Source organism: Streptomyces sp. AK08-02, assembly GCF_033795085.1.
Classification (GTDB): domain Bacteria; phylum Actinomycetota; class Actinomycetes; order Streptomycetales; family Streptomycetaceae; genus Streptomyces; species Streptomyces echiniscabiei.
On record NZ_JARAZV010000030.1, the window covers coordinates 1 to 57,671 of the forward strand.

The following is a 57,671-nucleotide window of genomic DNA, read 5'->3' on the forward strand; positions in this document are numbered from 1 at the left end:
GTACTGCAGGGGGGACCCTGTGGGAGAGTAGGACGCCGCCGAACAAATATTGCGAAAAGCCCCGTACCGGGATACCGGTACGGGGCTTTTCTGCGTTTCGTGGTTGGTTGATTGAGATGGTGTCTCTCCGGTCAGGAGAGACACCATTCAGAGGCGTCCTGCCGCCTTCAGGGCCAGATATGCGTCCGCCAGTGCCGGCGCCAGGGCATCTGGAGTGGCGTCGACGACCGTGACGCCGTGGCGGCGGAGTTGTTCGGCGGTTCGATGGCGTTCCGTCTGCGCCTGGGCGGCGGCTGCGGCCTCGTACACCGCGTCTGTGTTTCCTCGGGCTGTCGCCATGGTCGCGATGTGCGGGTCTGCCACCGCGGCCAGGAGGACTGTGTGGCGCTGGGTCAGTTGAGGGAGGACCGGGAGCAGGCCTTCTTCGACGGGGGCAGTGTCGAGGCTGGTGAGCAGAACGATCAGGGAGCGCCTGGGGGCCGTACGGAGCGCGGTGGCCGCGAGTCCGCGGGCGTCCGTTTCGAGGAGTTCGGGTTCCACGGTGGCCATAGCGTTGACCAGGGACGGGAGAACGTCGCCTGCGGCTCGGCCCTGGACCAGAGCGCGAACCCGGCGGTCGTACGCGAGGAGATCCACGCGGTCGCCTGCGCGAGAGGCCAGGGCCGCCAGGAGAAGTGCCGCGTCCATCGAGGCGTCCAGGCGGGGGACGTCGCCCACGCGGCCCGCCGACGTACGGCCGGTGTCGAGGACCAGGAGGATGTGACGGTCGCGTTCGGGGCGCCAGGTGCGTACGGCGACCGTGGTCTGGCGGGCTGTGGCGCGCCAGTCGATGGAACGGGTGTCGTCGCCGGGGACGTACTCGCGCAGGCTGTCGAATTCCGTGCCTTCGCCACGGGTCAGGACGCTGGTGCGGCCGTCGAGTTCGCGCAGGCGGGCGAGCTTCGAGGGGAGGTGTTTGCGGCTGGTGAACGGCGGGAGGACGCGCACCGTCCATGGAACGTGGTGGCTGCCCTGGCGGGCGAAGAGGCCCAGGGGGCCGTATGAGCGGATCGTCACGCGGTCCGCCTGGCGGTCGCCTCGTCGGGTGGGGCGTAGGCGGGTGGTGACGCGGCGGCGTTCGCCGGCGGGGACCGTCAGGCGGTGCCGGGAGGCCTCCACCTCGGTGCCGGACTGCCAGCTGCTGGGCGGCCAGGCGTCGCGTAGACGGGTGCGGAACAGGCGGCCGGAGGGGTTGGTCACGGTGAGCGTGACGTCCGCCGGTTCGCCCAGGCGTGCGGATGTGTCGCCGGAGCGGCTCAGGCCGAGGCGGCGTACGGGGGCGGCCAGGGCGTAGTCGCAGGCGCAGGCGATCGCCAGGGGGCCGTTGACGGCGAGGAAGCCCGTCCAGCCCGGGCCCCAGACGCCGACGGGGATTGAGCCCAGGGCCGCCAGGAGGGCGGCGCGGCCGGTGAGTGGCATCAGCGGGGAACGGGGACGTGGGCGAGGATCGCGTTGATGACCGAGTCGGCCGTCACGCCCTCCATCTCGGCCTCCGGGCGGAGTTGCACGCGATGGCGGAGGGTGGGCAGGGCGAGGGCCTTGACGTCGTCGGGGATGACGTAGTCGCGGCCCGTCAGCCAGGCCCAGGCGCGGGACGTCGCGAGGAGGGCCGTGGCGCCTCGGGGGGAGACGCCGAGCGTGAAGGACGGGGATTCGCGGGTGGCGCGGCAGATGTCCACCACGTAGGCGGTGATCTCGGGGGAGATCGTCGTCTTGGCGACGGCCGCGCGAGCCGCTTCCAGGTCGGCCGGGCCTGCCACGGGGCGTATGCCGGCGGCGCGCAGGTCACGCGGGTTGAAGCCCTCGGCGTGGCGGGTCAGGACGTCGATCTCGTCCTGCCGGGACGGGAGAGGGATCGTGAGCTTGAGGAGGAAGCGGTCCAGTTGGGCTTCGGGGAGGGGGTACGTGCCCTCGTACTCGACCGGGTTCTGGGTCGCGGCGACCAGGAACGGGTCGGGGAGGGGCCGTGGGGTTCCGTCGACCGTGACCTGGCGTTCCTCCATGGCTTCCAGGAGGGACGACTGGGTCTTCGGGGGCGTGCGGTTGATCTCGTCCGCGAGGAGGAGGTTGGTGAAGACCGGGCCCGGCTGGAAGGAGAACTCCGCGCTGCGGGTGTCGTAGACGAGGGAGCCCGTGATGTCGCTCGGCATCAGGTCCGGAGTGAACTGGACGCGCTTGGTGTCGAGTTCGAGTGCGGAGGCCAGGGCCCGGACGAGCAACGTTTTGGCTACTCCGGGGACTCCTTCGAGGAGGACGTGTCCGCGGCAGAGGAGGGCGACGACGAGGCCGGTCACGGCGGGGTCCTGGCCGACCACGGCTTTGGCGATCTCGGCGCGCAGGGCTTCCAGGGAGGCCCGGGCGGTGTCCGGGTTCCCGGTGATCCCGGCGTTGTCAGTGGTCGGGTCCATCATGGACGGCGTACCTCTCTTTCGAGGGCGTCGAGTTGGTCGGCGAGGGAGACGAGTGCGGCGTCGTCACGGGGTGGCGGGCCGAAGAGGAGGGGGTGCAGGGACCGTCCGTCTCCGTGGTCGTGGAGGTGGGCGGACAGAGCGGGGAGCAAGGCCTCGGGCGCGTGTGCCTGGGGCACGGGGACGCCTACCAGGGGGGCGAGGCGAATGCGGGCGGTGGAGCGAAGAGCGCCTGCCGCGCGGTCGCGGGCGTTGGTTTTGCGGTAGAGGCGGGCGCGGCCTTCGATGGTTTCGGAGGCGCGGATCGCCACGGGGAGACGTTCGAGTACGAGGGGGCCGAATCGGCGTGCCCGCCAGAAGGCGGCCAGAACCGCGGCGAAGAAGAGTTGCAGGGTGCCCCAGCCCCAGCCCGAAGGGATCAGGTCGAAGAAGCTGCGCTCGCCGGATTCGGTGCGCGAGCCGTCGGAGAGCGAGGGGAGGTACCAGACCAAGTGGGGGCGGGAACCGAGCAGTTGGAGGGCGAGCGAGGCGTTGCCGTGCTTGTCGAGACGATCGTTGTACAGGATGTCGGGTGCGCCGAGGACGATCGTGTCGCCGTTCCCGGTTGCCGCGGGGACGCGTACGAGAGTGGGCAGGCCGTGGCTCGGGTAGCACGCGTCGGCGCCGGGGACTGTGGTGTCGTAGCGGAAGCCACCCGTGTCGGCGGTGCCCGCGCGTCGGGCGGCGGGCAGGTCGCAGCCGGGGGAGAGCTTCGAGTCGAAGCTGACCGCGCGGTCGGCGGTGACGCCGGGGGCGAGGGTCTCGACGGACGGGCCGCTGGGGGCGACCAGGATGGTACGTCCGCCGGAGCTCCCCGCCGCCGCGTGCAGCTGTCGTTGTTGACGGTCGGTCAGCAGATCGGGGGCCGCGACCAGGAGTGTCGTGTCCGCGTCGGCAGCGGTGCTCGCCTCGGCGAGGGTGGTGACCACACGCGTGGACACGCCTCGTTCGGCGAGGAGTGTGGCGACGGCGCGGCTGCCGTGGGGGTCGGCGGAACGGGGGTCGAGGCCGCCGCGCCGGGTGCCGGAGTTGATCACGGCGAGCGTGACGGCGCCCACGAGGAGGAGGGCGACGCCGAGGACGATGCCTCGCGCGCGGGTCCACACCTGGCGGGGGGTGGGCGAGGTCGACGTGGTGGCGGGGAGAGGCGTGGTCTCGATGCTCACTCGGCGGCTCCCTGGCGGGTCCTGGGGGCCGTGCTCGGGGCGCTGCTGATGTTCGCGAGGGCCGGTTTCGTACGTTCCAGGTCGTCGTCGAGGTCGGTGAGCCGGCGGTACATCTGGGGGGTCGCGGTGCGGCCGCCGTACGTCACCTCGTCGAAGTCGCGGGCCGCGGTGTGCAGGCGGTCGGTGTGCGCGGGCAGGGTGCGGCCCGCTTCGGCGGCCGCCTCGTCGGCGGTGCGGCCGGGGCGGGCGTCGAGGAGCGCGCGTTCCTCCAGGGAGCGGACGACGGCACGCATGCGTTCCTGGACTGCCTGGTTCCAGTGGCCCTGGACGGCGTGTGCCTCGGCGGCGGCGCGGTGTTCGGCGGCGCTGCGGGGGCGGTCGTCGAAGAGCGCGGCGGACGAGGTGGGGCCGGTTCGCGGGCTGCCGAGGCGCCACCACAGGGCGCCGATCACGGCGGCGACGGCCAGGAGGACGACCACCAGTCCGACCATCCCTCCCGGGGTCGCTGTCGAGGCCGCGTTGAACACCTTGTCGAGCCAGTCCCAGAGGGCGTCCGTGGCCCGTTGGAGCAGGCCGGGGTCGTTCTCGTGGTACATGCGCTTGGACAGTTCGCGCCGGGCCGCCTCGCGCGCGGGGTCGCGAGGAATCGTCACTGGCGGGTCGTCGGCCGCCAGTGACAGTACGGCGGTGCCGCCGGCGCGCAGCAGAGTTCGTACGGCTGCTTCGGCGGTGGGCGGCAGGGCCGGCACCGTGGTGAGGAATCCCCCCGTCAGGCTCACCGCATCAGCTCCCCGGGGTGGCGCCCGGGGCGCCGGAGCCGCTGTTCTGTACGCCTGCGGCGCGGGCCAGGTCGAGGTCGAGGGCCTCGCGGCGGATGCGCTGGTCGATGTACAGGAGCACGGTCACGCCCGCGGTGATGGGGAAGGTGATCATGGAGCCGATCACCGAGCCGATGCCGCTGACGACGAGGAAGGTCCAGCCGACGCTGCCCGTGCCGTCGAGGACGCCGCTGATGCCGTCTCCGGTGAAGGCTCCGGCGATGAAGGTGAACGGCAGGACGACGATGCCCGCGACGATGCCGGCGATGATCGAGGCGAGCAGTTGGATGCCGAAGACCCGCCACCACGAGCCGCGGACGAGCTTCGCGGAACGACTGATCGACTTCACGATGCTCTGCTTCTCGAGCATCAGTGCCGGCGAGGCCAGGGAGAAGCGGATCATCAGCCACACCGCGACAAGGCTCGCGCCGAGGCCACCCAGCACGGCGAGTGCCAGACCGCCGTCCTCCGAAGCGGACACGGCCACGAGGACGCCCGGGGCGACCCCGACGATGACGACCGCGACGACGGTGAGCAGCAGCAGGAAGATGAGGCCGAAGAGCTTGGGGATCTGCGGGCGGGCGTCCCGCCAGGCCTCGCCGATGGTGACCGGCTTGCCGAGCACGGCGCGGCTGGTCACGGTCGTGAGCAGTGCCGTCGCGATGACGGTACCGATCAGCGAGATCACGAAGATGACGCCGGAGCCGAGCAGCGCGTCTCCCATGGCACGGCCCACCTCGTCGAGGCTCGCGCTGGAGCCTTCGAGGGTGTCGACGCTCGTGCGGTCGTCCAGGAAGAATCCCTGGACGAGGACGGAGACGATCTCCGTGACGATCGCGACGGTGAGCGAAATGCCCAGCACGGTGCGCCAATAGGCGCGCATGGTGGAGACGGCTCCGTCGAGGATCTCGCCGACGCCGAGAGGGCGCAACGGGATCACGCCGGGCTTGGCCGCGGGCGGGGGGCCGCCCCAGTTGCCTCCCCAGCCGGGGTGGCCGCCGGGCGGGCCGTATCCGCCGTACCCTCCCGGGGCTCCCGGGCCGCCGTATCCGCCGGGGGGCCGACCGCCTCCCCAGCCCTGGCCGGGAGGCGGTGGGGGAGGCGGGGTCTGACCGGGGCCCTCCGGGCCGGTGGGCGCGGACCACTGGGCGGGTGGCGGCTGTTTCTCGGACCACTTCGGGCCGGAGCCGGTCGGGTCGGGGAGCGGCTGGTCCGCCGGTTCCGCGGGACCGGGACGGTCGGCGGGGGCGGACGCGCCGGGCTGCTGCCCTTCGGAGGGGGCAGATCCGGGCGAGGCCCAGCCCGGAGTGTCGTTCATCGTCGCTCCTTCACGGTGCCCGTCCGCGTTCGCGGCAGGTTGGCAGCCATCGTGCCATGGGGAGCGCGCGGTGTGATCAGCCCCTGTATGGGCTGGACTCCTTCAATTGTCCGGCGGACAGGGGGCAGACTGGGCGGATGGCTGATCAGTACGCGCAATCCCGCGAGGACAACCGGCCCACCGAGATACCGGCGATCCGTTGGGAGGAACCTCCCGAGGGCCCGGTGCTGGTCCTTCTCGACCAGACGAGACTCCCGGTGGAGGAGGTCGAGCTGGTCTGCACGGACGCGCCCGCGCTGGTGGCGGCGATCCGTTCGCTGGCGGTCCGTGGGGCGCCGCTGCTCGGTATCGCGGGGGCGTACGGTGTCGCGCTCGCCGCCGTGCGCGGCTTCGACGTGGACGAGGCCGCCGTCGGACTGGCGCAGGCCCGGCCCACCGCCGTCAACCTCGCTGTCGGGGTGCGCAGGGCACGGGACGCGTACCGTTCGGAGCTTGCGAGGAGCGGTGACCGGGAACAGGCGGCCGGGGCGGCCCTGGTCGCGGCGCGGGTGCTGCACAGGGAGGACGCCGAGGCCAGCGCGCGGATGGCGGTGCACGGGCTGGCGCTGCTGGACGAGCTGCTGCCCGGCGGCGGACACCGGGTGCTCACGCACTGCAACACCGGATCGCTGGTGTCGGGTGGTGAGGGGACGGCGTTCGCGGTGGCGTTGGAGGCGCACCGGGCGGGGCGGCTGCGCAGGCTCTGGGTGGACGAAACGCGTCCGTTGCTGCAAGGTGCTCGCCTGACGGCGTATGAGGCGGCGCGCAGCGGAATGGCGTACACCTTGCTCACGGACAACGCGGCGGGCTCTCTGTTCGCCGCAGGGGAGGTGGACGCGGTACTGATCGGTGCGGATCGGATCGCGGCCGACGGTTCGGTGGCGAACAAGGTGGGGAGCTATCCGCTCGCCGTGCTGGCTCGGTACCACCACGTGCCGTTCATCGTGGTGGCGCCGGTGACGACGGTGGATCCGGACACCCCCGACGGGGCGTCCATAGAGGTGGAACAGCGTGCCGGACATGAGGTGACGGAGATCGCCGCGCCTCAGGTGCCGATGCCGGGAGCGGAGGCGGGAGGCGGGATTCCGGTGGCACCCTTGGGTACCCAGGCGTACAACCCGGCGTTCGATGTGACGCCTCCCGAGTTGGTGACGGCGATCGTCACCGAAGCGGGCGTTGTGTCGCCTGTGACGGCTGAGGCGCTGGTAGAGCTGTGTGACAGGTCACGACAGGTAACGATTTAGTTAATGGGATGATGTCGTTTATGAAGGGACGAGTCCTTGTCGTCGATGACGACACCGCACTGGCCGAGATGCTCGGCATTGTGTTGCGTGGTGAAGGTTTTGAGCCGTCTTTCGTAGCTGACGGCGACAAGGCGCTGGCCGCTTTCCGTGAGTCCAAGCCCGATCTGGTGCTCCTGGACCTGATGCTTCCCGGCCGGGACGGTATCGAGGTGTGCCGCCTGATCAGGGCGGAGTCCGGGGTGCCGATCGTGATGCTCACGGCCAAGAGCGACACCGTCGACGTCGTCGTGGGCCTGGAGTCGGGCGCCGACGACTACATCGTGAAGCCGTTCAAGCCGAAGGAGCTGGTCGCCCGGATCCGGGCGAGGCTGCGGAGGTCGGAGGAGCCGGCGCCCGAGCAGTTGGCCATAGGTGACCTCCTCATCGATGTCGCCGGTCACTCCGTGAAGCGGGACGGGCAGTCGATCGCGCTGACGCCTCTGGAGTTCGATCTGCTGGTCGCGCTCGCGCGCAAGCCGTGGCAGGTGTTCACGCGTGAGGTGCTGCTTGAGCAGGTCTGGGGGTACCGCCACGCGGCGGACACCCGACTGGTCAACGTCCATGTGCAGCGGCTGCGCTCGAAGGTCGAGAAGGACCCGGAGCGGCCGGAGATCGTGGTGACCGTCCGTGGCGTCGGTTACAAGGCAGGACCGAGCTGACATGTCCGGGGACAGTGCCGCTTCGCCCCCCGGGCGTTCCGGGGGGCGTGCGGGGCGGCCTGTCGGGCGGCGGAAGGTGAGCAGGGCCGGCTCCGGCTGGCGTCAGTTCTTCGAGGGCGGGCTGCTCCAGGGCGGTGTCCAGGGCAGCCCGGTCCTCCGGTTGTTCATGCGCTGGGTGCGCCGGCCGCTGCTGCCCGTCATGCGGCTGTGGCGGCGCAACATCCAGCTCAAGGTCGTCGCCACGACACTGCTGATGTCGCTCGGCGTCGTCCTGCTGCTCGGCTTCGTCGTCATCGGACAGGTGCGCAACGGGCTCCTGGACGCCAAGGTGAAGGCGTCGCAGAGTCAGGCCGCGGGCGGGTTCGCGGCGGCCAAGCAGAACGCGGACACGGCGGCCAGCACCAGTGGGGACGACGGTTCCGGCACGGGAGGTCGCCCCGCGCAGACCCTCATCCCGTGGATGAGTGACCTGGTGGAGTCCCTCTCCAGCGGTGGCCAGGGTGCCTTCGACGTCGTGACGCTTCCGGTCGGTCCGGCGGGCGACGACGGCGGCAGCGGCCGTGGGCCGCGTGCCTCCGGCGGGGTGGACCCGACGGCGAGCGTGCCCGACGCGCTGCGCGCGCGGGCCGACAGCAGTCCACTGATGGCCCAGAGCTACACCCGCATCATCTACACCAACGGCAGCGAGTCGCAGCCCGCGCTGGTCATCGGCAAGCAGGTCGACGACCCGAACGGGGACCCGTACCAGCTGTACTACCTCTTCCCGCTCACCCAGGAGGAGAAGTCGCTGAGCCTGGTCAAGGGGACGCTGGCGACGGCCGGGCTGTTCGTCGTCGTCCTCCTGGGGGCCATCGCCTGGCTTGTGGTGCGGCAGGTCGTGACGCCGGTGCGGATGGCGGCGGGGATCGCCGAGCGACTGTCCGCCGGGCGGCTGCAGGAGCGGATGAAGGTCACCGGCGAGGACGACATCGCGCGGCTCGGCGAGGCCTTCAACAAGATGGCGCAGAGTCTCCAGCTGAAGATCCAGCAGCTGGAGGAGCTCTCGCGGATGCAGCGACGGTTCGTGTCCGACGTGTCGCACGAACTGCGGACGCCCCTGACGACCGTACGGATGGCCGCCGATGTCATCCATGACGCGCGCGTGGACTTCGATCCGGTGACCGCGCGGTCGGCCGAACTGCTCGCCGACCAGCTGGACCGGTTCGAGACGCTGCTCGCGGACCTGCTGGAGATCAGCCGGTTCGACGCGGGCGCGGCGGCGCTGGAGGCCGAGCCGATAGACCTCAGGGAGGTCGTACGGCGGGTGGTGAGCGGTGCCGCCCCGCTTGCCGAGCGCAAGGGGACGACGGTACGGGTCGTGGGCGACCAGCAGCCTGTGGTGGCGGAGGCCGACGCGCGGCGCGTGGAGCGGGTGCTGCGCAACCTTGTGGTCAACGCGGTGGAACACGGCGAGGGCAAGGACGTCGTCGTGAAGCTGGCCGCCGCGGGCGGTGCGGTCGCGGTGGCCGTACGTGACTACGGGGTCGGGCTGAAGCCCGGTGAGGCGACCCGGGTCTTCAGCCGCTTCTGGCGGGCCGACCCGGCACGCGCGCGTACCACCGGCGGTACGGGTCTCGGCCTGTCCATCGCGCTGGAGGACGCCCGGCTGCACGGCGGCTGGCTGCAGGCGTGGGGCGAGCCGGGCGGCGGATCGCAGTTCCGGATGACGCTGCCGCGCACCGCCGACGAGCCCCTGCGGGGCTCGCCGATACCGCTGGAGCCCAAGGACTCACGGCGTCATCGGGGTCTCAACGACGCGGGTCTGCCGCATGCCGGGGGCGACAAGCTGGCCACGGTGCCGGTGCGGACGGCGGCGGCCGAACAGCGGCCGATAGCGCCGCGGCTCGCCGCGGTCGCGCCTACCGCGGACCCCACGGCGCTGCCCGGCAACGGCTCCCGCGTGGTGCCGCGTCCGGTCGGTGGTACGCGGTGGGACGGCATGTCCGGTACGGAGCCGCAGTCCTCGGATGCGGGGTCGGAGCGGGTGGACGAGCAAGGGGAGGCATTTCGTGGGCCCTGACCGCGAGCGGGACGGTCGGCGGCGGGAAACGGTTCGCGCGGTGGTGTACGCCGCCTGTGGCGCCGTACTGCTGGCCGGATGCGCCTCGATGCCCGACAGCGGGGATCTGCGCGGAGTCGAGTCCACGCCCCGGCAGGACGCCCAGGTACGCGTTTTCGCCCTGCCGCCCCACGAGAACGCGCCGCCCGGACAGATCGTCCAGGGTTTTCTGGAGGCGCTGACCAGCGACGATCCCCATTATGAGACCGCGCTCAAGTATCTGACGCCGCGTGCCGCGAAGACCTGGCGGCCGGACGCGTCGACCACAGTGCTGGACGGCGGGCCCACGGCAGATCCCGTCCACGCGGGCAATCGGGACGACTCCGCGGACTACACGTCCACGCTGACCGGCGGCAGGTTCGCCACGCTGGACTCCCGGCAGTCGTACGAGCCCGCCGACGGGCAGTACCGGGAGACGCTGCACCTCACGCGTGAGAAGAAGAGCGGGCAGTGGCGCATCGACGATCTGCCGCAGGGCATCGTCATGGGCAAGTCGGACTTCCTGCGCAACTACACGGCCGTCAACAAGTACTACTTCGCGTCGAACACGCCGACGGAGTCGGACGGGCAGCCCGTGTCCGTCGCCGATCCGGTCTACGTCCGCAAGAAGGTCGACCCGATGACGCAGACGGTGAGTTCGCTGCTGGCGGGGCCCTCGCGCTGGCTGGGACCGGTCGTCAGGTCGAGTTTCCCCACCGGTACGGCGCTCAAGAAGGGCGTCACCTCGCTGGCTCCCGACGACCAGAACCGGTTGACGGTGCCGCTCAACGACAAGGCGAGCCGGGCCGGGTCCGCCAAGTGCACCGAGATGGCCGCCCAACTCCTCTACACGCTGCAGGACCTGACGCCCACGGGGGTCGACGAGGTCGCACTGCAGCGCGCCAACGGCACCCAGCTGTGCGTCCTCGACAAGAACCGGGCCGAGATCGTCGCCGCTCGCGGTGCGGTGGAGGACCCCGAGTTCCAGTACTTCATCGACGGCAAGCACCGCCTCGTACGCGTGGCGGGCGACAGTCTCGAAGCGGCCGCGGACGTCACGCCGGTGCCGGGCGCGTTCGGTGAGGGCGGGAAGCAACTGCGGGCCGTGGCGGTCTCTCGCGACGAGGACAGCGCGGCCGGGGTCTCGCTGGACGGGACCACGTTGTACGTCGGGTCGTTGGTGTCGGGTGGGTCGCTCGGTGAGCCCGTGCTGACCAGCCAGGGCGCATCCAAGGCCGACCGTCTGACGACACCCAGCTGGGACGGTGACGGGGACCTGTGGGTGGCCGACCAGAACCCCGCGAAGCCCCGGCTGCTGTTCCTGGAGAAGGGCGCGGGCGAGCCGCTGGAGGTGAGGACGCCGGGGCTCGACGGGCGTGTCGAAGCGGTACGGGTGGCTGCCGACGGGGTGCGGATCGCGCTCATCGTGGAGAAGGACGGCCTGCGGTCCCTGTACATCGGGCGGATCGAGCGGGACGCGCGGACGTCCGGCGGGCCGGCCCAGGAGAAGGCGGCGGCGCAGGAGACGAAGGGGCAGCGGACCGGGGAGCAGTCGGTGGTGTCGGTCCTCGAACTGCACTCCGTGACACCGCAGTTGGAGGAGGTCACCGCCATGTCGTGGGCCGGTGACAGCCGACTCGTGGTGGTGGGGCGTGAGCAGGGCGGCGTGCAGCAGATGGGATACGTGCAGGTCGACGGCTCGACCCCGGTGGGGGCGGCGCCGGCCGCGCTGACGGGCGTGAAGAGCATCGCCGCGTCCGAGGACGAGCGGCTGCCGCTGGTGGCGTACTCGGAGGAGGACGGGATCGTGCGACTGCTGTCCGGGTCCAAGTGGCAGAAGCTGGTCAAGGAGGGGTCGGCTCCGGTCTATCCGGGGTGAGTCACGGCCTTTGGCAGTGGACGGAGGGGACGGCTCGTCGGATGTCCGGCGGGCCGTCGGCGTTTTCGGGCGCTGCCTGCGGGGCGCGTGAAGTTGTCCACAGGGCGTTTTCCACAGGGGTGGCAGGGTGGCGCCGGTGTTGGCACAGTGGTGGGCATGCGGGGCTGGTGGCAGGAACTCGGCGACCTGGTGCTGCCGGCCGAGTGCGGAGGCTGCGGAAGGCCTCGTACGGTGCTCTGCCCGGAGTGCCGTGCCGCTCTGAACGGGGCCGCGTCCAGCAGGGTGCGACCGGTGCCGGAGCCGCTCGGACTGCCGGTGGTGCACGCGGCCGTCCGGTACGCGGACGAGGTGCGCGCGGTACTCCTCGCGCACAAGGAAAGGGGTGCGCTGGCACTCGCGGGGCCGCTCGGGACGGCGCTGGCGGGAGCTGTGCGGGCGGGGCCGGCCGGGGTCCCGCGCGATGGTACGGGCGTGCTGCTCGTCCCTGTGCCGTCCGCACGTCGGGCTGTGCGGGCCCGGGGGCACGATCCGGCTCGGCGTATCGCGCTCGCCGCGGCGGGTGAACTTCGCGCGTACGGTACGCCGGCCCGGGTACTGGCGGTGCTGCGGCAGCGGCGTGCCGTGGCCGATCAGTCGGGCCTCAGCTCCCGGGAGCGGTTGGACAATCTCGCGGGCGCCCTGAGCGTGGTCGCCGGAGGCGGGCGACTGCTGGCCGGTGCGGGGGCGGTCGTCCTGGTCGACGACCTGATGACGACGGGAGCCACGCTGGCCGAGGCCGCCCGTGCCGTGCGGGAAGCGGTCGGGTACGGGGAGACGGGAGTGGCGGACGGGGCGGAACGGTCGGGAGGGGTGGGGAACGTGAGAGGAGTGAGAAATGCCGTGTACTCGGAAGCGGGACGGGAAGGCAGAGAACAGCGGTGCACAGGAGCCACGGCCGTGGATGTGAATGGGCGTGCGGATGTGGATGTGAAGCGGAGGCCAGGAGTGTCGGCAATGGTGGCACCTGGCAGCTTCAGAGGCATGATCTGCGCGGCTGTGGTCGCGGCGACGCCTGATTCTTTCGAAATAAACTGGAACTGACCGCGAACTTGCATCGTTGCAGGTAGTGAGAGGGTCAATTAACTGGAACGGAGGTACGCGGCAGTAGAGGGTGACGACATCCGTCCGGGCGAGATATGTTCGGTTGTGAGGGAAAGCCGCAGGCCACACCTCGCAAATCCGAATGCCGTGCTGCGGGTTTTGCTTAATCACCCCGGCCGGCCGCGTGGGGATCTTGCCCATGGGGGAGGAGGAGGTGGAAGTCACCGAGTCCGAGGTTCCGGAGCACACCGGAGCCTGGTGCGAAAGGGAGACGCTTCGCAACTGAAGCGGAGCGATCCGGGAACGGAGTTCTGCGTGGACATCGTCGTCAAGGGACGCAAGACCGAGGTGCCCGAGCGGTTCCGGAAGCACGTCGCCGAGAAGTTGAGGCTGGACAGAATCCAGAAGCTCGACGGCAAGGTGATCAGCCTCGACGTAGAGGTGTCCAAGGAGCCCAACCCCCGGCAGGCCGACCGCTCCGACCGAGTGGAGATCACCCTCCACTCCCGCGGTCCGGTGATCCGGGCGGAAGCAGCGGCAAGCGACCCGTACGCGGCACTCGACCTCGCTGCGGACAAGCTCGAGGCCCGGCTGCGTAAGCAGCACGACAAGCGTTACACCCGCCGAGGCGCCGGCCGGCTGACAGCCGCCGAGGTCGCCGACCACGTCCCGGACGCGGCAACGCTGAACGGCAACGGTCACCCCGTCCACGAGGAAGACGCGGACGGCGTGCCCGTCAAGAGGATCGGCTCGCTGGAAGTGAAGGGCGAAGGTCCCCTCATCGTCCGCGAGAAGAGCCACGTCGCCTCCCCGATGACGCTTGACCAGGCTCTTTACGAGATGGAACTGGTCGGGCACGACTTCTACCTGTTCGTCGACTCCGAGACCAAGGAACCGAGTGTCGTCTACCGGCGGCACGCCTACGACTACGGCGTGATCCACCTCAACACGGACCCGATGGTCGCCCGCCAGGAGACCCACTCCCCCGCGGCGGGTGGCACGCTGGGCGGTTGACCGCCCCCGGTGACAGCCGAGCGGGTGCCCCTGGAGCGCGCGTGCGCCCCCAGGGGCACCCGTGTGCGACCCCTTCGGTGCCCGCTCCGTCACCGCACTGTCGCCCAGGCATGGAATCATGGCCGCAACGGTCCAACCGATGGGCCGTTGCCTTGGGTTGGCGATGGCACAGAACCACGGGCCACAGCCTTCAGGGGGAGGAACGATGGCGGACAGCTTCGGACCGATGCGGGTCGAGGATGCCGACGACGGCGTCAGCGGCATGGGCCCGGACGCGGGCACCTCGCGCAAGGAGCCGATCAGGGTTCTTGTCGTGGACGATCACGCGCTCTTCCGTCGTGGACTGGAGATCGTGCTCGCGGCCGAGGAGGACATCCAGGTCGTCGGCGAGGCCGGGGACGGCGCGGAGGCTGTCGACAAGGCGGCCGACCTGCTGCCCGACATCGTCCTGATGGACGTACGGATGCCGAAGCGCGGTGGGATCGAGGCGTGCACCTCCATCAAGGAGGTCGCGCCCAGTGCCAAGATCATCATGCTGACGATCAGCGATGAGGAGGCCGATCTGTACGAGGCGATCAAGGCGGGTGCGACCGGCTATCTCCTCAAGGAGATCTCCACCGACGAGGTGGCCACGGCCATTCGTGCGGTGGCCGACGGCCAGTCGCAGATCAGCCCCTCGATGGCGTCGAAACTCCTCACCGAATTCAAGTCGATGATCCAGCGGACGGACGAGCGGCGACTGGTGCCGGCGCCCCGGCTCACGGATCGCGAGCTGGAAGTACTCAAGCTGGTCGCCACCGGTATGAACAACCGTGACATCGCCAAGGAGTTGTTCATCTCCGAGAACACCGTGAAGAACCATGTGCGCAACATCCTGGAGAAGCTGCAGCTGCACTCCAGGATGGAGGCGGTGGTCTACGCGATGCGGGAGAAGATCCTCGAAATCCGGTAGAGCGCCCGGTCACCGGTTATGCGAGGGCCTCGGCCAGTTCCCTGGTGAGAGGGACGCGTAGGTCCGGGTCGTCCACTCGTTCCACGCGTACGTTCGTGCAGTTCACCCAGCTTGCCGCCTCCAGCAGGGCCTGAGCCACCGCCGGGACCGCCTTCGGGCCGTTCAGGGTGACCTGCCTGGCCACCAAGGTGCTGCCCTCGCGCGCGGGGTCCACTCTTCCGACGAGGTGGCCGCCGGCGAGGACCGGCATCGCGAAGTAGCCGTGCACGCGCTTCGGCTTGGGGACGTAGGCCTCCAGGCGGTGGGTGAAACCGAAGATCCGTTCCGTGCGCGCCCGTTCCCAGATCAGGGAGTCGAACGGGGAGAGCAGGGTCGTCCGGTGGCGGCCTCGTACAGGTGTCTCCAGGGCTGTCGGGTCGGCCCAGGCCGGTTTGCCCCAGCCCTCGACCGTGACGGGGACCAGGCCCGAGTCCGCGATCACCGCGTCCACCTGCTCGGCCTTGAGGCGGTGGTAGTCGGCGATGTCCGCGCGGGTGCCGACGCCGAGGGACTGGCCCGCGAGGCCGACGAGGCGGCGCAGGCATTCGGCGTCGTCCAGCTCGTCGTGCAGCAGCGTGCTGGGGATGGCGCGCTCGGCCAGGTCGTACACCCGCTTCCAGCCCCGGCGCTCCACGCACACCACCTCGCCGTACATCAGGGCGCGTTCCACCGCGACCTTGGTGCCTGACCAGTCCCACCATTCGCTGGTGCGCTTCGCGCCGCCCAACTCCGTCGCCGTGAGGGGGCCCTGCTTGCGGAGTTGGTCGATGACCTGGTCGTAGACACCGGGCGGGAGATCGTGGTTCCACTGGGGGCGGGCGCGGTAGGCGCGGCGGCGGAAGGCGAAGTGGGGCCACTCCTCCACGGGGAGGATGCAGGCGGCGTGGGACCAGTACTCGAAGGCGTGGGGGTTCGCCTGGGCCGGGTTCCAGTAGGCGTCTTCGATCTTCTTGCGCGGTACGGCGCCGAGGCGGGCGTACGGGATGAGTTCGTGGGAGCGGGCGAGTACGGAGATCGTGTCGAGCTGGACCGCGCCGAGGTGGCGGAGGATGCCGCGGACGGCTGCCTTGCGGTTGGGGGTGCCGAGGAAGCCTTGCGCGCGTAGGGCGATGCGGCGGGCTTCGTCGGCGGAGAGGGTGGTGTGGGGGGTGGGGGTGGGCGGGCTGCTCGTCATGCTTCCGCACGATAGGGGGTGGGACTGACAGTGGGTGGTGGAGGGAGTTCGCCCCCGCCGCCCCTACCCGTCCCATCCCGTTCCTGGGGGCTGCGCCCCCAGACCCCCATCGGCCCTGAACGGGCCTTGTCCTCAAACGCCGGACGGGCTGGGGGTGTGGGCCGGGGTGGGAGGGGAGCCGGGGCTGGTGGGGCCTTGTTCTCAAGCGCTGGGCGGGCTGGGGGTGTGGGCCGGGGTGGGAGGGGAGCGGCCGTGAACGGGCCTTGTCCTCAAACGCCGGGCGGGCTGGGGGTGTGGGCCGGGGTGGGAGGGGAGCCGGGGCTGGTGGGGCCTTGTTCTCAAGCGCCGGGCGGGCTGGGGGTGTTCGGGGCCGGGAGGTAGGGGGCCGAGGAGGGGAGGCCCAGGTCGGAGGGGAGTAGGGATGCCACCCAGCAGTCCCGGCGTACTCCCTTGTTGTTGATCGCCGAGCGCAGGGTGCCCTCCATGGTGAAGCCGGCCCGTTCCGCCACTGTCCAGGACGGTGTGTTGCCTACTTCCGCGCGCCACTCCACGCGGTCCACCGACATGTGGGTGAAGGCCCAGCGGGAGGCGGTGATCGTGGCCTCCGTGATGTAGCCGTTGCCCCGGTGGGCCTTGTCGGCCCAGAAGCCGACTTCGCTCACCCCCAGGGAGCGCGTGGTCAGGGCGAGCATCCCCACCAGTTCCTCCCCTTCGGGGAGGAAGACGCCGAACGTGAACATCGAGCCGTTGGCCCAGCCGTCGGGCACCAGCTGGGAGGTGAACCCCTGGGCGTGTTCGAGGAGGTAGGGCGACGGGATCGTCGTCCAGCGCTGGATGTCTGGGTCCTGCACGGCCGCGTACACGGCGTCCGTGTCGTGGGGGCCGACCGTACGCAGGAGCAGACGGTCGGTGGTGAGGGTGACGGGGTCCATCGGCCGATTCTGCTCGGGGCGGGAGGAGGGTGCCAACCCCTTTGCCGTGCGTGAGTTCGTGATCACGATTCGTGCAATTCATGGGTGGGACGCGGCACCATCCGTGACTCCCGGCCGTTCTCCTTGTGGCTGTCCCGTCGGCAGACCTCCCGGCTTGGCGGGGTCCTCGCATACGATGGCCGTTGCTCAGTCAAGACAGTGGAAACCGACCGTCCCGGCCCGACCGGCAAGGAGACCAACCCCCGTGTCCGTCCTCTCAAAGATCATGCGTGCAGGCGAAGGCAAAATCCTGCGCAAGCTGCACCGCATCGCGGACCAGGTCAACTCCATCGAAGAGGACTTCGTCGACCTCTCCGACGCCGAGCTGCGGGCCCTCACCGATGAGTACAAGCAGCGGTACGCCGACGGTGAGAGTCTGGACGACCTGTTGCCCGAGGCCTTCGCCACCGTGCGCGAGGCGGCCAAGCGAGCCCTGGGCCAGCGGCACTACGACGTCCAGATCATGGGCGGCGCCGCGTTGCACCTCGGTTATGTCGCCGAGATGAAGACCGGTGAGGGCAAGACCCTGGTCGGCACGCTGCCCACGTATCTGAACGCCCTCTCCGGAGACGGCGTTCACCTCATCACGGTCAACGACTACCTGGCCGAGCGCGACTCCGAAATGATGGGCCGCGTCCACAAGTTCCTGGGCCTGAGCGTCGGCTGCATCCTCGCCAACATGACGCCCGCCCAGCGGCGCGAGCAGTACGCCTGCGACATCACGTACGGCACGAACAACGAGTTCGGCTTCGACTACCTGCGCGACAACATGGCGTGGTCCCAGGACGAGCTCGTCCAGCGCGGCCACAACTTCGCCGTCGTCGACGAGGTCGACTCGATCCTCATCGACGAGGCCCGTACGCCGCTGATCATCTCCGGCCCGGCCGACCAGGCCACCAAGTGGTACGGCGACTTCGCCAAGCTGGTCACGCGCCTCAAGCGCGGTGAGGCGGGCAACCAGCTCAAAGGTCTCGAGGAGACCGGCGACTACGACGTCGACGAGAAGAAGCGCACCGTCGCCATTCACGAGTCGGGTGTCGCCAAGGTCGAGGACTGGCTGGGCATCGACAACCTGTACGAGTCGGTGAACACGCCGCTGGTGGGCTACCTGAACAACGCCATCAAGGCCAAGGAGCTCTTCAAGAACGACAAGGACTACGTCGTCATCGACGGCGAAGTCATGATCGTCGACGAGCACACCGGCCGTATCCTCGCCGGCCGCCGCTACAACGAGGGCATGCACCAGGCGATCGAGGCGAAGGAAGGGGTGGACATCAAGGACGAGAACCAGACCCTTGCCACTATCACCCTGCAGAACTTCTTCCGTCTCTACTCCAAGCTCTCCGGTATGACCGGTACGGCCATGACCGAGGCCGCCGAGTTCCACCAGATCTACAAGCTCGGTGTCGTCCCGATCCCGACCAACCGCGACATGGTCCGCAAGGACCAGTCCGACCTGATCTACCGCACCGAGGTCGCCAAGTTCGAGGCGGTCGTCGACGACATCGCCGAGAAGCACGAGAAGGGTCAGCCGATCCTGGTCGGTACGACCTCTGTTGAGAAGTCCGAATATCTTTCGCAGCAGCTCTCCAAGCGCGGCATCCAGCACGAGGTGCTGAACGCCAAGCAGCACGACCGGGAGGCGACCATCGTCGCCCAGGCCGGCCGCAAGGGCGCCGTCACGGTCGCCACCAACATGGCCGGCCGTGGTACGGACATCAAGCTCGGCGGCAACCCCGACGACCTCGCCGAGGCGGAGCTGCGCCAGCGCGGCCTCGACCCGGAAGAGCACATCGAGGAGTGGGCCGCGGCCCTGCCTGCCGCCCTGGAGCGGGCCGAGAAGGCGGTGAAGGCCGAGTTCGAGGAGGTCAAGGACCTCGGCGGGCTCTATGTCCTCGGCACCGAGCGGCACGAGTCCCGGCGTATCGACAACCAGCTGCGCGGTCGTTCCGGACGCCAGGGCGACCCCGGTGAGTCGCGGTTCTACCTCTCCCTCGGTGACGATCTGATGCGCCTGTTCAAGGCCCAGATGGTCGAGCGCGTCATGTCGATGGCGAACGTTCCGGACGACGTACCGATCGAGAACAAGATGGTCACCCGTGCCATCGCCTCCGCCCAGTCGCAGGTCGAGACGCAGAACTTCGAGACCCGCAAGAACGTCCTCAAGTACGACGAGGTCCTCAACCGGCAGCGCGAAGTCATCTACGGCGAGCGGCGCCGCGTCCTGGAGGGCGAGGACCTGCACGAGCAGGTTCAGCACTTCATGGACGACACCATCGACGCGTACATCGCCGCGGAGACCGCCGAAGGCTTCGCCGAGGAATGGGACGTCGACCGGCTGTGGGGCGCTTTCAAGCAGCTCTACCCGGTGAAGGTCACCGTCGACGAGCTGGAGGAAGCGGCCGGCGACCGAGCCGGGCTGACCGCCGAGTTCATCTCCGAGTCCATCAAGGACGACATCCACGACCAGTACGCGTCGCGGGAGGAGCAGCTCGGCTCCGAGATCATGCGTGAGCTGGAGCGCCGGGTCGTGCTGTCGGTCCTCGACCGCAAGTGGCGCGAGCACCTCTACGAGATGGACTACCTCCAGGAGGGCATCGGCCTGCGCGCCATGGCGCAGAAGGACCCGCTGGTCGAGTACCAGCGCGAGGGCTTCGACATGTTCACCGCCATGATGGAGGGCATCAAGGAGGAGTCCGTCGGCTACCTGTTCAACCTGGAGGTCCAGGTCGAGCAGCAGGTCGAGGAGGTCCCGGTCGCGGACGCCAGGCCGTCCCTGGACAAGGGCGCCGAGGACTCGGTGCCGGCGCAGGCCACATCCGGTTCCCGGCCCGAGATCCGCGCCAAGGGTCTCGACGCTCCGCAGCGGCCGGACCGGCTGCACTTCTCCGCGCCGACGGTGGACGGCGAGGGCGGCATCGTCGAGGGCGACCTCGTCGGGGACGATGACGACGAGGTGCGGTCCGAGGCGGACGGGCTCACCCGCGCAGAGCGGCGCAAGCAGCGGAGCGGGCGGCGGCGTAAGAAGTAAGCGGTGAGTGGTAGGCGGTACGTGGTGGTAGGGCGTCAGTGACTGTGCGTAGTTGCTGACGAGTGGTTCGAAGGGCCGGGCATCCTGCGAGGATGGCCGGCCCTTCGGTTTGCGGAGGGGGCTTTTCGGGCTTTTCTGGCTCTCGCTCCGCGGGCTCCGGGCGGTTCCGGCGTGGTCCAGTCGTGGTCTAGTCGTCCGCTGTGTGCGGCCTTCGGGGGCCGCCCAGTTCCACCGCTGTGCAGCGCCAGCGGAAGTCCCGGCCCAGTTCCAGGCGGAAGGCCATCGCACGGAGCTGGTCGCCCGCGCCGATGCGGGCGAAGGCCTCCAGAGCGCCCTGGCTGGGCTCGTAGTAGCCGACGTCGCGGACGACGGGGCGGGTGCCGCGGGTGCGCAGGGGGCCGCGCTCCGCGAGCCGGGCCAGTTCGTCGTAGGCGCGGCCGACGGTGTGGCGGAGCATGCTGTGGACGGGGCGTTCGCCGCTCAGGACCGCCAGGAGGCGGTCGGCGAAAAGGTCGGTGGGCCGGGGCTGGGGGAGGGCCCGGGGCGGCTGGGAGGCCGCCTGGCGGGGCTGGGCGGGGTTCTGCAGCGGGTGGGTGGGCGTCCCGTGCTGTTCCGGGTGCTGTCCCTGTCGCGGGCCCTGGGCGGGGACTCGGGGTTCCGGGCGGGTCTCGGCGGGGGTGGTGGCCAGGAGGAGGGGAGTGCGAGGGGTGCCTCCGCCCGGAGTGGTGCGGTGCGGGGTGCTGCCGGGGCGGCGGGTGTCCCTGCGTACCGGCGGGTGGGACGGGGTGCGGCGGACCGTCCTTGTCATCACCTTGTTCATGGAATGTCCCCGTTCTTGCGGCCCGAGCGGATACCGGGCGGTAACTTTCTGGTGGGGATCTTGTACGGGGAGTGACCGTCCGTGTGCAAGGAGAGACGGGGTGGGGAGTGAGGGGGTGCGGGGTTCACTTATCAGGGTGGTTCTCGGAGGGGAATGGGCTGGTGAGGGTCGTGCATGGGGTGAATTTCGAGTAGCGCGGTTGACGTCTGGAGAGGTGTGAGCGGGGACTCGAAAGGGGACGCCGCGACGTATCCTGAGGGCCTTCCCGGGCCGTCGGAAACGCCTTCTACGAACTACGAAAGCGGTCAGTCATGCGCGTCTACGTCCCTCTGACCCTCCCCGGCCTGGCCGAGGCGTACAAGACGGGTGAGCTGGGGGCGGGGCGGTTCGTCGCGTACGCCGTCACGCCCGCGTTGCGCGAGTGGTATCTGTCCGACGACATCGAGGAACTGGAGTACTCGGCGCTGAATCGGGCCGCGCTCGCGTCGCTGCGGTTGCTCGCGATGGAGCCGGGGGTGATCCGGCGGCGGGTGGTCGTCGCCCTTGAGGTTGCGGACGGGGCTGCGGTCGCCGACCCCGACCGGGGGCTTGATCCGGGGGCGTTGGGTGAGGTGCGGGTCGGGGGGCCTGTGTCGTTGGGAGAGGTTGCGGCTGTGCATGTCGATGCCGGGGATGCGGAGGGGGATGTCGGGGCGGCCGCGGCGGCGTTGGGGGCGGCGGATCGGGGGGATGACGATGCGCGGTTCGTGGTGGACGGGGCGGAGGATCATGAGCTGCTCTGGTATGCCACGCAGGAGATTCCTGAGTTGGTGAGGTTGTTGGGGTGAGGTGGGAGGGGCTGGAGGGTTTTTCGCCCCTGCCGCCCCTACCTGTCCCATCCCTCCCCCAGAGGGGGACCCCCACTGGGGGCTGCGCCCTCGGACCCCCCATCGGCCCTGAACGGGCCTTGTCCTCAAACGCCGGACGGGCTGGGAGTGCGGCCCGATGGGTCGGGGTCCGGGGTGGCGGGTACTTTCTTCTTATGGGGAAGTACGGAACGGCGCACATCGTGTGGGACTGGAACGGGACCCTGTTCCATGACACCGATGCCGTCATAGGGGCGACGAACGCCGCCTTCGCGGAGTTGGGGCTGGCGCCGATCACGTTGGCGCAGTACAGGCAGCTGTACTGCGTGCCGGTGCCGCGGTTCTACGAGCGGTTGCTCGGGCGGCTGCCCACGGAGGCCGAGTGGGCTGTCATGGACGAGATCTTCCACCGGTACTACGCGGAGCACCGGGTGGCGTGTGAGCTGGCCGCAGGTGCGCGGGATCTGTTGGCGGGGTGGCAGTCGGCGGGGCGCAGTCAGTCCATTCTCAGCATGTACGGGCATGCCGATCTCGTCCCGCTGGTCAGGGGATTCGGGATCGAGCCGCACTTCGTCCGGGTCGACGGGCGGACCGGGCCCTCCGGTGGCAGCAAGGCCGAGCACATGGTGCGCCATCTCGGGGCCCTCACCGGCGTCGAGGCCGCGCGCACGGTGGTCATCGGGGATGCCGCCGACGATGCGATCGCCGCCCTGCACGTGGGTGCGCTGGCCGTGCTCTACACCGGTGGTTCCCATGGCCGGGCCAGCCTCGAAGAGGTGGGCGTGCCTGTGGTGGACAGCCTGGAGGAGGCTGTTGCCGAGGCCGAGCGGCTGGCCGCGTAGTCGTCCGTGTAGGCGTCCGCGTAGTCGTCGTTCGGGGTGATTGAGGGCTCCTCTTTTTCTCCACTGTGCAGACTGGCAAACTTGCCGACCGGTTTTTGTACACAAATGGCGTATGACGTGGCCCCCGTCATGAGAGATAGCCTGGTGGCGTGATCAGCGCGATACGTCGCGGGGGCGCAGTCGTCCCTGCCTTGCGCCCGGAATGCACGGACCACATCCGTGCCCGGGTGGCGATCGCTGGTCGGCGCGGGCGGGACGGAACCCCGAGGGTTCCCAGGACGCCGTACGCATCCCACGGACCGGCGTTGCCGAGAGCAGCGTCACACTCCGTCGGGGTGCCGAGAATGGCTGATAACCCCCCGCTCTTCCCCCCTTGCGGCATAGCGTCGGAACAGACCGGAGACCCCGCGTCGAGGCGTTGTACCGCTGGAGGGACCGTACTTCCTTCTACGTCACGCAACGGCGCGCGACAGGAGTCAGAGGACAATGCAGACCAAGCTGGACGAAGCCAAGGCCGAGCTGCTCGAAAGGGCCGCCCGGGTAGCTGAGAACAGCCCGGTCGGGGGGCACCTACCGACCGGGACGACACGTGCAACCAGGCCCGGCGGAGACCCCGGCACCCCGGACCACGACACCGTGCTCGCGTTTCTCCAGCGCTACTACCTGCACACCGCCCCGGAGGACCTCCTCGGCCGCGAACCCGACGACGTGTTCGGCGCGGCTTTCTCGCACTACCGGCTGGGCGCGACCCGTCCGCAGGGCACCGCGAGCGTGCGGGTGCACACCCCGACCGTCGAGGGGAACGGCTGGGCGTCGACCCACTCCGTGGTCGAGGTCGTGACCGATGACATGCCCTTCCTCGTCGACTCGGTCACCAACGAACTGTCCCGGCAGAGTCGCGGCATCCATCTCGTCATCCATCCGCAGTTCGTCGTACGACGGGATCTGACGGGCCGGCTCATCGAGGTGCTGCCCGACCCGGTCGCCGGTGGTGCGGCGGGCGGGAGCGCCGAACTGCCGCACGACGCGCACGTCGAGTCGTGGATCCACGTCGAGATCGACCGCGAGACCGACCGCGCCGATCTCAAGCAGATCACCAACGACCTGCTGCGGGTCCTCTCGGACACCCGTGAGGCCGTCGAGGACTGGGACAAGATGCGCGACGCCGCGCTGCGCATCGCCGACGAGCTGCCCAAGGAGCCGACCGCCGACGACCTGGTCGACCAGGACGTCGAGGAGGCGCGCGAGTTGCTGCGCTGGCTCGCGCAGGACCACTTCACGTTCCTCGGCTACCGCGAGTACGAGCTGCGCGGGGACGACTCGCTGGCCGCCGTGCCCGGGACCGGGCTCGGCATCCTGCGGGCCGATCCGCACCACTCCGAGGACGAGGGGCATCCGGTCAGCCCGTCCTTCGAGCGGCTGCCCGCCGACGCCCGGGCCAAGGCCCGCGAGCACAAGCTCCTCGTACTGACGAAGGCCAACAGTCGCGCCACGGTGCACCGGCCGTCGTATCTCGACTACGTCGGGGTCAAGAAGTTCGACGAGAACGGTGACGTCGTCGGTGAGCGGCGCTTCCTGGGGCTGTTCTCCTCCGCCGCCTACACCGAGTCCGTGCGCCGGGTGCCCGTCGTCCGCCGCAAGGTCGACGAGGTGCTGCGGGGCGCCGGTTTCGGGCCCAACAGCCACGACGGGCGCGACCTGCTCCAGATCATGGAGACCTACCCGCGCGACGAGATCTTCCAGACCCCGCCCGACGAACTCCGGGCGATCGTCACCTCGGTGCTCTACCTCCAGGAGCGGCGCCGGCTGCGGCTCTACCTCCGTCAGGACGAGTACGGGCGTTACTACTCCGCCCTCGTCTATCTGCCCCGCGACCGGTACACCACCGGGGTACGGCTGCGGATCATCGACATCCTGAAGGAGGAACTCGGCGGCACCAACGTCGACTTCACCGCCTGGAACACCGAATCCATCCTGTCGCGGCTGCACTTCGTCGTCCGGGTTCCGCAGGGCACCGAACTGCCGCAGCTGTCCGACCAGGACAAGGAGCGCATCGAGGCGCGGCTCGTCGAGGCCGCCCGCTCCTGGGCCGACGGCTTCGCGGAGGCCCTCAACGCCGAGTGCGGCGAGGAGCGCGCCGCCGAACTGCTGCGCCGCTACGGGAACGCCTTCCCCGAGGGCTACAAGGCCGACCACACCGCACGTGCCGCCGTCGCCGACCTGGTCCACCTGGAAAAGCTGGGCGTCGGCACGAACTTCGCGCTGAGCCTCTACGAGCCGGTGAACGCCGCGCCGGGTGAGCGCCGCTTCAAGATCTACCGCACCGGCGAGTCCGTCTCGCTGTCCGCCGTACTCCCCGTCCTCAACCGGCTCGGCGTCGAGGTGATCGACGAGCGGCCGTACGAGCTGCGCTGCTCGGACCGGACCACCGCCTGGATCTACGACTTCGGGCTCCGGCTGCCCAAGTCGCTGAGCGGCGGCGGAGATTATCTCGGGGACGACGGCCGCGAGCGTTTCCAGGAGGCTTTCTCGGCCACCTGGACCGGTCAGGCCGAGAACGACGGCTTCAACGCGCTGGTGCTGAGCGCGGGCCTCGACTGGCGTCAGGCGCTGGTGCTGCGGGCGTACGCCAAGTACCTGCGGCAGGCCGGGTCCACCTTCAGCCAGGACTACATGGAAGACACCCTCCGCAACAACGTCCACACCACCCGGCTGCTCGTGTCCCTGTTCGAGGCGCGGATGTCCCCGGACCGGCAGCGGGCGGGCGTCGAGCTGACCGACGCCCTGATGGAGGAGCTGGACGCGGCCCTCGACCAGGTGGCCTCCCTCGACGAGGACCGCATCCTGCGGTCGTTCCTCACCGTCATCAAGGCGACCCTGCGGACGAACTTCTACCAGGAGCGCGCGGGCGGCAAGCCGCACGACTACGTCTCCATGAAGTTCGACCCGCAGGCCATCCCGGACCTGCCCGCGCCGCGTCCGGCGTACGAGATCTGGGTCTACTCGCCGAAGGTGGAGGGCGTCCACCTGCGGTTCGGGAAGGTCGCGCGCGGCGGGCTGCGCTGGTCGGACCGGCGCGAGGACTTCCGTACCGAGATCCTCGGACTGGTCAAGGCGCAGATGGTGAAGAACACCGTCATCGTGCCGGTCGGTGCCAAGGGCGGGTTCGTCGCCAAGCAGCTGCCGGATCCGGCTGTGGACCGGGACGCGTGGCTGGCGGAGGGGGTCAGGAGCTACAAGACGTTCATCTCGGCGCTCCTCGACATCACCGACAACCTGGTGGCCGGCGAGGTCGTGCCGCCCGCCGACGTCGTACGGCACGACGAGGACGACACCTATCTCGTCGTCGCCGCCGACAAGGGCACGGCGACGTTCTCGGACATCGCCAACGAGGTCGCCCAGTCGTACAACTTCTGGCTCGGGGACGCCTTCGCGTCGGGTGGCTCGGCCGGGTACGACCACAAGGGCATGGGCATCACCGCGCGCGGTGCCTGGGAGTCCGTCAAGCGGCACTTCCGTGAGCTGGGCGTCGACACCCAGAGCGAGGACTTCACCGTCGTGGGCGTCGGTGACATGAGCGGTGACGTGTTCGGCAACGGGATGTTGCTCTCCGAGCACATCCGGCTCGTCGCCGCCTTCGATCACCGGCACATCTTCATCGACCCGAAGCCCGACGCGGCCACGTCGTACGCCGAGCGGCGGCGGCTGTTCGAGCTGCCGAGGTCCAGCTGGGCGGACTACGACAGTCAGTTGATCTCCGCCGGGGGCGGTATCTTCCCCCGCTCCGCCAAGGCCGTCACGGTCAACTCGCACATCCGTGAGGCGCTCGGCATCGAGGGCTCGGTCGGCAAGATGACCCCGGCCGACCTGATGAAGGCGATCCTCCAGGCGCCGGTCGACCTGCTGTGGAACGGCGGCATCGGCACGTACGTCAAGTCGAGTACGGAGTCGCACGCCGACGTCGGTGACAAGGCGAACGACGCCATCCGGGTCGACGGCGGCGACCTGCGCGTCAGGGTCGTCGGTGAGGGCGGCAACCTCGGGCTCACCCAGCTCGGGCGGATCGAGTTCGCGCAGGTCGGCGGGAAGATCAACACCGACGCCATCGACAACAGCGCGGGCGTGGACACCTCCGACCACGAGGTGAACATCAAGATCCTGCTCAACTCCCTTGTCGCGGAAGGCGACATGACCGTCAAGCAGCGCAACAAGCTGCTGGCCCAGATGACCGACGAGGTCGGCACGCTCGTCCTGCGCAACAACTACGCGCAGAACACGGCCATCGCCAACGCCCTCGCCCAGTCCCCGGACATGCTCCACGCCCAGCAGCGCTTCATGCGTCACCTGGTGCGCGAAGGCCATCTGGACCGGGCCATCGAGTTCCTGCCCACCGACCGGCAGATCCGTGAACGGCTGAGCGCGGGGCAGGGGTTGACCGGTCCGGAGACGGCCGTCCTCCTCGCGTACACGAAGATCACGGTCTCGGACGAGCTGCTGCGCACCTCGCTGCCCGAAGACCCTTACCTGCGGCGCCTGTTGGACGCCTACTTCCCGAGCGCGCTGCGCAAGAAGTTCCCCGAGCAGATCGACGGGCACGCGCTGCGCCGCGAGATCATCACGACCGTACTCGTCAACGACACGGTCAACACGGGCGGTACGAGCTTCCTGCACCGGCTGCGCGAGGAGACCGGCGCCTCGCTGGAGGAGGTGGTGCGGGCGCAGACCGCGGCTCGCGCGATCTTCAACTCCAGTGCGGTGTGGGACGCGGTCGAGGCCCTCGACAACACGGTCGAGGCCGCCGTCCAGACCCGGATCCGCCTCCACTCGCGGCGACTTGTGGAGCGCGGCACCCGCTGGCTGCTCAACAACCGGCCGCAGCCGGTGCAACTCACGGAGACCATCGAGTTCTTCGGCGAGCGGGTCGGTCAGGTATGGTCCCAGCTGGCCAGGTTGCTGAGCGGCGCGGATCTGGAGTGGTACCAGAAGATCCACGACGAGCTGACCGGCGCCGGCGTCCCCGACGAACTCGCCACCCGGGTCGCGGGCTTCTCGTCCGCCTTCCCGACGCTGGACATCGTCTCGGTCGCCGACCGGATGGGCCGCGACCCGATGGACGTCGCCGAGGTCTACTACGACCTCGCCGACCGTCTCCACATCACCCAGCTCATGGACCGCATCATCGAGTTGCCGCGTGCCGACCGCTGGCAGTCCATGGCGCGCGCCTCCATCCGCGAGGACCTGTACGCGGCCCACGCGTCCCTCACCGCGGACGTCCTCGCGGTCGGCAACGGCTCGTCGACGCCCGAGCAGCGCTTCAAGGCGTGGGAGGAGAAGAACACCGCGCTCCTGGGCCGGGCGCGCACCACCCTGGACGAGATCCAGAGCTCGGACGCCTTCGACCTGGCGAACCTGTCGGTCGCGATGCGGACGATGCGAACGCTGCTGCGGGCCCACTCGTAGGCGGTACGTGAAGGGGCGCCCCCGGCCGTGACGGCCGGGGGCGCCCTCGTTTTTCTTGACAACTGTTAGAGAAAAGCAGACAGGGAATTTACCCTTTTCTGCTAGACCGGACACCTCGGATAAAGTCGCGGGCGTGAGTGTGAATGTCTCCGAGAAGCGGCCGTCCGTTTCGGTCCGGCCGGTGCGGCGCGTAATCCTCGAAGCGGTGAAATTCGGAGCCGTCGGCGGCAGCGGCGTGCTCGTGAACTTCCTGTTCTTCAACGTGCTGTTGCACGGGCTCGGTTGGCGGGCGATGACGGCCACGGTGCTGGCCAGTCTCATCGCCATGGGCTCGAACTACCTGGGTTTCCGCTATTTCACGTACCGGGACAGGGCCTCACGTACCAGGCAGCAGATCGTGCTGTTCTTCGTGTTCAGCGTGATCGGCATCGCGATGGAAAGCGGGCTGTTCTACATCGGTTATCACGGTCTGGGATTGCATGGGCCGGTCGAGTCGAATGAGGTGAAGGGCGTCTCGATCGTGCTCGCCTCGGCGTTCCGCTTCCTCGTCTACCGCACCTGGGTATTCCGCCACTGACTAGGCGGCGCGGGCCGGCTTGGCCGCCGGGCGGTTCGTGAAGGCCTCGTATTCCTTCAGCACGTCGTCCGTCGGGCCGTCCATGCGCAGTTCGCCGCGTTCCAGCCACAGGACGCGGTCGCAGGTGTCGCGGATCGACTTGTTGTTGTGGCTGACCAGGAACACCGTGCCGGCGTGCTGGCGCAGCTCGCGGATGCGTTCCTCGGAGCGCATCTGGAAGGACCGGTCGCCGGTGGCCAGCGCCTCGTCGATCAGCAGTACGTCGTGGTCCTTGGCGGCGGCGATGGAGAAGCGCAGCCGGGCGCCCATACCGGAGGAGTAGGTCCGCATGGGCAGGGTGATGAAGTCGCCCTTCTCGTTGATCCCCGAGAAGTCGACGATGCCCTGGTAGCGCTCCTTGATCTGCTCCCGGGTCATGCCCATCGCGAGACCGCCGAGGTAGACGTTGCGCTCGCCCGTCAGGTCGCCCATCAGGGCCGCGTTGACGCCGAGAAGAGAGGGCTGCCCGTCCGTGTAGATGCTGCCGTTCTCCACCGGCAGCAGTCCGGCGACGGCCTTGAGCAGAGTGGACTTGCCGGAGCCGTTGGTGCCGATCAGGCCGATGGCTTCGCCGCGGTAGGCGACGAAGGAGACGTTCCTGACGGCGTGCACCTTGCGCACGCCGGCTGCCTTCTCGCTCTGCTTGCGCCGCATCATGCGGTTGAGGGCGGCGGTCGCGGTACCGCGTCCGGCACCCGTGCCGTTGACCCGGTAGACGATGTCGACGCCGTTGGCGACGACGGTGGGGATCTGCTCGTTCGGGTTCTCAGCCACGGCCGTACGTCTCCTCAGCCTTCCAGAAGTAGATGAATCCGCCGACGCCCGCGAGCAGCGCCCAGCCGGCCGCGATCGGCCAGACGTGCGCCGGCAGCTGGCTGGAGTGGTAGCTGTCGATCAGGGCGAAGCGCATCAGGTCGATGTAGATCGCCGCCGGGTTGGTCTCCAGCATCACCACCACCACGTGCGGCAGGTTGTCCTTCTTGCCCAGCTTGTCGAGGCTCCACATCACGCCCGACACGTACATCCAGGTGCGCAGGATGAACGGCATCAGCTGGGCGATGTCCGGAGTCGACGCGCCCATCCGCGCCATGATCATCGCCACGCCGGCGTTGAACACGAACTGGAGTGCCAGGGCGGGGATCACCAGCAGCCAGGAGGCGGTGACGGGGATGCCGAAGCAGAGCAGGATGACGATCAGCGCGGTCATCGAGAACAGCAGCTGCTGGAGCTGCTGGATGCAGAAGGAGATCGGCAGGGCCGCACGCGGGAAGTGCAGGGCCCGGACGAGGCCGAGGTTGCCGGCGATCGCGCGGGTGCCCGCCATGATCGCGCCCTGTGTGAACGTCCAGATGAACACGCCCGTGACCAGGAACGGGATGTAGTCCGGCACGCCGTGCTTGGTGCCCAGCAGGACGCCGAAGATGAAGTAGTAGACCGCCGCGTTGAGCAGCGGGGTCATCACCTGCCAGATCTGGCCGAGCTTCGCCTGGCTGTACTGGGCGGTGAGCTTGGCGGTGGCGAACGCGGTGATGAAGTGCCGCCGTGCCCACAACTGGCTGACGTACGTGCGCAGGGTGGGACGGGCGCCGCTGACCGAGAGGCCGTGCCGCAGGGCGAGCGCCGTGAGGTGGTCACCGGCCTGCGTGACGCCTGAGAGGGGTGGCGTGGACTGGGGCGGTGTGTCGAGGGCCTGGCTCACATCCGCTGCTTTCGCTCGGGGGGAAGGGGGTGCGCGACCGGTTCCCGTCGCAGGCGTCCCCCGCCGTTTCTCTGGGTTCCTTACGCGATTCTTGCCATACTCTTACGTCGGGACGGGACCGTATCGTCGTGACGGGAGCGTATTCCGATTCGGCGTCGGAACGCAACCGTTTCGTCGTCACGCCCCTATGCTTGTCCGTATGACGACGAACACCGACGAGCCCGGGACCGCACCGGCACGGACCCGCCGCCGGGCCCCCGCCGGAGCCGCCGTACTGCGCGAGGACGTGACGGAGGCGATCCGGGCGGCCGTGTTCGAGGAACTGGCGGCCGTCGGATACGCCCGGATGTCGATCGAGGGCATCGCGCGCCGGGCGGGCGTCGGCAAGACGGCGGTGTACCGGCGCTGGCGTTCGAAGCTGCACCTGGTGCTGGACCTGGTCTCGGCCATCGCCGTGCAGGGGCTCCCGGCGCCGGACACCGGCACGCTGGAGGGCGATCTGCGGATGCTGTACGAGCTGACCTCCCGTGCGCTGCGCCACCCGGTGGCCTCGCAGGTCATTCCCGACCTGCAGGCGGAGGCGGCCCGCAACCCGGAGATCGCCGACGCGATGCAGAAGGCGCTGCGGGAGGGGCAGGAAAGCGTCGCGAGCGGGATCGTGGCGGCGGCCGAGCAGCGGGGGGAGGTCCGTTCGGGCATCGACCCCGAACTGGCCCTCGACCTGATCTCGGGACCGCTCTACTGGCGCTCGGTGGTGATCCGCAACCCGAAGCTGCCCAAGGGTTACCTGGCGTCACTGGCCCGGGCGACCACGGCGGCGCTGCAGGCGCTGTAGCGGGGCTGTCCCGGACCCGGCCCCCGTCCCGGCGTCAGTTCCCAGTCTCCGCCCCTGGCGACGCGACGCGTGGGGGAGCCGTGAACGTCCGGGCTCGACGATCCCGTCCGCTGCCTGCATGGCTACCTGCTTGCCTGCCTGCCGCAAGGGGGTGTGCTCCCGAATCGGGGGTGCAGTGGGCTGCACCGCTTTCCGGGAGTGGCCTCTCCCGTGTGCCGGACGGCCGTCGCCTAGCCTGATGACCATGTGGAAGACACTGCGGCAGGCGGCCCGGGCCACGGTCCAGCTGGTCGCGGTCGCGATCATGGCCTTCGGCTCGTACATCTTCATCACCGTCCTGCTCATTGCGGCCACAGCCACGCTCGCGGTGGTCGGCGCCGGGCTGCTGCCCGAGACGGTCCTGCTCATCCGCCGGATCGCCGGCACCAAGCGGCGGATGGCGACCGAGTGGTCGGGCGTGGAGATCCCCGAGGCGTATCTGCCCATCGAGGGCACGCTGAGGGAGAAGCTGCGCATCGTGGTCCGCGACCCCGGTACGCGCACCGACCTGACCTGGATGCTCGCCCACTACGTGTACGGCGCCCTGCCGCTGCTGATGATCCCGCTCTGGCCGGTGGGTCTCGTCGTCGACGGTGTGTGGTGCGGACTGCTGCGCCGCGAGGCGGTCGTCCTCCCTCTCATCAGCAGGCTCGCCGACCTCGACGCCTCCTGGACGGCCGCGCTGCTCAAGCCCTCGCCCAAGGCGCGGCTGGTGGAGCGCGTCGAGCAGCTGAAGGCGACCCGGGCCGACGCGGTCGCCGCGCACGGCGCCGAACTCCGGCGTATCGAACGGGACCTGCACGACGGCGCCCAGGCCCGTCTGGTCTCCCTGTCCATGCGGATCGGCCTCGCGAAACGGGCGTACGACCGTGACCCGGACGCCGCCCGCAAGCTGCTGGAGGACGCCCAGGACCAGGCCGAGGAGGCGCTGGCCGAGCTGCGCAACGTGGTGCGCGGCATCCATCCGCCGATCCTCACCGACCGGGGACTGGTCGGCGCCGTACGGGCGTTGGCGTCGAGCAGCGGCCTGGAGGTCGGTGTGGTCGACGAGGGTGTCGAGGACGGCGTACGGGCGCCCGCGGCGGTGGAGGCCGCCGCCTATTTCGTGATCGCCGAGGCGCTGACCAACGCGGCCAAGTACAGCGGTTCACCGACCGCGTGGGTCGAACTCGCCCGTGTGCCAAGGGGGTTGAAGGTCCGGGTGGGTGACCGCGGACAGGGCGGCGCCGACGAGAAGGGCGGTACCGGACTGCTCGGGATGCGCCGCCGGGTGGCCGCGCTGGACGGCAGTGTCGACGTGTCGAGCCCCGTAGGGGGGCCGACCGTGATCGAGGTGGAACTGCCCTGCGTATGGTGAGCGCGATCGCAGCTTGACCGGCGAGCTGGACCGGATCGAGAACAGGACCGTCATGCGCGTAGTGATCGCCGAGGACAACGCCCTGCTGAGGCAAGGGCTCGTCCTCCTCCTGACGTCGGCCGGGCACGAGGTCGTGGCCGTCGCGAGCAGTGGTCCCGAGGTGCTCCCCGCCCTTCTCGAACACCGTCCCGACGCGGCCGTGCTGGACGTCCGGATGCCTCCCGGCTTCCGCGACGAGGGTCTGCGGGCGGCGCTGGAGGCGAGGGAGCGGATTCCCGGCCTGCCGGTGCTGGTCCTCTCCCAGTACGTGGAGGAGTCGTACGCGGCGGAGCTGCTGGGCGGCGGAGCGAGCGGTGTCGGCTACCTTCTCAAGGACCGGGTGGGCAGGGTCGACGAGTTCCTCGACGCGCTGGAGCGTGTGGCCGACGGCGGCACCGCCCTCGATCCCGAGGTCGTCACCGAACTCCTCACCCGCCGCCGCGACTCCCCCCTCGACTCCCTCACCCCACGCGAGCGTGAGGTCCTGAAGCTGATGGCGGAGGGCCACGACAACACGACGATCGCCAAGACGCTGGTGGTCACGGAACGCGCGGTCAGCAAGCACATCGGCAACGTGTTCCTGAAGCTGGGCCTGCCCCCGAGCGACAGCGGCCACCGCCGGGTGCTGGCGGTACTGGCCTATCTGAACAACCAGTAGCCCCAGGGCCTGTCGTGGCCCGTCAGCACCGCGGATTCCCCCGCTTCCCCCCCGCTTCCCCCGCTACCTCGGTCCCTCCGCCTCCGGATGCAGCCGGACCCAGCCCGTCCACGCCGAGGTGATCATGTCCTGGACGTCGTGCCTGGCCTTCCAGCCCAGTTCCTCGGCGATGCGGTCGGCCGAGGCCACGACTCGTGCCGGGTCGCCCGGGCGGCGCGGGGACACGACGGGGGGCAGGGTGTGGCCCGTCGTCTCGTTCACGCGGTCGATCAGCTCGCGGACCGAGACGCCCTCCCCCCGGCCGATGTTGAGGGTGAGGTCGCGGCCGGGCGTCGCCTCCAGCGCCCTGGCGGTCGCCACATGGGCCTCCGCCAGGTCCACGACGTGGATGTAGTCCCGTACGCAGGTGCCGTCCGGGGTCGGGTAGTCGTCGCCGAAGATGCGTGGGGGCTCATGGGCTGTCAGGCGTTCGAAGACCATGGGGACGATGTTGGAGACGCCCACGTCCGCCAGTTCCGGGGCCGCAGCGCCCGCCACGTTGAAGTAGCGCAGGCTCGCTGTCGACAGGCCTGTCGCCCTGCCCGTCGCGCGGACCAGCCACTCGCCCGCCAGCTTCGTCTCCCCGTACGGGCTGATCGGTGCGCACGGCGTGTCCTCCGCCACCAGGGCCCCGTCCTCGGCGGCGGACGGCATGCCGTAGACCGCCGCCGAGGACGAGAACACGAAGGACGGGACGCGGGCCGCCGTGACCGCCTCCAGCAGGACGCGCAGCCCCTCCACGTTCTCCCGGTAGTAGTGCAGGGGGCGGTCCATCGACTCGCCCACCTGCTTCTTCGCCGCCAGATGGACCACGCCCGTCACCTCGTGGTCCCGCAGGGCGCGCGCCACCCGCTCCCCGTCCAGGGTCGAGCCGACCACCAGCGGGACGCCGTCCGGGACCCGCTCGGCGATGCCGGTGGACAGGTCGTCGTACACCACGGTCGGGGTCCCCGCCTCGGTCATCGCGCGCACGACGTGCGCCCCGATGTAGCCGGCGCCGCCGGTGATCAGCCAGGTCATTTCGGCCGCCCCTCTTGTGGTGTTGTGGTCGGACGAGTCGGGTGCTCGCTCGGCCCTTGCCAGTTAACTCCCGTTAAGCCGCACTTGGTTCCCGCTCGGGAAGCGAACGGGCGGAAGCGGGCGACGGAAGCGGAACCCCGGCCGTACGGGTCGAGCGCCACAGCCGTACGAAGGACAGGATCGCCGCGGCGCCGAGCAGACCGTTGCGTACGACCATCACCGTCACCCCCGTCCAGGTGCAGTGCGCGACGTCCGCGTACAGGACGGGATAGTCGAGGCCGGTGACCGCCGAGGCCGCCACCAGCAGCCATGCCACCGGGCGCTGGCCGGTGTGCCGCGAGGTCAGGCACACGGCGGCCAGCCCGAGCAGCCAGACCATGTACTGCGGGCTGATGACCCTGCTGGTGACCGTGAAGAGGAGTACGGCGGTCAGCGCCGCGTCGAACGGCGTCGCCTCCGTCCAGTGCCGGGCCCGCACCCGCCACAGCAGCAGGAACCCGAACGCCACGACGGTCAGGGCGAGGGACAGCGCCGCCACCGCCGAGACGTACGGGCCCACGAACTCCATCGCGCCGTACTGGTAGCGCACGCGCCCCTGCCAGCCGGCGCGGGTGGCGAGGGAGAGCGCGGTGCCGCCGAACGACTCGATCTGCACGCCCCGGCCGCCCTGCTGGCGCAGAAAGGAGAAGGGGTTGCTGAAGACCGTCGCCAGGAGCGCCAGGGCGGCCGCCGCCGTGACGGTCCCCGAGGTCCATGCCGACCGGGTCGTACGGCCCTTCGGCGTCCCCAGCAGCACCAGCGCCGGCCAGACCTTCACCAGGGCGCCCAGCGCCGCGAACGCCCCGCACGCGCGCGGGGACCGCGACAACGTCAACAGAGAGATGACGGCCAGGGCCGTGACCTGCACGTCGTAGCGGGCGAGTGGCACATGGAGGAGGAGAGGCAGGCTCGCCGTCCAGTACACGGCACCGCGCAGGGAACGGCCCGGGCGTGTTCCCGCGCGTGTGAGGGCGAACAGGACCAGCGCGTCGGCGGCGAGCGTGAGCAGCACGAACGCCTCGAAATACGTCAGCGTCGGCAGCAGCGCGGGCGACAGCAGCACCGGACCCGCGCCCGGCGGGTACTGCCACAGCTTGTCGTCCACCGGGAACGTGCCCTGGGTGAGGACGCCGTACCAGCGGAAGTACAGCCGCTGCACTTCACGTGCCACGCCACCGCCGCCGAGCAGCGGGAGGCCGTCGTGAACCAGCAGCCACAGCATCAGGCCGCGGGAGGCGGCCCAGCCGAAGGTGAGAGTGAGGAGGCGGGTGATGGGGGTGGAGGTGGGGGGTCTCGTCACGGCGGGATCGTAATCCGGATGAAAGCCTCATTCACGTCAATACATCATCGAACTGTAATTAATCCACTATCGATCACCGGCAAAGATTCTTTCATCGCACAAAATCAGGCCCGTGATCAACAGGCCGATGAACAAGGAGATGAACAAGAAGACAGCCGCCGTCGCGGTCCCCGTGATCCCCATGGCCGTCATGCTGGTGATCGGCTGCTGGGGACTGGACCGGGGCGGCATATGGCGTGACGAGGCGGCCACCTTCCAGGTCGCGCGGCGCACGGTTCCGCAGATCTGGCGGCTGCTGCACGGGGTCGACGCCGTGCACGGCCTGTACTACCTGCTCATGCGGCCCGTCCTCGCCGTCCACCCCGGCGAGGTCCTCCTGCGACTCCCCTCCGTCCTCGCCGCAGCCGTCACCGCGGGCCTCGTCGCGGCCCTCGGCAGTCGCATGGCCCGCCCCCGCGTCGGCCTCTGGGCCGGGCTGCTGTACGCGGTCAATCCGATGGTCGGCCACTACGCCCAGGAGGGCCGGTCGTACGCGATGGTCGCGGCCGGCGCGGCCGGCGCGACGCTGCTGCTCGTACGCGCGGTCGCGGGCCGCTCCTGGCTGCCGTACGGAGTGGTCCTCGCCGTCACCTGCCTCCTCCACGAGTTCGCCGTACTGCTGCTCCTCGCGCACGCCGTCACCCTCGCGCTCGCCCGCGTCCCCCGGCGGGTGTGGGCCGGCTGGCTGTGCGCGGCGGGCGTCGTGGTGTCCGCGCTGCTTCCGCTGGCGCTGCTCTCGCACGCCCAGTCGGCGCAGGTGGCATGGCTGAGGCCGCCCGGCCAGGGCAGCGTGGACCAGCTCGTACGCCAGTTCACCGGCCCGACGGACGAGGTTCTCGTGCCCTGTCTGGTCCTGCTGTACGTGGCGCTGCTCCACCCCTGGCGCGCACTCCCCGGACGCGGACCGTCACTCCCCGCAGTCGCCCTCCCGCTGCTCCTCGTACCGCCCACGATCCTCATGACCGTCTCGCAGTGGTCGCCCCTGTACGACGCCCGCTACGTCCTGTACGCCCTCGCCGGCGCCCCCCTTCTCGTCGCCGCAGGGGCCGACCGCGTCGTGCGGGTCCTGCCGCGTCCGCCCCGCGCGACCGTCGCCGCGGCCGGGGTGCTCGCCGTGACCCTTGTCTGCGCGCACCAACTGCCGCTGCTGCGAGAGGACCGTTCCATGGCCCAGCGCGGCGGCGAGAACCTCGCCGTCGCCTCCGCGCTCGCCTCCCGTGAACTGCGCCCAGGCGACCCGGTGCTGTTCCTGCCGGCCATCGGACGGCGCTCGGCACTGGCGTATCCGAAAGGATTCCGCGGGACCCGGGACCTCGCCCTCGCCGAGTCCGCGCGGACGTCCGGCACGCTGTACGGCGTCGAGACCGGCCCGGCCGCGCTCCGGCGCCGACTGGCGCGGCTGGACCATGTCTGGCTGGTCGCCGAGCCGTACGCCCTGCGCCCCGGCTGGCACCCGGACAGCCCGACCGAACGGACCAAACTGGCGCTGGTGGAGGGGGAGTTCGAGCCGAGGAGGGAGCTGACCGGAAGCGGGGTAACGCTGCGCCTGTACGAGCGCAGGGCGCTCGTAAGGGGCGTGGGGAACAGCGCGCCCAGCCACAACGGCGCCGCAGCCGCCCCACGAGCGAGCGCTACGCCTCCAGCGCAGCCGCGTCCAGAGCGACAGTGAGCTCGTCAAGACGGGCCCGCAACGCCCGGATCTCGTCCACGTCGAAGCTGGTCGCCGCGACGATCCGACGCGGCACCTGAAGCGCTCGCTCACGCAGCGCGAGCCCCTCCTCGGTCGCCCGCACCTCCACCGACCGCTCGTCCCGGGCGCTGCGCTCGCGCCGGACCAGACCGGCCGTCTCCAGCCGCTTGAGCAGCGGTGACAGGGTGCCGGAGTCGAGGCGCAGGTGTTCGCCGACCTTCTTCACGGGCAGCTGTCCGTGTTCCCACAGCACGAGCATCACCAGGTACTGCGGGTAGGTGAGCCCGAGGTCCTTGAGGACCACGCGGTAGACGCCGTTGAAGGCGCGCGACGCCGCGTTCAGGGAGAAGCAGATCTGCTGGTCGAGACGGAGGTAGTCCTCGGCGGAGGTTGCTGACATGGCTCCAGGATACCTCCTTGCCCACCATCTAGTTGTGCACAATTGAATTGTGTGCTCTAATCATCTTCATCAAGGAGCCCCGCAGGGGGCTCCCCGAGAAGCTCTGATGTTGATGAGTTCGATGAGAGGGACGGCTTCCATGGACGCGATCTACACCGCAGTCGCCACCGCCACGCACGGCCGGGAGGGCCGCGCGGTCAGCTCCGACGGCAAGGTCGACCTCGCGCTGGCCATGCCGGTGGAGCTGGGTGGCAACGGCGCCGGAACCAACCCGGAGCAGCTCTTCGCCGCCGGTTACGCCGCCTGTTTCGGCAGTGCCCTGGGCCTCGTCGGCCGCGGCGCCAAGGTCGACGTCAGCGACGCCGCCGTGACCGCCGAGGTCGGCATAGGCAAGCAGGGCGAGGGCTTCGGCCTCAAGGTCACCCTCCGCGTCGAGCTGCCCGACACCGTCGACGCCGAGACCGGCCGCAAGCTCGTCGAGCAGGCCCACCAGGTCTGCCCGTACTCCAACGCCACGCGCGGCAACATCGAGGTCGACCTCGTCATCGAGTAGTACGGATCGGGCGGCACCGATCGAGCGGTACGCCGCTCAGGAGCCGTTGAGGACGGGCGTGCCGTCAGTGCTGGGCTGCGGGTGCGGCACGCTCGCGAGCGGAACGCCGGCGAACCCGTCCGCCGCCGACGGCACCGGGTGGCGCTCGGCGAGCGGAGTGACCGGCGCCTGCCCGGCCTTCCCGCCCAGTACCAGCCGCTGCACGACCCGCTCGGCGGCGCGCCCGTCGTCGTACGGACAGAACCTCTCGCGGAACGCGGCCCGCAGTTGCGCGGAGCGCGACCCGCGCCAGTGGCCGGTCGCGAAGATGTCGATCAGCTCGTCCTCGCTGCGCGCGATCGCGCCCGGCGGGAAGGCGCGCAGGTCGAAGTACGTGCCACGGGCCGCCTCGTACGCCTCCCAGTCGTCCGAGTGGATCACGATCGGCCGGTTCAGGTTGGCGTAGTCGAACATCAGCGACGAGTAGTCGGTGACCAGCGCGTCCGAGGCGAGGCACAGCGACTCGATGCTCGGATGGCCGGTCACGTCGATCAGTCGGCCGCCGGAGGCGGGCGCCAGTGGGGCGTCGTAGATGTGATGGGCGCGGGCCAGCAGGACGTAGCGCGGGCCGAGTTGGCGCAGGACGCGGTCCAGGTCGAGTGTGTGCCGGGGGCCGCGCAGATAGTCGCGGTGGGTGGGCGCGTACAGGATCGCGACCGAGCCCTCGGGGATGCCGAGCGACTCGCGCAGCCGGGCCACGTCCGCCGAAGTCGCCTGCTGGAACACGTCGTTGCGGGGCTGCCCGGTTTCGAGGGTGGTGTAGCCGCCGGGGAAGACCCGCTCCCATACGAGGGTCGAGTGGCGGTTGGCCGACAGGCAGTGGTCCCAGGTGTCGACGTCCGCGACGAGCGCCGTGAAGTCGGTGTCACGGGCGGCGGCCGGCCGGTCCCGGAGGTCGAGGCCCATGCGCTTCAGCGGGGTCCCGTACTGGGTCTGGATCACCACCTGGCCGGCTCGCTTCACGAAACGGCTGTCCCAACTCCCGTTGTTCACCAGGTACTTGGAGCGGGCCAGCGCCGTCCAGTAGGCGGCGGTGCCCGGTCGCACCCGGGCGGTCGCCGTCGGGAGCGTGTGATGGTACTCGGGGCGGGCCACCCACGCCGTCCGCATGCCCGGCACGAAGGAACGGAACGCGGCTTCGAGGGCGCCCGGGTTGCAGCCGTATCCGCGCCCGGAGTGACTGGTGAAGACAGCCCGCTCCGCCCGCACCGGCAGCCGCCGCTGGACCCGGTAGTGCAGCCGCAGCGCGGCCGAACGAACGCCGCGCGCGAAGGACTTGGTGAAACGGGTGAGGTGGCGGCGCAGCGCGGACGCGAGCCGCACCACCCGATACGTGCGATAGCTGCCCGTCCGGACGAGAAGGTGCCGGAGCCGGGCGTGCAGCGGTACGGCGGCGCCCGGGGTGCGGTATCGGCGGTAGTGGTCCCGGGACCTGCGCAGGAACTCGGCGCGGGCGGTGCGCGGCAGCCGCTCGGGGCGGGCCAGCACCGACATCAGCTGGTCGACCATCCGGCGGAACAACACCGGCCGCCAGTGCGTGAGTTCGGGGTGCTCGTCGACGAACGCGAAGACACGGTCGTACTGCTCGTGAATGTCGAAGTGCCCCTGAGCGGGGGGCGCGTCGGTGAGCCGCCGCTGCCTGCGGTGGTGGACGCACACCCGGTCCAGGGTCGCCACCGACTCGGCGGCGAGCAGCGCCGGCACCGTCCAGGGGATGTCCGCACAGGCACCCGCCGGGAAGGTGAGGCCCTCGCGCTCGACGAACTCCCGCCGGTAGGCCTTGTTCCAGGCCACCAGCGGCAGCTTGAGCAGCAACGGCCGGTCGTCCAGCCGGAAGGGGACGGGGCCCTGCTCGGTGAGCTGATGCAGGAACGGGCTGCGGACGGTCTCACCGGACCAGAGGGCGTGCGCGTGGTCGTAGACGAGGACGTCCGGATCGCCCGCCTCCTTGATCCGGTCGGCGATCGCCCGCAGGGCGTCCGGGGCGAGGGCGTCGTCGCCGTCGACGAAGACGAGATAGTCCCCGGTCGCGCGCGCGACGCCCGCGTTGCGCGCCGCGCCCACCCCGCCGTTCTCCGGGAGGTGGACGGGGCGCACCCGGGCGTCGCGCGCCGCGAACTCGTCGACGAGCGCACCGCAGGCGTCGGGCGAGCAGTCGTCGACGGCGATGACTTCGAGATCCGGATACGACTGGCCGAGCACCGATTCCAGGCACTCCTGCAGATACGCCTGAACCTTGTACGCGGGGACGATGACACTGAACCTGGGCAAGGCACATCCATGGGTCGGTGGGTCGACTCGGGCCTACTGCCCGGGAACGGCCGATGGAGTGACTTGGTTACGCCGATTGCGGCATGTGGGGGACATGGGCGTTTGAACCCGTAACCCCATAAGTGGGATGCTTATCCGTTTACTCTTTTACTTGACCGCGCCCGCCATCACCCCCGACACGAACTGCCGCTGGAACGCGAAGAACACGGCCAGCGGGATCACCATCGAGATGAACGCGCCCGGCGCCAGTACCTCGATGTTGCTGCCGAACTGACGTACCTGCTGCTGGAGTGCGACCGTCAGCGGCTGCGACTGCGAGTCGGAGAACACCAGCGCGACCAGCATGTCGTTCCACACCCACAGGAACTGGAAGATCCCCAGGGACGCGATGGCAGGCGCGGCGAGCGGCAGGACGACGGTCGCGAACAGCCTCATCTCGCCGGCGCCGTCCAGCCGGGCCGCCTCCAGCAGCTCACGCGGGATCTCCGCGAAGAAGTTCCGCAGCAGGAAGATCGCGAACGGCAGCCCGAACCCCACATGGAACAGCACCACCCCGATGATGTCGCCGAAGATCCCGATCTTCCCGAACAGGTCGGAGAGCGGGATCAGCGCCACCTGCACGGGTACGACGAGCAGCGCGACGACGACCAGGAACCACCAGTCGCGCCCACGGAAGTCCATCCACGCGAAGGCGTATCCGGCCATCGCGCCGATCATGACGACCAGAAGTGTCGCCGGGACCGTGATCCAGACGGTGTTGAGGAGCGAACTGGTGATCGCGTCGTTCTCCAGCAGCGTCCTGTAGCTCTTCGCGGTCAGCTGCCCGGGAGCCGTGAACACCTTCCACCATCCGGAGGTGGAGATGTCCGTCGGGTCGCGGAACGACGACACCAGCAGCCCGAACGTCGGCACCATCCAGACGAGCGCGACGAGGATGAGGAAGAACCGCATCGCACCGCCCGCGGCGCCTGCGGCCACCCGGGCGGCGACGGAGCGCCTGGCGCGCACGGGCCGGTCGAGGGCGGGATCGAGGGTCGGGTCGAGAGCCGTCACCGCTGACGCTCCTTCCTGAGTCGGCGCAGATTGACGAACATCACCGGCAGGACGAGCAGCAGCAGGATGACGCCGATCGCGCTGCCGACGCCGTAGTTGCCGCCCCCGCCGAACGACGACAGGAACAACTGGAGCGCGAGGACGTTGGCGTCGTCCTGACTGGGCTGCGGGGCGATGATGTAGACGAGGTCGAACACCTTCATCACGTTGATCATCAGCGTGACGAGCACGACGACCAGCACGGGTGCGAGCAACGGCACGGTGACCCGCCGGAACACCTGCCACTCGTTGGCGCCGTCCACCCGCGCCGCCTCCAGCAGATTCCGGTCCACGCCCGCGAGCCCCGCCGCGATGAGCACCATCGCGAACCCGGCCCACATCCAGGTGTAGCTGCCGATGACGGCCGGGGTGACCAGGGTCGGCCCGAGCCAGTCGATCCCGGTGTAGGCGGTGGCGAAGTTCGAGCCCGGCAGGCGCAGTTGGGCCCCGTCGGCGTTGGCGGGCAGGGTGAACGTCCCGTCGGCGCCGCTGGTCGCCGAGGCGACGACCTTGCCGTCCTTCACGGCCTGGACCTTGACCCCCTTCAGCGCCTTCTCACCCGGGTCGACCTGACCCTTCGTACCGCCACCGCCGAGCTTGAAGTCCAGCCAGACGGTGCCGTTGATCCCGGAACCGGAGGCGCCGGCCGCCTTGGCGTTCTCGGGTGTGCCGGGGAGTTTGTCGGGGGCGATGCCCACGAGGGGCAGCAGCGCCGGGGTGCCCGGGCTGACGGTTCCGGTGGAGGTGAACGAGCCTCCGCCGGACGACCTGAGGTCGCTCGCCTGGGCGTTCGGGCGGGCCTTCGGATAGACGGAGGAGTCCACGAAGGCGTCGTGCACGGATGTCACGATGGCGTTGGCGACACCCTGGTCGGGGTCCTGCTCGTAGACGAGGCGGAAGATGATCCCCGCCGCGAGCATCGAGATCGCCATCGGCATGAAGACGATCAGCTTGAACGCCGTACCCCATCGCACCCGTTCGGTCAGCACCGCGAAGATCAGACCGAGCGCGGTGACGAGGGCGGGTGCGACGGCCACCCAGATCGCCGTGTTGCGTACGGCGGTCAGCGTGGCGTCGTCGCTGAAGATGTCGGCGTAGTTCTCCAGGCCGACGAAACCGGATCCGTCGGCGTCGTACAGGCTGCGCCAGACGGAGTAACCGATCGGGTAGACGACGAGTGAGCCGAGCAGGACCAGGGCGGGCAGCAGGAACAGGACCGCCACCCACCAGCGGGTCCCGGTGACGCTCTTGGCCTTCTCGTGCTTTGTTGTGGTGACGGTCGGCTTGTTGTCTCTCTGCGACTCCATGCCGGTGCCGTCAGCCGTTCTTGTACGCCTTGACGGCGTCGGCCTCTAGTTGCTTCTGGGTGCCCGCGACGTCCTTCGGGTTCTTCAGGAAGTCCTGGAGGTCCTTCCACTCGCCGACGCCCTGGGTACCGCCGAAGGCGGCCGGGGCCTGGTCGGACATGTCGAAGCGGAAGTCGTCGCCGGCCGCGATGAGGGCCTTCGCGATGTCCCGGGTGACGGCGTCCTTGTACGCCGACTGGTCCATCGTCTTGCTCGGCGAGAGGAAGCCGCCCTGTGCCGCCCAGATCTCGGCCGCGTCCGTCGAACCCAGGAACGTCAGCAGGGCCTGGGCGCCCGCGCCGTCCTTCAGCGCCACGGCGACGTCACCGCCGCTGACGACAGGGGCCTGGTCGCCGACCGCCGGGAACGGGAAGACCTTCGCGTCCGTGCCGATCTTCGCCTTCGTGTCCGCGTTGATGTTGGCGGCCACGAAGTCGCCCTCGAAGACCATCGCCGCCGGGGTGTCACCGGAGAAGGTCTGGGTGACCGACTTCGGGAACTCGGTCGCCAGCGCGCCGGAACGGCCGCCCGCGAGGAGATCGTCCTTGCCCCAGAGTTCGGCGAGGGTGGTCAGGGCGTCCTTGACGGACGGATCGGTCCACTTGATCTTGTGCTGGGCGAGCTGGTCGTACTTCTCCGGGCCGGCCTGCGACAGATAGACGTTCTCGAACCAGTCGGTGAGGGTCCAGCCGTCGGCACCGCCCACGGACACGGCGGGGGAGCCTGCGTCGGAGAGGGTCTGCGCGGTGGCGATGAAGTCCTTCCAGGTGGTGGGGGTGTCCGGGACGCCCGCGGCCTCGAAAGCGGCGGTGTTGTACCAGACCAGGGACTTGTTGGCGGCCTTGACGTAGATGCCGTACTGCTTGCCCTCGAAAGCGCCGAGTTCCTTCCAGCCGGCGTCGAAGTTCTTGTCGAGCTGGGCTTGGGCGTCCGTGCCGAGCGGCTTGAGCCAGCCCTTCTCGGCGAACTGGTGCAGTACGCCCACCTGGGGCAGGAACGCGACGTCCGGGGGCTTGCCGCCCTGGATCTTCGTACCGAGGAACGTCGAGGTGTTGTTGCCGGTCGGCACGAAGTTGACCTTCGCGCCCGTGCGCTTCTCGAACTCCTGCAGAACCTTGGTGAAGTTCTCCTGCTCGGGGCCCGTCCAGACGGCGGCGACCTCCAGGGTCTGGCCGTCGAGCTTGGGGAGCCTGACGGAGGCGGAGGTGTCACCGCCGGTGCCCGTGCTGGTGTCGGTGCCCTTGTCGCCCGGGTCGTCGTCGGAGCCGCAGGAGGCGAGGGTGAGTGCGAGGGCGGTCGCGGAGAGGGTGGTCAGGGTGCGGGTACGAAGAATGCTGCGCATGTGTGCCCCGTTCGTCGTTCGGCGTTGAACGTGCTCGGTGCTGTCGCGTGGGCTCTGGTCTACGCCGGGTCGTGGGGGTCGGCAAGTACGCCTGCCGCGTCAAGCGGGTGATCGTGACCGCGTCGTGTCCAAGGGTGCCCCCAAAACGCTTCCCCACGCGTTCATCGGGTTGGCGCACACTTCTCCAGCGCAGGCCCGCACTCTCAGCCTGTCCGGCGATTGAGGACAAGGCCCGTTCAGGGCCGGAGCGGGGGTCTGGGGGCGAGCCCCCAGGGATGGTGAGGTGCCGTCACAGCAGTGACGGCACCTCCGTCGCCGACACCGAGCGCGCCGCTCGTTCCAGCGCGCTGGCCAGCAGGGCCAGGTCCGTCGGCCCGTTGCCCAGCTCACGCACCGGCCGCCGCGCCGGTGGATCACCCATCCGCTGCCAGTCCAGCGCGGCGACCGTCGGCCGCAGCGTCGCCGTACGCGGGATACGCCCCGTCACCCGCCCCCCTTGGAACGGGATGCCCCTTCCGTCCGCCCCGCTCAATCGCCCCCGCCCGGCCGCGGGCTCGTCCGGCCCCGGCGCGGGCGCGTCCAGCAGGACCCGCAGCGCGGCCCCCCGGGCCAGCTCCGTCTCCGCGGTACGTCCACCGACGCCCGCCGCGGCCACCAGATGCACCCCGAGCCGCTCGCCCTCCCGGGCCACCGCCTCCAACGCCCGCACCACGGACCCCGCCGACGGCCGCCCCGGCGAGCCCAGCGCGGGCGACACCAACGCGTCCAGATCGTCCACGACCACCACGAGACGGGCCAGGGGCGGTGTCTCCGTACGCCGCCGACTCGCCGCCGGACGCAGGCGCAACGTCGAACTGGGCGCCGTGTCGAGATCCCCGGCCCCGCCCCCGGACAGCTCCGCCCGCACGGCCGTACTCGCTCCGGAACCCGTACCCGAACCGTGCTTGCCGGACCCCGCCCCCGACCCGGACCTCGCGCCGGACGCCGATCGCTGTGGCCCGATCCGGCCGGACAGTTCGCGCCCGGTGTGCCACTCGGCGAACCCGACCCGCCCGAGCAACTCGGCCCGGCGCTTCAGCTCGGCGCTCAGCGACTGCGCGAACTCCCGCATGCGCACAGGGTCGTTGGCCGTGAGGTGAGTGGTGACATGCGGAAGGTCGGTGCACACCCGCAGGCCCTCGCCGTGCTGCGCGCCCCCGCTGCCACTGCCACCGCTCCCACCTGTGCCGTCCCGGCCGTCCATCAGCACGATGCCCAGCCGGTCGGGCCGCTCGGCCGCCGCCAGCGACGCGACGACCGCCCGCAGCAGCTCCGTACGCCCGCTGCCGGGTGGCCCCTCGATCAGCAGATGGGGTCCCTCCGCCGCGAGGTCCACGCCGACCGGCCCGCGCGGACCGGCACCGAGGACGGCCCAGGCCCGGCCGCCGAGGGTCTCCTTGTCGTCGGCCGCGTCCGCCCAACGGGCCATCAGGGACGCCGGGGTGGCCCGGGCGAGCCCCAACTCGTCGAGCAGCCGCGCCGCTTGCGGCAACGGCGCGGAGACGCGCTGCTGCCGTGCCCCGGCGGCACCGTCGGTGCGCAGCGGAGCCAGCGCCCGCGCGAACCGTTCGGCCCAGGGCAGGGACACGGCGTCCACGGCGGCGACGGAGCCCTGACCGACCAGCCCGGCGGACGACGGGGACCCCGAGCCGGGGGTGTCCATGTCGGCCGAGCCGGAACGTCCAGGCGGGTTCGCTCCCGTCCGTGCCACCCGCATCACATGCAGCGCGGTGGCCACGTCGCCGCTGAGCAGCGCGACCGCCCCGCACTCACGGAACGGGGGCGAGGCCGCGCAGGCCGCCTCGTACGTCTCTGCCACCGGTGACGCGGGCGACGCCGCCTCCGTCTCCGCGAGGCACAGGACGTGGATCCCGGCCCGCGGTCCTTCCTGCGCCAGCCGCGCCACGGCCTCCCGGACCGCCGCACCACCGGGGTCCCCGTCCACCACGACCACGGTGTACGGGCCCGTGAAACCGTTCGCCGACTCGGCGGGTTCGTCGTCCCGGGCCCAGGAGGGCCGCCGGGCCGCTTCCCGGTCGCCCGGGGCACCGGCATCCGGTTCCCCACCGGTCTCGGCACGGCCGGCGGGGCTCTTCGCCGCCGCCTCCGCGTCGTGGTCCTCCAGACGCCGCAGGAGCTCGTCGGCGCGGGCTGTGGCCTGTTCGCGGTCGTAGGCGAGGAGGAGACGGCAGTCCTGGCCGTGCCCGGGGCGCAGATGCGGGAGCCAGCCGAGCCAGGCCCATTCGGCCGTGCGCTCCTCGACGGTGCGCGAGCGGTCCGTGCTGATCAGAACGATTTCCAGGGCCTCGGGGGAGTGCAGCGCCGTCAGCTGGGCCACCACCGCGCGGGCCAGCCCCGAGAGCCGCGCGCGCGGTCCCGCCAGCCCCAGCGCCCCGACCTCGCGCAGACCCGCGGTCACCGGTACGGCGGGCAGCAGCCCGGAGCCGTCGGGGGCCGCCCGGTCCGCCGTACCGAGCCGCAGCGTGAGTGTTTCCGGGTGTCCAGGGCCGCGCTCCCACAGCCGGGGGCCCGGGCCGAGGGCCGTGAGCAGCAGTGTCGCCGGGTCGGGCCAGCTCTCCGGTGCCTGCGCGGGCGCCTCCGCGAACTCGGGGGCCGCCTGGTCGGACACCGGGTCCTCGTCGTCGTACGCCTCGCTCCCGGCCGGCTCCTGCTCCGTGCGCCCGCCGGTCAGCCGGCGCGCCCACTTGGAGAGCCCACCGCGCTTGCGCCCACCCTGCGGGACGTCCGTCCCCCGCAGGGGCGTCCCCTTGCGCCCGCTGCCCGCGGAGGCCTCGGCGTCAGGTGTGCCGACTGTGTCTTCCCTGTCCGCCCTGTCCGCCTCGTCGTGAGCGCGGGCTCGCGGTACCGCGACGGCGCCGGACATCGACTCCGGCAGGGACAGTCCGGCGCCGTGGGTGTCCCCGGCACCGCCCGACGCCCCGGCCGCGCCCGTGGAACCCCGGTTCTCGATCCGCGGTGCCCGGCCCTGGCCCGGCACGACCGGCTGCGCGGCCTCCGACACGCCCCCGGCCGCTCCCCAACTCGCCGAACCGTAGGCGTGATGGGTCTCAGCGGAGGGCGGCTCAGCCGTGCCACCGGGCTGCACGCGCGCGTGCGCTGAATCGGACGTGGATGTGGTCGTGGACGCGGATGTCCCGGGGAAAGCCCCCCTGGTGCCGGGGTTCGGGACGCTTTCGGGGTTCTCCGGCGTGCCCGTCGTGCGCGCCGGAACCTTCGCGTGCCCCTCGGGGACGCTCACGCGTACGTGGCCCTCGCCGTCGGGGGTCGTGTCCACGCGGGCGCCCGCGTGGCCGGGCGGCGTCAGCCGCAGGGCCGACTCGCCGATGCGCAGCAGCGCGCCCGGGGGGAGGCGGACCGGGCGGGTGCCGAGGCGGGCGCCGGACAGCGTCGTGCCGTTCGTCGAGTCGAGGTCCGCGACCGCTATGCGGCCGTCCTCCGAGACCGTGACCGCGCAGTGCAGCCGGGAGACGTCCGGGTCGTCCAGGGGGACGTCGGCGTCCGCGGAGCGGCCGATGGTGATCTGGCCGCCGTGCAGGAGATGGACCCCGCCCGCGTCCGGTCCCGCGACCACGTGCAGTTGGGCCGCCACCTCGTCCGCCTCGGGGTGCGGCTCCGGCTCGGCCGGGGTGCCCAGGGCGAGCACGGCACCGTCGACCAGCGGGGGTTCGCCGAGGGTGCAGCGCTGGGTGTCGAGGCGCTGGTCGCCCGCGTAGAGCACCACCGCGCCGCCGCTCTCGCGCTCCCGGCCGCGCTCGGGCAGGGAGGAACCCCCGTCACCCGCGACCACCGACGCCAGGGCCGAGGCGACCGTGGCCAGCGCCGTGCCGGCGGGAGCGGTGACCACCACGTCGCAGCTCGCGGTACGCGCCCACGGCTCCGAGGGTGGCCCCAGTGGGTCTACGACGGTCAGCCGGATCTGCATCGCCGTCAGCGGTCCCTTCTGCACGGACACCCGTAAAGGAGGACGAAGCCACGCCACGGGTCCCACCACCGCGGACTTCCCCCACCGCACACGAGCACGTAGGCCAGTACTGGAGGCATCCTCGCACCTGCCACTGACAACGCGCCCGCCCCCCACCGATAAGTGATCTTGAATGGTCACCTCTGCCCGTAAAAGTGCCTGACCAGTGACCGGCGGCTGTCCGTTTGAGATCGGTTTGGTAATCGATTTGAGATCGGTCACGTTCGGGATTAGGCAACCGAGGAGACCGATCGAGACGTCTTTGCCATCGACTTTCCGACGACTTTCCGGCCTCTTTCCGTCGAACGCGCCAAGGAGGCCGTACGTAGCCGTCTGTGGAGGCGGTCGTTGCCCAGGGTGTCCTGCGGGCACGGCACTACAGTGGGGCGGAAAGACCGTGTACGGGATGTACGTATGTAAGGGAGCCACGACGTGCGGCCGGTAGGGAGCAAGTACCTCCTTGAGGAGCCGCTGGGACGCGGCGCCACAGGCACCGTCTGGCGCGCCCGCCAGAGGGAGACCGCGGGAGCCGAGGCGGCCGTGCCCGGCCAGCCCGGCGAGGCCGTGGCGATCAAGGTCCTCAAGGAGGAGCTCGCCAACGACGCCGACATCGTGATGCGCTTCCTGCGCGAGCGGTCCGTGCTGCTGCGGCTGATCCACCCGAACATCGTCCGCGTACGGGACCTGGTGGTCGAGGGCGATCTGCTGGCGCTGGTCATGGACCTCATCGACGGCCCCGACCTGCACAGATATCTGCGGGAGAACGGCCCCTTCACGCCCGTCGCCGCCGCCCTTCTCACCGCGCAGATCGCCGACGCGCTCGCCGTCAGCCACGCCGACGGTGTGGTGCACCGGGACCTGAAGCCCGCCAACGTCCTGCTCATGCAGGACAACGGCCGGATGCACCCGATGCTCACCGACTTCGGCATCGCCAGGCTCGCCGACTCCCCGGGCCTCACCCGCACCCACGAGTTCGTCGGCACGCCCGCGTACGTCGCCCCCGAGTCGGCCGAAGGCCGTCCGCAGACCTCCGCCGTCGACATCTACGGTGCCGGCATCCTGATGTACGAGCTGGTCACCGGCCGTCCGCCGTTCGGTGGCGGGTCCGCTCTCGAAGTCCTGCACCAGCACCTCACCGCCGAACCGCGCCGCCCGTCGACCGTGCCCGAACCGCTGTGGACGGTCATCGAGCGCTGCCTGCGCAAGAACCCGGACGAACGGCCCAGCGCCGAGAACCTCGCGCGCGGGCTGCGCGTCGTCGCCGAGGGCATCGGCGTCCACGCCAACTCGATGCAGATCGCGGCGGCCGAAGGGGTCGTCCACCTGCTCGCACCGGATCCGGCGCCGACCGTGGTGCCCGGCTCCGGCGACCCGACGCAGGTGCTGCCCTACGGGGCGGGCGCCCCGGCGGCGTACGACCCGAACGGTGCCACCAGCGTGCTGCCGCACACCGCGGGGCCCGGCGGCCCGGGGGCGATGGGCGCCGCGGATCCCACCGCCGTCATGCCGCCCGTGCCGCAGAGCCAGACCGGGGGCCCCGGCGGATCCGGCGGGCCCGAGGAGCCGCACCCCTGGCAGAACCAGCTGCGTGCCGCCCGGGACCGCAACGAGCAGACGCAGGTCCAGTACCTGGACCCCGGCGAGGACCCCCTGCGCCGCCGGCCCCAGCGGCAGCCGGGCCGGCCGCCGCAGCAACAGCCTCAGCAGCCGCCGCCGTACCAGCCGCCGCCGTCGCGTCAGCAGCAGCGGGGCCCGCAGCCGCAGCCCGGTTACGGCTATCCGCAGGGGCCGGGACAGGGACAGCAGCCCCAGCACCAGCAGTACGCGCCTCAGCAACAGCCGCAGCAGCCCCAGCAGCGGTACGCGCCCCCGGCGCCGCAGCAGCCCCAGCGCCCTCAGCAGCCCGAGAGCCGGCCGCCGCGCGAGCCGAGGGAACCCCGGCAGCGCAGCGCGAACCGGATGAGGATCCCGGGGCTCGGCTGTCTCAAGGGGTGCCTGTTCACGATCGTCATCCTCTTCGTCGCCGCGTGGCTGATCTGGGAACTGAGCCCGCTGCAGGAGTGGGTCGGATCGACGAAGGGGTTCTTCGCGCAGCTCGGTGACTGGGCCGACAAGGTCGGCAACTGGGTGGGACGTGTGACTAGCACTGACCAGAACCCGTAGGGCCGGGGCGCGGCGGCTTTCCGGCCGCGCGGGATTTTCCCGGCCGCGGGGAGGCTGTTTGCCCAATCAGGTCCTAGCCGGGGCATTTGAGGATCAGGTGGGCGGAGCTCCGGCCGTGTTTCGGTGCGACTCTGGGGATTTGTCGACACCTGGCGGGTGATTTCCGTCCCGGCGGTGAAGGTTGCGGCTCCGGACGCGTAGTTTTGTCGGCTGAGGTCGAGGTTTTGTCGGGCGAGGGCCCGGGGTGTTCCCCCGGGACCGGCGCCGCGTCGGCAACACGCGTCTGTAGGAGCAGTCTTGGCACGGAAGATCGGCAGCCGGTACACCGCCAACCAGATCCTGGGGCGGGGCAGCGCCGGCACGGTGTGGCTGGGCGAGGGGCCCGAGGGGCCCGTCGCCGTCAAGCTGTTGCGCGAGGACCTGGCGTCGGACCAGGAGCTCGTCGGACGCTTCGTGCAGGAGCGGACCGCGTTGCTCGGCCTCGAACATCCGAACATCGTGTCCGTACGGGACCTGGTGGTCGACGGCAACGACCTCGCGCTCGTCATGGACCTGGTGCGGGGTACGGACCTGCGCACCCGGCTCGACCGCGAGCGCCGGCTCGCCCCGGAGGCCGCGGTCGCGATAGTGGCCGACATCGCGGACGGCCTGGCCGCCGCACACGCCGCCGGGGTCGTGCACCGCGACGTGAAGCCGGAGAACGTGCTGTTGGACATGCAGGGCCCGCTGGGCCCCGGCGGCTCGCACCCCGCCCTCCTGACGGACTTCGGCGTCGCGAAACTCATCGACTCACCGCGGCGGACCCGGGCCACGAAGATCATCGGTACGCCGGACTACCTGGCGCCGGAGATCGTCGAGGGCCTGCCTCCGCGCGCGGCCGTCGACATCTACGCGCTGGCGACGGTTCTCTACGAACTGCTGGCCGGCTTCACACCCTTCGGCGGCGGTCACCCGGGTGCGGTGCTGCGCCGGCATGTGACGGAGACGGTCGTACCGCTTCCCGGTATCCCCGAGGAACTGTGGCAGCTGCTCGTGCAGTGTCTGGCGAAGGCGCCGGCGTCGCGGCTGCGGGCGTCCGAGCTGGGGGCACGGCTGCGGGAGCAGTTGCCGTTGCTGGTGGGGATGCCGCCGCTGGACGTGGACGAGCCGGACTCGGAGGACGGGGAGGAGTCCGGCCAGGGCCCGACCCAGGGTCACGGGCAGGGGCACGGTTCGCGGGACGAGGCGTACGACGAGATGGCCGTGCCGGCGGGGGAGCGGGTACGGCGGGGAGCGGTGCCTCTGGTGCGGGGCGCCAAGCCGGACTCCAACCGGGACACGCACACGTCGATGCGGGTGCCGGGGCCGGACGAGCTGGCGGGCGGGGCGCTGGGCACGGCCCGTGTGCCGCGTCCGGTGGGCGCCGCGCGGCCCGGCTCGGCGCGGCACCGGGCCTCGGCTCGGCGGCGCAGGGTGACTTTGGGGGCGGCCGCGGTGGTGCTGGTTGCGGTGGTGGGGGTCGGTACGTGGGTGGCCGTGTCGGGGGACGACGCGGGAGCGACGCCGCAGGACACGCAGAGCTCCGCACCGGCGGCCCCGTGACCTGGGGGCTCCGCCCCCAGACCAACCCCGCTGGTGCCCCTGGGGGCTGCGCCCCCAGACCCCCGCTCCGGCCCTGAACGGGCCTTGTCCTCAATCGCCGGACGGGCTGGGGGTGCGGGCCTGTGCTGGAAGGGTGCGGCCGGGGCTGGAGGGGTGTGGCCTGGGCTGTTGAAGCGGTGGGGGCCGGTGGGTGGGAACGAAGCCGGCCCTGAACGGGCCTTGTCCTCAATCGCCGGACGGGCTGGAAATGCGGGCCTGCGCTGGAAGGTGTGGCCGGAGCCGGGGGTGGGGCGGTGGTGCCTGGGCTGGTCAGATGCGGTGAACGGGTGGGTGGGTGGGAAACAGGGCTCGGGCTGAACCGGCCTCGTCCTCCGTCCCGGACCCGGCGCCGAAAGTCTGCCGCTCCGGCGGAGCCGTTACGCTGGTGTCGTGGCAGTCGTCGATGTATCCGAAGAGCTCAAGTCCCTCTCCTCGACCATGGAGTCGATCGAGGCCGTCCTGGACCTCGACAAGCTGAGGGCAGATGTCGTCGTGCTCGAGGAGCAGGCGGCAGCGCCGTCCCTGTGGGACGACCCGGAAGAAGCGCAGAAGATCACCAGCAAGCTCTCCCACCTCCAGGCGGAGGTGAGGAAGGCCGAAGCGCTGCGCGGACGGATCGACGATCTGAGCGTGCTCTTCGAGATGGCCGAGGAGGAGGACGACCCGGACACCCGCGCCGAGGCGGAGTCCGAGCTCACCTCCGTGAAGAAGGCCCTCGACGAGATGGAGGTCCGTACCCTCCTCTCCGGCGAGTACGACGCCCGTGAGGCCCTCGTCAACATCCGCGCGGAGGCCGGTGGCGTGGACGCCGCCGACTTCGCCGAGAAACTGCAGCGCATGTACCTGCGGTGGGCGGAGCAGAAGGGCTACAAGACCGAGATCTACGAGACGTCGTACGCCGAAGAGGCCGGCATCAAGTCGACCACCTTCGCCGTCAACGTGCCGTACGCCTATGGCACCCTCTCCGTCGAGCAGGGCACCCACCGGCTCGTCCGGATCTCGCCCTTCGACAACCAGGGACGTCGCCAGACCTCGTTCGCCGGGGTGGAGATCCTGCCCGTCGTCGAGCAGACCGACCACATCGAGATCGACGAGTCCGAGCTGCGCGTCGACGTGTACCGCTCCTCCGGCCCCGGCGGCCAGGGCGTCAACACCACCGACTCCGCGGTCCGCCTCACCCACCTCCCCACCGGCATCGTCGTTTCCTGCCAGAACGAGCGTTCGCAGATCCAGAACAAGGCCAGCGCGATGAACGTGCTCCAGGCCAAGCTGCTGGAGCGCCGCCGCCAGGAGGAGCAGGCCAAGATGAACGCCCTCAAGGGCGACGGCGGCAACTCCTGGGGCAACCAGATGCGTTCGTACGTCCTGCACCCGTACCAGATGGTCAAGGACCTGCGTACGGAGTTCGAAGTCGGCAACCCCGAGGCCGTGTTCAACGGTGAGATCGACGGATTCCTCGAAGCCGGAATTCGCTGGCGCAAGCAGCAGGAGAAGTAGCACTCCGCAGGACCCGCCCGAAGAGCTCCTTGTCGACAAAGCAACCGCCGCCCACCGGGCGGCGGTTGTTCTGTGTCTGAGGATGTCTGGGTTTTACATCACACTCACAGGGTCCGATGTGCGGCAAGCGAGGATCAAGGGGACATTGCGCGCGCAACGACCTTGACGTGTTCTTGGAAAATCGAAAAGGTGAGGCTCGGCATGCGTATCTCTGGGGCGCATGTGAACCGGGGGCGCTCACTGCCGCCCCTGTCGATCACGGCCCCGAGCGCAGCTCCAATGACGAATTCAGCTACTGGGGGTACCAGCCATATGACGAACAAGACGCGGATCCGGGTCGCGCGGATAGCGGCCGGAGCGGTGATTGCCGCCGGCGCGTCGTTCACCGCCGCGGGCATCGCCTCCGCCGACGAGTGCGACCTGGTCGTGATCTGCGCCGGCACGCCGAGCCCGGACCCGACCCCGACCGCGACGGACCCGACCGGTGTTCCGACCCAGCCGGACCCGGACCCGACGACGGCCGACCCCGAGCCCTCTCTGCCCGACCCGGAGCCGACCACGGCCCTCCCGGAGCCCTCGGAGCCGGAGGAGCCCTCCACCGAGCCGAGTGAGCCGACCGACGAGGACCCGACCGACACCCCGTCCGACGACCCGTCGGACGAGACCGGCACGGGCAGCGACGGCGGCAACAGCAACACCGACCCCGACGGCGGCTCGAACACCTCCGTCCAGGAGGAGGGCTCCTCGGCCCTCACCGACACGGGCTCGGAGACCGCGGCCCAGGGTTCGGGCGACGAGCTCGCCGAGACCGGTGCCGCCGAGACGACCTTCCTGATCATCGGTGCCGCCACGATGATCGCCGGGGGTGTCGCCTTCCGCGTCCTGCCGCGCCTCGTGGGTGGCCGTGGTGGCGCCGCAGCCTAGTAGCACCCGTCGTACCCGCCGTACCCGGTAGTTCGTACGCCTCGCGTACACACCACGAAGGGCCCGGAGCTTCGAAGCTCCGGGCCCTTCGTGGTGTGTCCTGTGACGGACGGGACGGGTCGACTGCGCCTCGCCGCGCCGTCTGTCCGCGCCCGGCTATGCCGTCTGGTGAGCCACCAGTGCCAGTGCCGCTATCAGCACCGCCAGCAGCGCGATCAGCGCCATCGGGTTCAGTCCGGCGAACGGCCCCTCCTGTTGCATCCGCTCGCGGCTGGCCCGGCAGACGGGACAGCGTCCCTCGCTCACGGGCGCCGCGCAGTTCGCGCACACCAATCGGTCGTACGTCATGCGCCTTGCCCTCCTTGCGCCGCTTCCACGTACACAACGCTTACGGGAACGCAACCGTTCCCCACTCCACGCTCCACTGTGCCAGGTTCCGCGGAATTCGGCGCGGTTCGCCTTATCCTGCCCACCGCTCACCGGGGTCAGTCGAAGATCCCGGGCCGCCGTCGACCGTCATAAATGGGCACAACCCTTGCGCAAAGCACTCCCGCGCCTGCGCTCGCGTCCCCGGTTCGCGTATGGTCACGGTCACCTGCCCCCGATGGTCCGTGGTGTATCCGTGATCCGATTCGACAGCGTCTCCAAGGTCTACCCCAAGCAGAACCACCCCGCCCTCAGGGATGTCACCCTGGAGGTCGAGAAGGGTGAGTTCGTCTTCCTCGTCGGGTCCTCCGGCTCCGGAAAGTCCACCTTCCTGCGGTTGATCCTCCGCGAGGAGCGCGCCAGCCACGGTCAGGTGCACGTCCTGGGCAAGGACCTCGCGCGCCTCTCCAACTGGAAGGTGCCGCAGATGCGGCGCCAGCTGGGGACGGTGTTCCAGGACTTCCGGCTGCTGCCGAACAAGACGGTCGCCGAGAACGTCGCCTTCGCGCAGGAGGTCATCGGCAAGTCCAAGGGCGAGATCCGCAAGTCCGTGCCCCAGGTGCTCGACCTCGTCGGCCTGGGCGGCAAGGAGGAGCGGATGCCCGGTGAGCTGTCCGGCGGTGAGCAGCAGCGTGTCGCCATCGCACGGGCCTTCGTGAACCGGCCCAAGCTGCTGATCGCCGACGAGCCGACCGGCAACCTCGACCCGCAGACCTCCGTCGGCATCATGAAGCTGCTCGACCGGATCAACCGGACGGGCACGACCGTGGTGATGGCGACGCACGACCAGAACATCGTCGACCAGATGCGCAAGCGCGTCATCGAGCTGGAGAAGGGCCGTCTCGTCCGCGACCAGGCGCGCGGCGTCTACGGCTACCAGCACTGACGGTCGATGTCGGTCACCTGCGATCACCGGTGGTCGGTGACGTCGACGGTCCTCGGAGTTCCCGGAAAGGCTTGAGCTCGCCATGCGCGCCCAGTTCGTACTGTCGGAGATCGGTGTCGGTCTCCGTCGCAATCTGACGATGACCTTCGCCGTCATCGTCTCCGTCGCCCTGTCGCTCGCCCTGTTCGGCGGGTCGCTCCTGATGAGCGACCAGGTCAGCACGATGAAGGGCTACTGGTACGACAAGGTCAACGTCTCGGTGTTCCTCTGCAACAAGAGCGACGCCGAGTCCGACCCGAACTGTGCCAAGGGCGCGGTGACCAGCGACCAGAAGAAGCAGATCCTCGGCGATCTGGAGAAGATGGACTCGGTCGTGGAGAAGGTCACGTACGAGTCCGCGGACGAGGCCTACAAGCACTACAAGGAGCAGTTCGGCGACTCCCCGCTGGCCAGTTCGCTCACCCCGGACCAGATGCAGGAGTCGTACCGGATCAAGCTCAAGGACCCGGAGAAGTACCAGGTCATCGCGACCGCCTTCGACGGGCGGGACGGTGTGCAGTCCGTGCAGGACCAGAAGGGCATCCTCGACAACCTCTTCGGGCTGCTCAACGGCATGAACTGGGCCGCCCGGGCGGTGATGGCGCTGATGCTCGTCGTCGCGCTGATGCTGATCGTCAACACCGTGCGTGTTTCCGCGTTCAGCCGTCGGCGTGAGACCGGGATCATGCGGCTCGTCGGTGCCTCCGGGTTCTACATCCAGGCGCCGTTCATCATGGAGGCCGCTGTCGCCGGGCTGATCGGTGGCGGTGTCGCCTGTGCCTTCCTGTTGGTCGGGCGGTACTTCATCATCGATCACGGGCTGGCCCTGTCCGAGAAGCTGAACCTGATCACCTTCATCGGCTGGGACGCCGTACTCACCAAGCTTCCGCTCATCCTCGCGACGAGTCTGCTGATGCCCGCGTTGGCCGCCTTCTTCGCGTTGCGCAAGTACCTGAAGGTGTGACACATGCCAAGGGGGTCGTTCGGACATCCGACCGTACGGCCCTTCGGCTTGTCCTAGACTCACCGGCATGTCGGGCCGAGCACTGTTCACACAGCCCCGCCGTGCAGGCCGCGGGGCGGCTCTGACGTTGCTCTTCGCCAGTGTCCTGGTCGCCGGCGCGGCCACCGGCTCGTTCCCCGAGCCTGCCGAGCGCGAGACCGCTCTCCCGGACAGGGCCCGTTCCGCCACCCCCGTGGGGCACCACGAGGACGTCGCCGAGGCCGCCGCCGCGGCCATGGCCGACGGCAAGTCCCCCATGGAGGCCGCCGAGCGCGCCGTCAGCCGCAGCGGGGACCGCTGGGCAGCGGTGTACTCCCCCGGGGAGTACGAGGAGTTCGAGGAGGCCCTCGACGGCCGGTACACGGGCGTCGGACTGTGGGCGCGGCGCGAGCGGGACGGCCGTATCGAGGTCACCAGGGTGCGGTCCGGGTCACCCGCGGCCGGCGCCGGGATCCGTAGCGGAGACCGGTTGCGGAGTGTCGACGGCCACGCGGTCGACGGGCAGCCGGTCACCGAGGTCGTCTCCTTACTGCGCGGTGACACGCAGGACGCCGCCGCCGGTACGACCGTCCGGCTCGGTCTGGAGCGCGGCACGCGCGCGTGGAGCGAGACCGTACGCCGGGCGCGGCTCTCCACGGACTCCGTGACAGTACGGCGGGTCGCCGAGAGCAAGGTCACCGTCATCCGGGTCGCCGCCTTCACCAAGGGCGTCGGTGAGGTGGTGCG

The 57,671-nt window shown here is 70.2% G+C and carries 43 protein-coding genes (1 of these 43 running past the window's edge); 24 read left to right on the forward strand and 19 right to left on the reverse strand.

Features of this window, described 5'->3' with window-relative positions:
* Positions 1–147: 147 nt before the first annotated feature.
* The 5 genes from PV734_RS42605 to PV734_RS42625 are packed head-to-tail and all read right to left on the reverse strand — an operon-like array spanning position 148 to position 5,788.
* A complete protein-coding gene (locus tag PV734_RS42605; protein WP_319294733.1) occupies positions 148–1,458 on the reverse strand; it encodes a DUF58 domain-containing protein in 1,311 nt (436 codons plus the stop codon).
* Positions 1,458–2,447, reverse strand: coding sequence for a MoxR family ATPase (locus PV734_RS42610; protein ID WP_319092624.1), 990 nt, complete (start codon positions 2,445–2,447; stop codon positions 1,458–1,460). Before PV734_RS42610 ends, PV734_RS42605 begins: the two co-directional genes overlap by 1 nt.
* Complete coding sequence (locus PV734_RS42615; RefSeq protein ID WP_319294735.1) at positions 2,447–3,652, reverse strand: DUF4350 domain-containing protein; 1,206 nt, start codon at positions 3,650–3,652, stop codon at positions 2,447–2,449. Before PV734_RS42615 ends, PV734_RS42610 begins: the two co-directional genes overlap by 1 nt.
* On the reverse strand, positions 3,649–4,431 hold the full coding sequence (locus tag PV734_RS42620; protein WP_319092586.1) for a DUF4129 domain-containing protein: 783 nt from the start codon (positions 4,429–4,431) through the stop codon (positions 3,649–3,651). Before PV734_RS42620 ends, PV734_RS42615 begins: the two co-directional genes overlap by 4 nt.
* Before the next feature lie 4 nt (positions 4,432–4,435).
* Complete coding sequence (locus PV734_RS42625; protein ID WP_319092585.1) at positions 4,436–5,788, reverse strand: glycerophosphoryl diester phosphodiesterase membrane domain-containing protein; 1,353 nt, start codon at positions 5,786–5,788, stop codon at positions 4,436–4,438.
* Between the two features lie 137 nt (positions 5,789–5,925).
* Here PV734_RS42625 and mtnA point away from each other — a divergent pair, with 137 nt between their 5' ends.
* The 7 genes from mtnA to PV734_RS42660 all read left to right on the forward strand — a co-directional run bounded on the left by mtnA (position 5,926) and on the right by PV734_RS42660 (position 14,771).
* On the forward strand, positions 5,926–7,071 hold the full coding sequence (mtnA, locus tag PV734_RS42630) for an S-methyl-5-thioribose-1-phosphate isomerase (protein WP_319092584.1): 1,146 nt from the start codon (positions 5,926–5,928) through the stop codon (positions 7,069–7,071).
* An 8-nt stretch (positions 7,072–7,079) separates the two neighbouring features.
* Complete coding sequence (mtrA, locus tag PV734_RS42635; RefSeq protein WP_189148219.1) at positions 7,080–7,769, forward strand: two-component system response regulator MtrA; 690 nt, start codon at positions 7,080–7,082, stop codon at positions 7,767–7,769.
* Position 7,770: 1 nt separating this feature from the next.
* Positions 7,771–9,828: an MtrAB system histidine kinase MtrB gene (gene mtrB / locus PV734_RS42640; RefSeq protein WP_319294737.1), complete on the forward strand. Its 2,058-nt coding sequence runs from the start codon at positions 7,771–7,773 to the stop codon at positions 9,826–9,828.
* The gene (locus tag PV734_RS42645) at positions 9,818–11,725 is read left to right on the forward strand and encodes an LpqB family beta-propeller domain-containing protein (RefSeq protein WP_319092582.1); all 1,908 of its coding nucleotides are present in this window, start codon (positions 9,818–9,820) and stop codon (positions 11,723–11,725) included. The genes mtrB and PV734_RS42645 overlap by 11 nt, the downstream gene beginning before the upstream one ends.
* A 156-nt stretch (positions 11,726–11,881) precedes the next feature.
* On the forward strand, positions 11,882–12,805 hold the full coding sequence (locus PV734_RS42650; protein WP_319092581.1) for a ComF family protein: 924 nt from the start codon (positions 11,882–11,884) through the stop codon (positions 12,803–12,805).
* Positions 12,806–13,120: 315 nt separating this feature from the next.
* Positions 13,121–13,819, forward strand: coding sequence for a ribosome hibernation-promoting factor, HPF/YfiA family (gene hpf / locus PV734_RS42655; RefSeq protein ID WP_415924364.1), 699 nt, complete (start codon positions 13,121–13,123; stop codon positions 13,817–13,819).
* A gap of 205 nt (positions 13,820–14,024) precedes the next feature.
* The gene (locus PV734_RS42660; protein ID WP_319092580.1) at positions 14,025–14,771 is read left to right on the forward strand and encodes a response regulator transcription factor; all 747 of its coding nucleotides are present in this window, start codon (positions 14,025–14,027) and stop codon (positions 14,769–14,771) included.
* A 16-nt stretch (positions 14,772–14,787) separates the two neighbouring features.
* Here the strand turns inward: PV734_RS42660 and PV734_RS42665 are convergent, their stop codons facing one another.
* Both PV734_RS42665 and PV734_RS42670 read right to left on the reverse strand, forming a co-directional pair.
* On the reverse strand, positions 14,788–15,984 hold the full coding sequence (locus PV734_RS42665) for a winged helix-turn-helix domain-containing protein (RefSeq protein WP_319092579.1): 1,197 nt from the start codon (positions 15,982–15,984) through the stop codon (positions 14,788–14,790).
* Between the two features lie 338 nt (positions 15,985–16,322).
* A complete protein-coding gene (locus PV734_RS42670) occupies positions 16,323–16,916 on the reverse strand; it encodes a GNAT family N-acetyltransferase (protein WP_319092578.1) in 594 nt (197 codons plus the stop codon).
* A 244-nt stretch (positions 16,917–17,160) separates the two neighbouring features.
* On the opposite strand from PV734_RS42670, the gene secA reads away from it, so the two are divergent.
* Positions 17,161–19,986, forward strand: coding sequence for a preprotein translocase subunit SecA (gene secA, locus PV734_RS42675; RefSeq protein ID WP_319092577.1), 2,826 nt, complete (start codon positions 17,161–17,163; stop codon positions 19,984–19,986).
* Between the two features lie 187 nt (positions 19,987–20,173).
* Here secA and PV734_RS42680 read toward each other — a convergent pair whose 3' ends face one another.
* Positions 20,174–20,806, reverse strand: a complete 633-nt coding sequence (locus PV734_RS42680; protein WP_319092576.1) for an Rv3235 family protein — start codon at positions 20,804–20,806, stop codon at positions 20,174–20,176.
* Between the two features lie 311 nt (positions 20,807–21,117).
* Here PV734_RS42680 and PV734_RS42685 point away from each other — a divergent pair, with 311 nt between their 5' ends.
* The 4 genes from PV734_RS42685 to PV734_RS42700 all read left to right on the forward strand — a co-directional run bounded on the left by PV734_RS42685 (position 21,118) and on the right by PV734_RS42700 (position 28,530).
* A complete protein-coding gene (locus PV734_RS42685) occupies positions 21,118–21,633 on the forward strand; it encodes a DUF6912 family protein (protein ID WP_319092575.1) in 516 nt (171 codons plus the stop codon).
* Positions 21,634–21,827: 194 nt separating this feature from the next.
* On the forward strand, positions 21,828–22,493 hold the full coding sequence (locus tag PV734_RS42690; protein WP_319092574.1) for an HAD family hydrolase: 666 nt from the start codon (positions 21,828–21,830) through the stop codon (positions 22,491–22,493).
* Between the two features lie 486 nt (positions 22,494–22,979).
* The gene (locus PV734_RS42695) at positions 22,980–27,953 is read left to right on the forward strand and encodes an NAD-glutamate dehydrogenase (protein ID WP_319092573.1); all 4,974 of its coding nucleotides are present in this window, start codon (positions 22,980–22,982) and stop codon (positions 27,951–27,953) included.
* A 133-nt stretch (positions 27,954–28,086) separates the two neighbouring features.
* A complete protein-coding gene (locus PV734_RS42700; RefSeq protein ID WP_319092572.1) occupies positions 28,087–28,530 on the forward strand; it encodes a GtrA family protein in 444 nt (147 codons plus the stop codon).
* Here the strand turns inward: PV734_RS42700 and PV734_RS42705 are convergent, their stop codons facing one another.
* Both PV734_RS42705 and PV734_RS42710 read right to left on the reverse strand, forming a co-directional pair.
* Positions 28,531–29,343, reverse strand: coding sequence for an ABC transporter ATP-binding protein (locus PV734_RS42705; RefSeq protein ID WP_319092571.1), 813 nt, complete (start codon positions 29,341–29,343; stop codon positions 28,531–28,533).
* A complete protein-coding gene (locus PV734_RS42710) occupies positions 29,336–30,268 on the reverse strand; it encodes an ABC transporter permease (protein ID WP_319294739.1) in 933 nt (310 codons plus the stop codon). Before PV734_RS42710 ends, PV734_RS42705 begins: the two co-directional genes overlap by 8 nt.
* Positions 30,269–30,455: 187 nt before the next feature.
* On the opposite strand from PV734_RS42710, the gene PV734_RS42715 reads away from it, so the two are divergent.
* The 3 genes from PV734_RS42715 to PV734_RS42725 all read left to right on the forward strand — a co-directional run bounded on the left by PV734_RS42715 (position 30,456) and on the right by PV734_RS42725 (position 33,196).
* The gene (locus PV734_RS42715) at positions 30,456–31,103 is read left to right on the forward strand and encodes a TetR/AcrR family transcriptional regulator (RefSeq protein WP_319092569.1); all 648 of its coding nucleotides are present in this window, start codon (positions 30,456–30,458) and stop codon (positions 31,101–31,103) included.
* Between the two features lie 244 nt (positions 31,104–31,347).
* Positions 31,348–32,499, forward strand: a complete 1,152-nt coding sequence (locus tag PV734_RS42720) for a sensor histidine kinase (RefSeq protein WP_319092568.1) — start codon at positions 31,348–31,350, stop codon at positions 32,497–32,499.
* A gap of 52 nt (positions 32,500–32,551) precedes the next feature.
* Positions 32,552–33,196, forward strand: coding sequence for a response regulator transcription factor (locus tag PV734_RS42725; protein WP_319092622.1), 645 nt, complete (start codon positions 32,552–32,554; stop codon positions 33,194–33,196).
* Positions 33,197–33,259: 63 nt separating this feature from the next.
* On the opposite strand, the gene galE is transcribed toward PV734_RS42725, so the two are convergent.
* Positions 33,260–34,255 carry a UDP-glucose 4-epimerase GalE gene (gene galE, locus PV734_RS42730; protein WP_319092566.1) on the reverse strand — a complete coding sequence of 332 codons (996 nt, stop codon included), beginning with the start codon at positions 34,253–34,255 and terminating at the stop codon, positions 33,260–33,262.
* Between the two features lie 73 nt (positions 34,256–34,328).
* Positions 34,329–35,594: a glycosyltransferase 87 family protein gene (locus PV734_RS42735; protein WP_415924365.1), complete on the reverse strand. Its 1,266-nt coding sequence runs from the start codon at positions 35,592–35,594 to the stop codon at positions 34,329–34,331.
* A gap of 112 nt (positions 35,595–35,706) precedes the next feature.
* Here PV734_RS42735 and PV734_RS42740 point away from each other — a divergent pair, with 112 nt between their 5' ends.
* Positions 35,707–37,302, forward strand: coding sequence for a glycosyltransferase family 39 protein (locus tag PV734_RS42740; protein ID WP_319092565.1), 1,596 nt, complete (start codon positions 35,707–35,709; stop codon positions 37,300–37,302).
* Here PV734_RS42740 and PV734_RS42745 read toward each other — a convergent pair.
* The gene (locus PV734_RS42745) at positions 37,265–37,723 is read right to left on the reverse strand and encodes a MarR family transcriptional regulator (protein ID WP_319092564.1); all 459 of its coding nucleotides are present in this window, start codon (positions 37,721–37,723) and stop codon (positions 37,265–37,267) included. The genes PV734_RS42740 and PV734_RS42745 overlap by 38 nt on opposite strands.
* Before the next feature lie 139 nt (positions 37,724–37,862).
* On the opposite strand from PV734_RS42745, the gene PV734_RS42750 reads away from it, so the two are divergent.
* Positions 37,863–38,276 (forward strand): organic hydroperoxide resistance protein, encoded by a 414-nt coding sequence (locus tag PV734_RS42750; protein ID WP_319092563.1) that lies wholly within the window; start codon positions 37,863–37,865, stop codon positions 38,274–38,276.
* Between the two features lie 36 nt (positions 38,277–38,312).
* Here PV734_RS42750 and PV734_RS42755 read toward each other — a convergent pair whose 3' ends face one another.
* The 5 genes from PV734_RS42755 to PV734_RS42775 form a co-directional block, all read right to left on the reverse strand.
* Positions 38,313–40,586, reverse strand: coding sequence for a bifunctional glycosyltransferase family 2 protein/CDP-glycerol:glycerophosphate glycerophosphotransferase (locus PV734_RS42755; RefSeq protein ID WP_319294741.1), 2,274 nt, complete (start codon positions 40,584–40,586; stop codon positions 38,313–38,315).
* Between the two features lie 147 nt (positions 40,587–40,733).
* Complete coding sequence (locus PV734_RS42760) at positions 40,734–41,537, reverse strand: carbohydrate ABC transporter permease (protein WP_407705502.1); 804 nt, start codon at positions 41,535–41,537, stop codon at positions 40,734–40,736.
* A gap of 98 nt (positions 41,538–41,635) precedes the next feature.
* Positions 41,636–42,985: a sugar ABC transporter permease gene (locus PV734_RS42765; protein ID WP_319092560.1), complete on the reverse strand. Its 1,350-nt coding sequence runs from the start codon at positions 42,983–42,985 to the stop codon at positions 41,636–41,638.
* A gap of 10 nt (positions 42,986–42,995) precedes the next feature.
* Complete coding sequence (locus tag PV734_RS42770; RefSeq protein ID WP_319294743.1) at positions 42,996–44,366, reverse strand: ABC transporter substrate-binding protein; 1,371 nt, start codon at positions 44,364–44,366, stop codon at positions 42,996–42,998.
* Between the two features lie 289 nt (positions 44,367–44,655).
* Positions 44,656–48,348 carry an FHA domain-containing protein gene (locus PV734_RS42775; RefSeq protein WP_319294774.1) on the reverse strand — a complete coding sequence of 1,231 codons (3,693 nt, stop codon included), beginning with the start codon at positions 48,346–48,348 and terminating at the stop codon, positions 44,656–44,658.
* Positions 48,349–48,819: 471 nt separating this feature from the next.
* On the opposite strand from PV734_RS42775, the gene PV734_RS42780 reads away from it, so the two are divergent.
* From PV734_RS42780 to PV734_RS42795, 4 genes are all read left to right on the forward strand, one after another.
* A complete protein-coding gene (locus PV734_RS42780) occupies positions 48,820–50,550 on the forward strand; it encodes a serine/threonine-protein kinase (RefSeq protein WP_319092558.1) in 1,731 nt (576 codons plus the stop codon).
* Between the two features lie 297 nt (positions 50,551–50,847).
* Positions 50,848–52,131, forward strand: coding sequence for a serine/threonine-protein kinase (locus tag PV734_RS42785; RefSeq protein ID WP_319092557.1), 1,284 nt, complete (start codon positions 50,848–50,850; stop codon positions 52,129–52,131).
* A gap of 429 nt (positions 52,132–52,560) precedes the next feature.
* The gene (gene prfB, locus PV734_RS42790; RefSeq protein WP_006375990.1) at positions 52,561–53,667 is read left to right on the forward strand and encodes a peptide chain release factor 2; all 1,107 of its coding nucleotides are present in this window, start codon (positions 52,561–52,563) and stop codon (positions 53,665–53,667) included.
* A gap of 312 nt (positions 53,668–53,979) precedes the next feature.
* A complete protein-coding gene (locus PV734_RS42795) occupies positions 53,980–54,591 on the forward strand; it encodes a hypothetical protein (protein WP_319092556.1) in 612 nt (203 codons plus the stop codon).
* Between the two features lie 156 nt (positions 54,592–54,747).
* Here PV734_RS42795 and PV734_RS42800 read toward each other — a convergent pair whose 3' ends face one another.
* Positions 54,748–54,939 (reverse strand): hypothetical protein, encoded by a 192-nt coding sequence (locus tag PV734_RS42800; protein ID WP_319092555.1) that lies wholly within the window; start codon positions 54,937–54,939, stop codon positions 54,748–54,750.
* A gap of 274 nt (positions 54,940–55,213) precedes the next feature.
* Here PV734_RS42800 and ftsE point away from each other — a divergent pair, with 274 nt between their 5' ends.
* The 3 genes from ftsE to PV734_RS42815 all read left to right on the forward strand — a co-directional run.
* Entirely contained in the window at positions 55,214–55,903 is a 690-nt protein-coding gene (gene ftsE, locus PV734_RS42805) for a cell division ATP-binding protein FtsE (RefSeq protein WP_044472073.1), read from the forward strand.
* 82 nt (positions 55,904–55,985) lie between these two features.
* The gene (gene ftsX / locus PV734_RS42810; RefSeq protein WP_006375987.1) at positions 55,986–56,906 is read left to right on the forward strand and encodes a permease-like cell division protein FtsX; all 921 of its coding nucleotides are present in this window, start codon (positions 55,986–55,988) and stop codon (positions 56,904–56,906) included.
* Positions 56,907–56,973: 67 nt separating this feature from the next.
* Positions 56,974–57,671, forward strand: partial view of a S41 family peptidase gene (locus PV734_RS42815; RefSeq protein ID WP_319294745.1) — the 5' portion only. 481 nt of this gene lie beyond the right edge of the window; the window shows 698 of its 1,179 coding nt (coding positions 1–698); it begins with the start codon at positions 56,974–56,976; the stop codon falls past the right edge of the window.

Coding starts and splice junctions, on each gene's coding strand:
- PV734_RS42605 (WP_319294733.1), bottom strand. CDS start 1,458: ATGCCACTCACCGGCCGCGCCGCCCTCCTGGCGGCCCTGGGCTCAATC.
- PV734_RS42610 (WP_319092624.1), bottom strand. CDS start 2,447: ATGGACCCGACCACTGACAACGCCGGGATCACCGGGAACCCGGACACC.
- PV734_RS42625 (WP_319092585.1), bottom strand. CDS start 5,788: ATGAACGACACTCCGGGCTGGGCCTCGCCCGGATCTGCCCCCTCCGAA.
- mtnA (WP_319092584.1), top strand. CDS start 5,926: ATGGCTGATCAGTACGCGCAATCCCGCGAGGACAACCGGCCCACCGAG.
- mtrA (WP_189148219.1), top strand. CDS start 7,080: ATGATGTCGTTTATGAAGGGACGAGTCCTTGTCGTCGATGACGACACC.
- mtrB (WP_319294737.1), top strand. CDS start 7,771: ATGTCCGGGGACAGTGCCGCTTCGCCCCCCGGGCGTTCCGGGGGGCGT.
- PV734_RS42650 (WP_319092581.1), top strand. CDS start 11,882: ATGCGGGGCTGGTGGCAGGAACTCGGCGACCTGGTGCTGCCGGCCGAG.
- PV734_RS42660 (WP_319092580.1), top strand. CDS start 14,025: ATGGCGGACAGCTTCGGACCGATGCGGGTCGAGGATGCCGACGACGGC.
- PV734_RS42665 (WP_319092579.1), bottom strand. CDS start 15,984: ATGACGAGCAGCCCGCCCACCCCCACCCCCCACACCACCCTCTCCGCC.
- PV734_RS42670 (WP_319092578.1), bottom strand. CDS start 16,916: ATGGACCCCGTCACCCTCACCACCGACCGTCTGCTCCTGCGTACGGTC.
- PV734_RS42680 (WP_319092576.1), bottom strand. CDS start 20,806: ATGAACAAGGTGATGACAAGGACGGTCCGCCGCACCCCGTCCCACCCG.
- PV734_RS42685 (WP_319092575.1), top strand. CDS start 21,118: ATGCGCGTCTACGTCCCTCTGACCCTCCCCGGCCTGGCCGAGGCGTAC.
- PV734_RS42690 (WP_319092574.1), top strand. CDS start 21,828: ATGGGGAAGTACGGAACGGCGCACATCGTGTGGGACTGGAACGGGACC.
- PV734_RS42695 (WP_319092573.1), top strand. CDS start 22,980: ATGCAGACCAAGCTGGACGAAGCCAAGGCCGAGCTGCTCGAAAGGGCC.
- PV734_RS42715 (WP_319092569.1), top strand. CDS start 30,456: ATGCTTGTCCGTATGACGACGAACACCGACGAGCCCGGGACCGCACCG.
- PV734_RS42720 (WP_319092568.1), top strand. CDS start 31,348: ATGTGGAAGACACTGCGGCAGGCGGCCCGGGCCACGGTCCAGCTGGTC.
- PV734_RS42725 (WP_319092622.1), top strand. CDS start 32,552: ATGCGCGTAGTGATCGCCGAGGACAACGCCCTGCTGAGGCAAGGGCTC.
- galE (WP_319092566.1), bottom strand. CDS start 34,255: ATGACCTGGCTGATCACCGGCGGCGCCGGCTACATCGGGGCGCACGTC.
- PV734_RS42745 (WP_319092564.1), bottom strand. CDS start 37,723: ATGTCAGCAACCTCCGCCGAGGACTACCTCCGTCTCGACCAGCAGATC.
- PV734_RS42750 (WP_319092563.1), top strand. CDS start 37,863: ATGGACGCGATCTACACCGCAGTCGCCACCGCCACGCACGGCCGGGAG.
- PV734_RS42760 (WP_407705502.1), bottom strand. CDS start 41,537: ATGCGGTTCTTCCTCATCCTCGTCGCGCTCGTCTGGATGGTGCCGACG.
- PV734_RS42765 (WP_319092560.1), bottom strand. CDS start 42,985: ATGGAGTCGCAGAGAGACAACAAGCCGACCGTCACCACAACAAAGCAC.
- PV734_RS42770 (WP_319294743.1), bottom strand. CDS start 44,366: ATGCGCAGCATTCTTCGTACCCGCACCCTGACCACCCTCTCCGCGACC.
- PV734_RS42775 (WP_319294774.1), bottom strand. CDS start 48,348: ATGCAGATCCGGCTGACCGTCGTAGACCCACTGGGGCCACCCTCGGAG.
- PV734_RS42795 (WP_319092556.1), top strand. CDS start 53,980: ATGACGAACAAGACGCGGATCCGGGTCGCGCGGATAGCGGCCGGAGCG.
- PV734_RS42800 (WP_319092555.1), bottom strand. CDS start 54,939: ATGACGTACGACCGATTGGTGTGCGCGAACTGCGCGGCGCCCGTGAGC.
- ftsX (WP_006375987.1), top strand. CDS start 55,986: ATGCGCGCCCAGTTCGTACTGTCGGAGATCGGTGTCGGTCTCCGTCGC.